The organism is Kitasatospora sp. NPDC052896 (assembly GCF_044547075.1).
GTDB lineage: Bacteria > Actinomycetota > Actinomycetes > Streptomycetales > Streptomycetaceae > Kitasatospora.
This window is the reverse complement of the sequence record NZ_JBITZU010000012.1, coordinates 1-44,759: the sequence shown is the minus strand read 5'-3', so window position 1 is coordinate 44,759 and position 44,759 is coordinate 1. Positions and strand designations below refer to the sequence as shown.

32 protein-coding genes and 1 other RNA gene are annotated in these 44,759 nt (G+C 73.2%); 11 read left to right on the top strand and 22 right to left on the bottom strand.

Translation table 11 applies throughout. The features are described 5' to 3' along the window. Window positions 1–134: 134 nt before the first annotated feature. From ACIGXM_RS23175 to ftsE, 9 genes are all read right to left on the bottom strand, one after another. The gene (locus ACIGXM_RS23175; protein ID WP_396563810.1) at window positions 135–416 is read right to left on the bottom strand and encodes an HU family DNA-binding protein; all 282 of its coding nucleotides are present in this window, start codon (window positions 414–416) and stop codon (window positions 135–137) included. A 505-nt stretch (window positions 417–921) separates the two neighbouring features. Further along, window positions 922–2,394 (bottom strand): NAD-dependent malic enzyme, encoded by a 1,473-nt coding sequence (locus ACIGXM_RS23170; RefSeq protein WP_396563808.1) that lies wholly within the window; start codon window positions 2,392–2,394, stop codon window positions 922–924. 382 nt (window positions 2,395–2,776) lie between these two features. Beyond that, complete coding sequence (locus ACIGXM_RS23165; protein ID WP_396563806.1) at window positions 2,777–5,119, bottom strand: HelD family protein; 2,343 nt, start codon at window positions 5,117–5,119, stop codon at window positions 2,777–2,779. A gap of 216 nt (window positions 5,120–5,335) precedes the next feature. Beyond that, window positions 5,336–5,706, bottom strand: a transfer-messenger RNA (tmRNA) gene (gene ssrA, locus ACIGXM_RS23160). Between the two features lie 95 nt (window positions 5,707–5,801). Further along, on the bottom strand, window positions 5,802–7,082 hold the full coding sequence (locus ACIGXM_RS23155; protein WP_396563804.1) for an alpha/beta hydrolase: 1,281 nt from the start codon (window positions 7,080–7,082) through the stop codon (window positions 5,802–5,804). 87 nt (window positions 7,083–7,169) lie between these two features. Further along, window positions 7,170–7,646, bottom strand: a complete 477-nt coding sequence (gene smpB / locus ACIGXM_RS23150) for an SsrA-binding protein SmpB (protein WP_396563802.1) — start codon at window positions 7,644–7,646, stop codon at window positions 7,170–7,172. A gap of 8 nt (window positions 7,647–7,654) precedes the next feature. Then, window positions 7,655–8,794 (bottom strand): S41 family peptidase, encoded by a 1,140-nt coding sequence (locus ACIGXM_RS23145; protein WP_396563800.1) that lies wholly within the window; start codon window positions 8,792–8,794, stop codon window positions 7,655–7,657. 45 nt (window positions 8,795–8,839) lie between these two features. Beyond that, window positions 8,840–9,751 carry a permease-like cell division protein FtsX gene (gene ftsX / locus ACIGXM_RS23140; RefSeq protein WP_396563798.1) on the bottom strand — a complete coding sequence of 304 codons (912 nt, stop codon included), beginning with the start codon at window positions 9,749–9,751 and terminating at the stop codon, window positions 8,840–8,842. Between the two features lie 56 nt (window positions 9,752–9,807). Continuing rightward, window positions 9,808–10,497 carry a cell division ATP-binding protein FtsE gene (ftsE, locus tag ACIGXM_RS23135; RefSeq protein ID WP_396563796.1) on the bottom strand — a complete coding sequence of 230 codons (690 nt, stop codon included), beginning with the start codon at window positions 10,495–10,497 and terminating at the stop codon, window positions 9,808–9,810. A gap of 504 nt (window positions 10,498–11,001) precedes the next feature. Here ftsE and ACIGXM_RS23130 point away from each other — a divergent pair. Further along, entirely contained in the window at window positions 11,002–11,196 is a 195-nt protein-coding gene (locus ACIGXM_RS23130) for a hypothetical protein (RefSeq protein WP_396563794.1), read from the top strand. A 159-nt stretch (window positions 11,197–11,355) separates the two neighbouring features. Here ACIGXM_RS23130 and prfB read toward each other — a convergent pair whose 3' ends face one another. The 3 genes from prfB to ACIGXM_RS23115 form a co-directional block, all read right to left on the bottom strand. After that, a complete protein-coding gene (gene prfB / locus ACIGXM_RS23125) occupies window positions 11,356–12,465 on the bottom strand; it encodes a peptide chain release factor 2 (RefSeq protein ID WP_396563792.1) in 1,110 nt (369 codons plus the stop codon). Window positions 12,466–12,475: 10 nt separating this feature from the next. Beyond that, window positions 12,476–13,750, bottom strand: a complete 1,275-nt coding sequence (locus ACIGXM_RS23120; protein ID WP_396563790.1) for a serine/threonine-protein kinase — start codon at window positions 13,748–13,750, stop codon at window positions 12,476–12,478. A 198-nt stretch (window positions 13,751–13,948) separates the two neighbouring features. After that, complete coding sequence (locus tag ACIGXM_RS23115; RefSeq protein ID WP_396563789.1) at window positions 13,949–15,799, bottom strand: protein kinase; 1,851 nt, start codon at window positions 15,797–15,799, stop codon at window positions 13,949–13,951. 386 nt (window positions 15,800–16,185) lie between these two features. Between ACIGXM_RS23115 and ACIGXM_RS23110 the strand changes: the two genes are divergently transcribed. Continuing rightward, the gene (locus ACIGXM_RS23110) at window positions 16,186–18,909 is read left to right on the top strand and encodes an FtsK/SpoIIIE domain-containing protein (RefSeq protein WP_396563787.1); all 2,724 of its coding nucleotides are present in this window, start codon (window positions 16,186–16,188) and stop codon (window positions 18,907–18,909) included. A 62-nt stretch (window positions 18,910–18,971) separates the two neighbouring features. On the opposite strand, the gene ACIGXM_RS23105 is transcribed toward ACIGXM_RS23110, so the two are convergent. The 3 genes from ACIGXM_RS23105 to ACIGXM_RS23095 form a co-directional block, all read right to left on the bottom strand. Beyond that, window positions 18,972–23,918 (bottom strand): NAD-glutamate dehydrogenase, encoded by a 4,947-nt coding sequence (locus tag ACIGXM_RS23105; RefSeq protein WP_396563785.1) that lies wholly within the window; start codon window positions 23,916–23,918, stop codon window positions 18,972–18,974. Between the two features lie 285 nt (window positions 23,919–24,203). After that, window positions 24,204–24,899 (bottom strand): HAD family hydrolase, encoded by a 696-nt coding sequence (locus tag ACIGXM_RS23100; protein ID WP_396563783.1) that lies wholly within the window; start codon window positions 24,897–24,899, stop codon window positions 24,204–24,206. Between the two features lie 58 nt (window positions 24,900–24,957). Next, the gene (locus ACIGXM_RS23095; RefSeq protein ID WP_396563781.1) at window positions 24,958–25,473 is read right to left on the bottom strand and encodes a DUF6912 family protein; all 516 of its coding nucleotides are present in this window, start codon (window positions 25,471–25,473) and stop codon (window positions 24,958–24,960) included. Between the two features lie 336 nt (window positions 25,474–25,809). Between ACIGXM_RS23095 and ACIGXM_RS23090 the strand changes: the two genes are divergently transcribed. Then, window positions 25,810–26,361 carry an Rv3235 family protein gene (locus ACIGXM_RS23090; RefSeq protein WP_396563779.1) on the top strand — a complete coding sequence of 184 codons (552 nt, stop codon included), beginning with the start codon at window positions 25,810–25,812 and terminating at the stop codon, window positions 26,359–26,361. 62 nt (window positions 26,362–26,423) lie between these two features. Here ACIGXM_RS23090 and secA read toward each other — a convergent pair whose 3' ends face one another. Next, on the bottom strand, window positions 26,424–29,189 hold the full coding sequence (secA, locus tag ACIGXM_RS23085; protein WP_396563777.1) for a preprotein translocase subunit SecA: 2,766 nt from the start codon (window positions 29,187–29,189) through the stop codon (window positions 26,424–26,426). A 239-nt stretch (window positions 29,190–29,428) separates the two neighbouring features. Here secA and ACIGXM_RS23080 point away from each other — a divergent pair, with 239 nt between their 5' ends. Beyond that, a complete protein-coding gene (locus tag ACIGXM_RS23080) occupies window positions 29,429–29,968 on the top strand; it encodes a GNAT family N-acetyltransferase (protein WP_396564033.1) in 540 nt (179 codons plus the stop codon). Between the two features lie 47 nt (window positions 29,969–30,015). Further along, window positions 30,016–31,197, top strand: coding sequence for a winged helix-turn-helix domain-containing protein (locus ACIGXM_RS23075; RefSeq protein WP_396563775.1), 1,182 nt, complete (start codon window positions 30,016–30,018; stop codon window positions 31,195–31,197). A gap of 15 nt (window positions 31,198–31,212) precedes the next feature. On the opposite strand, the gene ACIGXM_RS23070 is transcribed toward ACIGXM_RS23075, so the two are convergent. Further along, the gene (locus tag ACIGXM_RS23070; RefSeq protein ID WP_396563774.1) at window positions 31,213–31,941 is read right to left on the bottom strand and encodes a response regulator; all 729 of its coding nucleotides are present in this window, start codon (window positions 31,939–31,941) and stop codon (window positions 31,213–31,215) included. Between the two features lie 162 nt (window positions 31,942–32,103). Next, complete coding sequence (gene hpf, locus ACIGXM_RS23065; RefSeq protein WP_396563772.1) at window positions 32,104–32,793, bottom strand: ribosome hibernation-promoting factor, HPF/YfiA family; 690 nt, start codon at window positions 32,791–32,793, stop codon at window positions 32,104–32,106. Between the two features lie 404 nt (window positions 32,794–33,197). Here hpf and ACIGXM_RS23060 point away from each other — a divergent pair, with 404 nt between their 5' ends. Beyond that, window positions 33,198–33,923, top strand: coding sequence for a ComF family protein (locus ACIGXM_RS23060; protein ID WP_396563771.1), 726 nt, complete (start codon window positions 33,198–33,200; stop codon window positions 33,921–33,923). On the opposite strand, the gene ACIGXM_RS23055 is transcribed toward ACIGXM_RS23060, so the two are convergent. Genes ACIGXM_RS23055 through mtrA form a run of 3 tightly spaced genes read right to left on the bottom strand, consistent with a single transcriptional unit; the run spans window position 33,920 to window position 38,664 of the window. Further along, entirely contained in the window at window positions 33,920–35,884 is a 1,965-nt protein-coding gene (locus ACIGXM_RS23055) for an LpqB family beta-propeller domain-containing protein (protein WP_396563769.1), read from the bottom strand. The two genes, ACIGXM_RS23060 and ACIGXM_RS23055, sit on opposite strands and share 4 nt — an antisense overlap. Further along, the gene (mtrB, locus tag ACIGXM_RS23050; protein WP_396563767.1) at window positions 35,865–37,985 is read right to left on the bottom strand and encodes an MtrAB system histidine kinase MtrB; all 2,121 of its coding nucleotides are present in this window, start codon (window positions 37,983–37,985) and stop codon (window positions 35,865–35,867) included. The genes ACIGXM_RS23055 and mtrB overlap by 20 nt, the downstream gene beginning before the upstream one ends. Window position 37,986: 1 nt before the next feature. Continuing rightward, a complete protein-coding gene (mtrA, locus tag ACIGXM_RS23045) occupies window positions 37,987–38,664 on the bottom strand; it encodes an MtrAB system response regulator MtrA (RefSeq protein ID WP_396563765.1) in 678 nt (225 codons plus the stop codon). A 240-nt stretch (window positions 38,665–38,904) separates the two neighbouring features. On the opposite strand from mtrA, the gene ACIGXM_RS23040 reads away from it, so the two are divergent. Genes ACIGXM_RS23040 through ACIGXM_RS23020 form a run of 5 tightly spaced genes read left to right on the top strand, consistent with a single transcriptional unit; the run spans window position 38,905 to window position 44,323 of the window. Then, window positions 38,905–40,131 carry a hypothetical protein gene (locus ACIGXM_RS23040; RefSeq protein ID WP_396563763.1) on the top strand — a complete coding sequence of 409 codons (1,227 nt, stop codon included), beginning with the start codon at window positions 38,905–38,907 and terminating at the stop codon, window positions 40,129–40,131. 5 nt (window positions 40,132–40,136) lie between these two features. Then, window positions 40,137–40,802, top strand: a complete 666-nt coding sequence (locus tag ACIGXM_RS23035) for a DUF4129 domain-containing protein (protein WP_396563761.1) — start codon at window positions 40,137–40,139, stop codon at window positions 40,800–40,802. Then, a complete protein-coding gene (locus tag ACIGXM_RS23030; protein WP_396563759.1) occupies window positions 40,799–41,995 on the top strand; it encodes a DUF4350 domain-containing protein in 1,197 nt (398 codons plus the stop codon). The genes ACIGXM_RS23035 and ACIGXM_RS23030 overlap by 4 nt, the downstream gene beginning before the upstream one ends. Next, complete coding sequence (locus tag ACIGXM_RS23025; protein ID WP_396563757.1) at window positions 41,992–42,990, top strand: AAA family ATPase; 999 nt, start codon at window positions 41,992–41,994, stop codon at window positions 42,988–42,990. The genes ACIGXM_RS23030 and ACIGXM_RS23025 overlap by 4 nt, the downstream gene beginning before the upstream one ends. 22 nt (window positions 42,991–43,012) lie before the next feature. After that, window positions 43,013–44,323, top strand: a complete 1,311-nt coding sequence (locus ACIGXM_RS23020) for a DUF58 domain-containing protein (RefSeq protein WP_396563755.1) — start codon at window positions 43,013–43,015, stop codon at window positions 44,321–44,323. 22 nt (window positions 44,324–44,345) lie between these two features. Here the strand turns inward: ACIGXM_RS23020 and ACIGXM_RS23015 are convergent, their stop codons facing one another. Continuing rightward, a complete protein-coding gene (locus ACIGXM_RS23015) occupies window positions 44,346–44,510 on the bottom strand; it encodes a hypothetical protein (RefSeq protein ID WP_396563753.1) in 165 nt (54 codons plus the stop codon). Window positions 44,511–44,759: the final 249 nt, after the last annotated feature.

Sequence of the window (44,759 nt, the reverse complement as noted above, 5' to 3'; positions counted from 1 at the left end):
CCCCGGGCCGTCACGGGGGGGGGGGGCGTTTCTTGGTCGGCGGGTCCGCTCCCCGCCCGCCCCCCCCCCCGCGGGGGGCGGCCCCCCCCCGGGGGGGGGGGGGCCCGCCCGCCCCCCCCCCGCTCAGTGCCGGGTCACTTGCCCTTGGCGGCTTCCTTGAGCTTGGAGCCCGCGCTCACCTTGGCGCTGTAGCCGGCCTCGATCTGGATCGGCTCGCCGGTCTGCGGGTTGCGGGCGGTGCGGGCGGCGCGGTGGGTGCGCTCGAAGGTCAGGAAACCGGGGATGGTGACCTTCTCGTCGCCCTTCGCAACAACCTCGCCGACGACCTCGGCGAAGGCCGCCAGCACGGCGTCGGCGTCCTTGCGGGTCACCTCGGCGCGCTCGGACAGAGCGGCCACCAGCTCACTGCGGTTCATGTGTACTCCTGTGGTCTGTTCGTTGCGGTGTGCGGGGGCTCCATCGGTCGTCCCTCCGGGGACGCCGGGTGGGCCGCTGGTCCGCACACTGGGCTCCTTCAGGCGGCTGGTGGTCAGGGCCCGGCTCGTGCCCCCGCCGCGCAGCGTGCCAGTCCTGCTCACGCGCCTGCCTGGGTACGAATCCTGCCCTTTCCGGCCCCGAGAAAGCCAATCGGGCCTCGGCCGTCCACCCCGAACGGCGCCCCCCGTCCGCAGCTGTGACGCTCCGTCGGCACCGGCGGACCGGCTGGGGCGGCGGCCGGGAACGACTCGCCGAGTGGTTGGGGGACGTTCCGTACTTGTCGGACACGCCTGCCCCGTGCAGGGCTACCGTACGCCCTGACGGGGACAAGCCCAAACACGCCCCTTCCCCTTGTGTCGCAAGGGTTCGGACCCGCTCCGACGAACAGGGGCGGGAATCGGCCAAGTGATCGACCGAAACCCGCCCCGGAAGGATCGTTCGAGGTCAGAGCCTGACGACCGGGAAGGACGCGGTGTCCAGGGTCCCGACGATGCCCGGGGTGGGCCGGGCCGGGGCCTTGTCGTCGCCGCCGGCCGCCAGCGCGGCGTCCCGCACGGCCGCGGCCACCGTCTTCGCCACCTCGGGGTGGAAGACGCTGGGGATGATGTAGTTGGCGTTCAACTGGTCGTCGGTGACCGTGGTGGCGAGCGCCCGAGCCGCGGCGATCATCATCTCGGTGTTCACCGTCCGGCTCTGCGCGTCCAGCAGGCCACGGAAGACGCCGGGGAAGACCAGCACGTTGTTGATCTGGTTGGGGAAGTCACTGCGGCCGGTGGCCACCACGGCGGCGGTCTGCCGGGCCACCGCCGGGTCCACCTCCGGGTCCGGGTTGGCCAGCGCGAAGACGATCGCGTCGGGGGCCATCGAGGCGATGTCGTCGCCGTCCAGCACGTTCGGGGCCGAGACGCCGATGAAGACGTCCGCGTCGGCCACCGCCTCCTTGAGGCTGCCGGTGCGGCCCGAGCGGTTGGTGTGCTCGGCGATCCAGCGCAGCGAGTCGTTGAGGTCGTCCCGGCCGCTGTGCACCACGCCGCGGACGTCCGCCACGGTGGCGTGCTCGACGCCGGCGGCCAGCAGCAGCTTGAGGATCGCGGTGCCGGCCGCGCCGGCGCCCGACATCACCACCCGGATGTCGCCGATCTCCTTGCCGACCACCCGCAGGGCGTTGGTCAGCGCGGCCAGCACCACGATCGCGGTGCCGTGCTGGTCGTCGTGGAAGACCGGGATGTCCAGCGCCTCGCGCAGCCGGGCCTCGATCTCGAAGCAGCGCGGCGCGGAGATGTCCTCCAGGTTGATCCCGGCGAAGCCGGGGGCGATCGCCTTGACGATGGCCACGATCTCGTCGGCGTCCTGGGTGTCCAGGCAGATCGGCCAGGCGTCGATGCCGGCGAACCGCTTGAAGAGGGCGGCCTTCCCCTCCATCACCGGCAGCGCGGCCTGCGGGCCGATGTTGCCGAGGCCGAGCACCGCCGAGCCGTCGGTGACCACCGCGACGCTGTTGCGCTTGATGGTGAGCCGGCGGGCGTCCTCGGGGTTCTCCGCGATCGCCATGCAGACCCGGGCGACGCCCGGGGTGTAGATCATCGACAGATCGTCGCGGTTGCGGATCGGCAGCTTCGAGGACATCTCGATCTTGCCACCGAGGTGCATCAGGAAGGTGCGGTCCGAGACCTTGCCGATCGTCACGCCGTCGATCGCCCGCAGCTTCTCGACGATCTCCTCGCCGTGCGCCACCGACGCGGCGGCCACCGTCACGTCGATCCGCAGCGCCTCCAGGCCGGAGGCGGTGACGTCCAGACCGGTCACCGAACCGCCGGAGGACTCCACGGCGGTGGTGATGTTGCTGACGGCGTTGCCGCTGGCCGGGACCTCCAGCCGCACCGTGATCGAGTTGGAGACACTGGGCACCGTCGCCATCGACGTCCTTCTTCCGTCCACTGAGGGGTTTGTGCTGGCCAGGCCGTCTTCAACAACTTGTTGATGCAGCGCCTTGCGCATCGTAGGCCTCGATCGTCGCACCTACCAGCGGGTAGCCAGAAATAACGTTCATTGATTGCACGGAACCGACAACGCGGGGTCCGGCCGGCTGGACCTTCCGCCGGAAAATCCGCCGCCGCGGGATTGTCACGCGGGGCCGATGGGTTACATTGGACGAGACACCGGCTCGATCCAAGCCCCCGGGCCCAACCTTAGTCGCTTCGAGCGACCACTTGCCGCGAGGCGAGCATGGCGGGTCGGTGTCACCAACGTAGGACTGTGGCCCCCACCGATGGTGGGGGCCACAGTCGTTGACGGGCGCTCAGCCGCGCAGCAGGGCCGGCACGCCGGCGGCGTCCGGCAGGTCGTCAGGACCGGAGAGCACGGTCAGCCGCTGGGTGGCCCGGGTCAGCGCGACGTAGAGCACCCGCAGCCCGGCCTCGGACTCGCCGGCGATGCCGGTCGGGTCGGCGACCACCGTCGCGTCGTACTCCAGGCCCTTGGCCTCCAGGCTGCCCAGCGCCACCGCGCGGTCGCCCAGCCCGGCCACCCAGGTGGCCGCCTCCTCACGACGGTCCATCGGCACCACGACCGCCACCGTGCCGTCCACCTCGCCGAGCAGCCGGACCAGCTCGGCCCGGGCCGCCGCCGCGAAGTCGGCCGGCTCCGCCGAGGCCACCGCGGCGAACCGCGGCTCGATCCCGGTCGAGCGCACCGCACTGGGCGCCGGCGTGCCCGGCGCGGCCAGCGCCAGCACCGCCGCCGCGACCTCGGCGATCTCGGCCGGGTTCCGGTAGTTGACGGTCAGCGTGTAGCGGCGGCGCGGCTTGCCGGACAGCACCTCGTCCAGCGCGGCCTGCGCCTCCTGCGGGAACGGCCAGGAGCTCTGCGCCGGGTCGCCCACGATGGTCCAGGTGGCCATCCGCGCGCGGCGCCCGATCATCCGCCACTGCATCGGGGTGAGGTCCTGCGCCTCGTCCACGATCACGTGCGCGTACTCGGTGCGCTCCACCGGCCCCCGCTCGCGCTGCCGCGAGCTGCGGTCGGCGTAGGTGGTGACCTCGTCCAGACCGGTCAGCAGGTCGATCGCGTCCACCTCGCGGACCTTCGGCCGGGCCGGCTCGCCGAGCAGCACCCGCAGCTCGTCCAGGAGCGCCACGTCGTGCGACGAGAGCGCGCCCTCGCCGCGGTCGCCCAGCTGCCGCCAGGAGTCGGCCAGCAGCCTGGCCTCCTCCGGGGTGACCGCCCGCCGGGCGATCCGGTTGGTGTGCCGGTGGCGGCGCAGCGTGGCCAGCACCTGGCGCGGGCTCAGCGTCGGCCACCAGGCCTCCAGGAAGTCCTGGAACACCGCCTCGTCCGAGACGTAGTCGTCGAAGGACTCCTTCTCCTCCTGCCGCTGCTCCCGGGCGAAGTGGTCGGTCGGCTTGGGCAGGTCGCGCACCGCCTCGGCCCAGAGCGCGTCCAGCAGCAGCCGGCGGGCCCGCGGGCGGAGCAGGTTGAGCGGGGTGCCGCCACCACCCACCACGTTGCCGCGCACCGCGCGCAGCCGGGCCGTGTCCAACCGCAGCACCTCGCCGCGGGCCGCCACCTTGAGCTCGGTCGGCGCGTCCAGCTCCAGCGCGGCCCGGGCGGCCCGACGCAGCAGCTGGACCATCCGGGCCGAGCCCTTGATCCGGCTGACCTCGGGAGTGTCGTAGCGCTCGGCCTCGACGCCGTCGACCAGGCTGCCGACCGCCCGGATGGCGACCTGGCCCTCCTCGCCGAGCGAGGGCAGCACGCCCTCGGTGTAGGAGACCAGCAGCGCGGTCGGGCTGACCACCAGGATGCCGCCCGCGTAGCGTCGGCGGTCCTGGTAGAGCAGGAAGGCGGCGCGGTGCAGCGCCACCGCGGTCTTGCCGGTGCCGGGGCCGCCGGTGACCAGGGTGGCGCCCGCGGCGGGCGCCCGGATGACCTCGTCCTGCTCCTTCTGGATCGAGGAGACGATGTCGCGCATGGTGTGGCTGCGGGCCCGGCCGAGCGAGGCCATCAGGGCGCCGTCGCCGATCACCGCGAGTTCCTCGCCGTGCAGGGTCGGGGCCAGGTCCGGGCGCAGCAGGTCGTCCTCGACGCCGAGCACCTTGCGGCCCTTGGAGCGGATCACCCGGCGGCGCAGCACCCGGCCCGGCTCCAGCGGGGTGGCCCGGTAGAAGGGCGCCGCGGCGGGCGCCCGCCAGTCGATCACCAGCGGGCCGTACTCGGCGTCCAGCACGCCGAGCCGGCCGATGTGCAGGGTCTGCGCCACGGTCGGGTCGGTCGCGTCCAGCGGGGTGAAGGACGGGATCCCGTGCTCCTCGGGGGCGTCGGCCTGCTGGAGGTCGATCCGGCCGAACAGGAAGTCCTCGAACTCGCTGTTGAGCCGGTGCAGGTGCGCGCCGGCCCGGTAGACCTGGGCGTCCCGCTCGGCGAGCGCGCCGGGCGTGCCGACCTGGACCCGCTTGGCCGCGTCCTCCAGGACGTACTCGGCCTCGGCGAGCTTCTCCTCCAGCCGCTGGTACACGGTGTCGAGGTGCCGCTGCTCACCGGCGATCTCCCGGTCCCGGAGAGTCTCGGCCGCGGTGGCCGGCCCGGCCCCGGTGCCGCCGGTGGTCGTGGCTGTGTGCTGCCGGGCTGTGTCGTGCGCGCCCAAGGAGCCCCCTGTCGTACGGTCCTGCGGTGGAGAGGTGGTGGCGTGCCGCCGTCGTGAACGGCGGACGGACGATCCTACGTCCTCCGGCGCACACCCGTCCTCTCCCGGTACGCCCCGGGGCTCGTCGTCGGGGACGCACGCCCTGCCTCCCCGACGAGGGGGCCGGAAACACGAAGGCCGCCCTCCGGGTGGAGGACGGCCTGGGTGCACATGGGACGGTGGAGATGCCGGGAATCGAACCCGGGTCCAGTGGAGTGGATTCAGGACTTCTCCGAGCGCAGTCCGCTGTGCTTTTCTCGGCCCTGGCGGTCACGCGGACAAGCCGCCAACAGGCCCAGCTGCTGTTTGATTTCCCCGCCACCCGCGCAGCCCGGGTGGAAGGTTGAGTTCCCTAGATTATGCCAGGGTCCGGATCGGGAACGCTCCGGTCTGACACCACGCCAGTCGCTGCTTAGGCAGCGAGGGCGAAGGAATCGCGCTTGGTGTTGGCGATTATTTTTTTGCGGCAGATGGTTAACGAGATCATTGCCGCGTTCCTCGGCTCGCTTCTCCTGTTTCGACTTCCCCTGTCGAAACCGATCATCCCCATGTTTTTTTGAGAAACAGCACAGCTCCGGTCGGGAGGACCCGCCCGTGCTGCTCGGCCCATGGTACGCGCATCGGCGAGGAGCGGTCCAGCGCATTACACCTTGTCGGGCAACGGTGCCTGGTGCGGGCCCGGGGTGCCCAGCTGCTGGGCCAGCCAGGGCAGTGCCTCGGCGAACGCGGTGGCGGCGAACTGCCAGGAGTGCCGGCCCGGCTCGACCGTCACGCTGGCCTTGATGCCGTCCTTGCGGGCCTCCGCGTCCAGCTCGTTGGCCTGCTGGATGTGCTGGCTCTCCTGGTCGCCGCTCTCGAACCAGCCGGAGACGTTCTTGAACTTCGGGTGGTGCGCCAGCACGGTCATCGGGTCGTGCGCCGCCCAGGCCGCCTCACTGCCCCCGTACAGCCCGGCTATGGTCTGCTGCTTGTTTCCGGTGTTCGGACCGAGGTCGCCGGAGATGTCCTCGAAATGCGTGAAGACGTTGGGGTGCTCGACCGTGAGGTCGATCGCGCAGGTGCCGCCCATGGACCAGCCGGCCACTCCCCACTTCCTGGGGTCGGTGGAGGTGTCGAAGGTCTTCTCGATGTACGGCGGGATGTCCTTGACCAGATGGTCCTCGGCGTTTCCGTTCGGGCCGTCGACGCATTCGGTGTCCACCTTGAACCCGCCGGTCGCGTCGGTGAACACCAGCACCGGTGCGTAGCCGCCGTGCTTCGCCGCGTAGGCGTCGGCGGTCTGCACCGCGTCACCGGCCCGCACCCAGTTGTCCGGCGCCGCGTACTCCCCGCCGATCATCTCCAGCACCGGCAGCTTGGGCCGGGTCTTGCTGCGGAACCACGCGGGCGGCAGGTAGACCAGCTCCGGGCGGTGCGCGAAGCCGCTGGCGGTGTCCGGGATGTCCACCTGGACGATCCGGCCGGTGGTGGTCTTGCCGGTGAGCGAGCCGAGCTGGCCGAGGGTCACCTGCTGCGGCAGCGGCGCCCCGCTGAGCTCGCCGATCGCGTCGTCGACGGTGGGGAAGTAGCCCGTGGAGACGTTCAGCGCGTTGGCGCCGGCGACCACCGCCAGCAGCGCCGCGACCGGCGCCATCAGCCGGTGCCACCAGCGCGCGCGGGTCCAGCCGACCACCAGCACGACCAGCGCGGCCACCGCGACGCCCAGCCAGATCCAGAGCGCGACCGGCAACGGGTCGGTGACCCCGCCCAGCCGGACCGCGGCGACGGCGGCGGCAGCGGTGAGCACGGCGGCGACGAGCAGCGCGAGCGGCGCGCGGCGTCGCCGCCACCGCCGGTCGCGCCAGCCCAGGGCGGCGAGCATCGCGACCCCGGCCGCGAGCTGGATGGTCCACGGGAACCAGCCGTCCAACAGCGAGACGTTCATGCGGGGATGGTACTTACCGTATCTGGGAAACCGCGCTGTGCTGCGGAAACGCGGACACGTCTGGTACCGGACCGGGACAAACCGGGGTCAGCGCTGCCGCCGCCGGGCCGCGGCGACCGCCCGCGCGGTCTCCCGGGTGTCCTGCTGCTCGCGCAGCGTCTGCCGCTTGTCGTAGAGCTTCTTGCCGACCGCGAGCGCCAGCTCCAGCTTCACCCGGCCATCCTTGAAGTACATCGACAGCGGGACCAGGGTGTGCCCGGTCTCCTTGGTCTTCGCCTCCAGCTTGCGGATCTCCAGCTTGTGCAGCAGCAGCTTGCGCTTGCGCCGCGCCGAGTGGTTGGTCCACGTCCCCTGGGTGTACTCGGGGATGAAGACGTTGTCGATCCAGACCTCGTGGCCCTGGGTGTAGGCGTAGCCGTCCACCAGGTTGGCCCGGCCCTCGCGCAGCGACTTCACCTCGGTGCCGGTGAGGACCATCCCGCACTCGTAGGTGTCCAGGATGGTGTACTCGTGTCGCGCCTTCTTGTTCTGCGCGATCAGCTTCTGTCCCGTTTCCTTTGCCATAGCGCCGATCATTCTCGCACCTCGGCCGCGTGATCGGCAGCAGCTTTACCGGCACCCCCCGGTCCGCCGCCCAGACCGGCCAGCACCCGCAGCGCCAACTGCCCGGCCTGCCCGGGGTCGGCGGCGACCACGTCGGGGAGCAGCCCGGTGCCGTCCGGGGAACGTCCGTCGGGGGTGAGGTAGTGGCCCACGGTCAGCTCCAGCACCGAACCGTCGGCCAGCCGGCTGGGCTGCTGCACGGTGCCCTTGCCGAAGGTGCGGCTGCCCACCACCACCGCCCGGCAACGGTCCTGCAGCGCGCCGGTGAGCAGTTCGGCCGCGCTCATCGTGCCGCCGTCCACCAGCACCACCAGCGGGGTGCGGGTGTCGCCACCGGGCGTCGCGGCCAACTCCCGCTGCTCGCCGCCCGACCGGTAGGAGGCGACCGGTCCGCCGTCCAGGAAGACCGAGGCCGCGGCGACCGCCTCGGCCACCAGGCCACCGGAGTTGCCGCGCAGGTCGAGCACGACACCGCGGCGCGACGGCGGGCCGGCGGCCGTCCGGACGGCCTGCCGGATCTGCTCGCCGACGCCGCTGGTGAAGGCACGCACGGTGATCCGCAGCACGCCGGTGGCCGGCCGGTCGGCGGTGACGTCCTGGGTGGCGAGCACGGTGCGGCACAGGGTCACCTGGCGCGGCGGGCCGTCCCGGTGGCCCACGGTGAGCAGCACGGACGTACCCGGGCCGGCCGCGCGGCCGCGTCCGAGCCACGGACCGGCCCGCCCGCGCAGCCGGGCCACCACCTCGGTGACCGGCAGCGGGTCGGCCGCCGTGCCGTCCACCGCGAGCAGCCGGTCGCCGACCGCGAGGCCCGCACCCGCGGCCGGACCGCCCGGTCGTACCTGGGAGACGAGGGTGGCGCCATCCGGCGCCCGCTCCACCGAGAGGCCGACGCCCAGGTACTCGCCGGCCAGGCCCTGGGCGAACTCGGCGTAGTCCTCCGGGCTGTAGCGCGCGGCCCACCGGTCGCCGCAGCAGTCGAACGCCCGGCGGTCGAGCGACGGTCCGCCACCGTCCCGGCCCCCGGCCACCACCCCGCCGAGCAGCACCACGCCGAACACCAGCGTGAGGGCGGCTCCTCGGCGCACCCGCCGTGAGCATGCGGCCATGGGACGGGAGTCTAGGGCTCCCGTCCCACTTCCCGAGGCCCCTTGCTAGACCTTGAGGTACTTGCGCAGGGTCAGGAAGGCCGCCACCGCCGCCATCGCCATACCGGCCACGATCAGCAGCGGGATCACCGCGAGCACCGAGGAGAGGCCGATGAAGTGGATGAACTGGACCTTGTTGGCCAGCCAGTGCTGCACGCCGTAGTTGCCGATCAATAGCAGGCAGGAGGCGAAGACGGCGCCGAGTAGCGCGGAGAACGCCGCCTCCGCGATGAACGGCATCTGCACGTAGAAGTTGGAGGCACCGACCAGGCGCATGATGCCGGTCTCCCGGCGCCTGCTGAAGGCCGACACCCGGACGGTGTTGACGATCAGCAGCAGGGCCACCGAGAGCATCAGCACCATGATCACGAAGGCCGCCGTCTGCAGGCCGTTGAGCAGCCCGAAGAGGTTCTCCAGGATCTGCCGCTCGTCCTCCACCGAACGGACGCCGGGCTGGCCGGCGAAGGCGCTCTGGATGACGTCGAACCGGGTGGGGTCGTTGAGCTTGACCCGCCAGGAGGACGGGATGGCGTCCGCGCCGAGAACCGAAACAAGCGCGTTGTTCGGGTTCATCGCCTTCCAGTTCTTGTAGGCCTCCGCCTGGGTCTCGAAGGTGGCCGACTTGACCAGCGGCGTCATCTTGTCCAGGGCCGCCTTGACGGCGGCGATCTGGTCGTCGGTGGCCGCGCCGGAGGCGCACTGCGGCGAGGTCTTGGCATCGGCCTTGGTGCAGAAGTAGATGCTCACCTCGACCTTGTCGTACCAGTACCCCTTCATGGAGTTGACCTGGTCGCGGACCAGGAGGCTGGCACCGGCGAGCGCGAGGGAGAGCGCGACACTGACCACGACCGCGATGGTCATCGTCAGGTTGCGGCGGAGACCGACTCCGATCTCCGACAGGACGAACTGGGCGCGCATTGCTGTTTACTCCAGGGTCAGTGCTGGTGGGCCGACGGCATCAACGGAAGGGCCGGCTAGTGCTGGTATCCGTAGACGCCGCGGACCTGGTCACGGACCAGGAGCCCCTTGTCGAGTTCGATCACGCGCTTGCGCATCTGGTCGACGATGGCCTGGTCGTGGGTGGCCATCAGCACCGTGGTCCCGGTGCGGTTGATCCGGTCGAGCAGCTTCATGATGCCGACCGAGTTCTGCGGGTCCAGGTTGCCGGTCGGCTCGTCCGCGATCAGCAGCATCGGGCGGTTGACGAAGGCCCGGGCGATCGCCACGCGCTGCTGCTCACCACCGGAGAGCTCGCCGGGCATCCGGTCCTCCTTGCCGCCGAGGCCGACCAGGTCGAGCACCTCGGGCACCACCTTGGCGATGGCGCTCTTCGGCTTGCCGATGACCTCCAGCGCGAACGCCACGTTCTGCGCCACGGTCTTGTTCGGCAGCAGGCGGAAGTCCTGGAAGACGGTGCCCAGTTGGCGCCGCATGTGCGGCACCTTCCAGTTGGACAGCTTGCCCAGGTCCTTGCCGAGGACGTGCACCGCACCGGTGCTCGGCCGCTCCTCGCGCAGGCAGAGGCGCAGGAAGGTGGACTTCCCGGAGCCGGAGGAGCCGACCAGGAAGACGAACTCGCCCTTCTCGATCTCCAGCGAGACCTCCGACAGGGCGGGGCGGTTCTGCTTGGGATAGGTCTTGGAAACGTTGTCGAATCTGATCACGGCTGCATCACGGGGGCCATCCTAGGCGGAACGACTGCCGGCTCGGACGAACCTCCGTGACCAGATCGTTACTTGGAGCCGGAGAGCTGCCGCGCGGCGCCGTTCCTCGGTCGGTCCCGCCCCCCGCATCCGGCCGAGGGCGGACGGCGGGAGCGGTCTCGGCCACTCCCCCGGCTTGGGACCATACGCGACCCGGCTGAGACCCCGCAGCGCCCACACCCGGAAAAGCTGATGGATTGTCCGCTCTTGCGGGGGAATGAGCGGAAAATTGCGAGCCAATTCACAGCAGCGGCGTGGACTGGTGTGAATTATGTCGCTTATGGGACAATTTCGACCGGGCTTTGACGGTCGGCTTCCGGTGCCCGGGCGCCGGATCCCGTGGAACCTGGCACAGTAGAGGGGAAACCCCGCGCGGGCCGTGGTTCGCCGCTCCCCCGCCCGGGGCACGGGCAGGAACCAGGAGCCCGCCCGGTGCGTTGGCTGTAGCAGCAAGGAGGAGATCGCATGACATGCGACCATCTGGTGTGCGCCAACTGCGCCGGCCGCGTGAGCGAGGGCCGCTGCCCGGTCTGCCGCGCCCATCGTGCCCGGCTCCAGGAACAGCAGGGGCCGTTCGCCGCGCTCAATCCGGTCATGCTGCTCGCGCTGCTGGCGGGGCTGCTGGCGGTGCTGGTGATCGCCCGGCAGGCGCTGGCCTGAGGACTGAACGTCGATGGGCCCGGAGGCGGTGCCTCCGGGCCCATCGACGTAGCTACCGGACGTAGCCGAGCGTTACTCGCCGGCCTCGCGCTGCTTGCGCCAGCGGATGCCGGCCTCGATACCGCGCTGGTCGTTCATCGAGGCCGGCCCCGGACCTCGTTACTCGCCGGCCTCGCGCTGCTTGCGCCAGCGGATGCCGGCCTCGATGAAGCCGTCCAGGTCGCCGTCCAGCACCGCCTGCGGGTTGCCCACCTCGAACTCGGTGCGCAGGTCCTTGACCATCTGGTACGGGTGCAGCACGTAGGAGCGCATCTGGTTGCCCCAGGAGCTGCCGCCGTCCTTCAGCGCGTCCATCGCGGCCTTCTCCTCCTGGCGGCGGCGCTCCAGCAGCTTGGCCTGGAGCACGTTCATCGCCGAGGCCTTGTTCTGGATCTGCGAGCGCTCGTTCTGGCAGGAGACCACGATGCCGGTCGGCAGGTGGGTGATCCGGACCGCCGAGTCGGTGGTGTTGACGCCCTGACCGCCGGGGCCGGAGGCGCGGTACACGTCGATCCGCAGGTCGCCCTCGTCGATGTCGACGTGGTCACTCTGCTCGACGACCGGGAGCACCTCGACGCCCGCGAAGGAGGTCTGCCGGCGGCCCTGGTTGTCGAAGGGCGAGATCCGCACCAGGCGGTGGGTGCCCTGCTCGACCGAGAGCGTGCCGTAGGCGTAGGGGGACTTCACGCTGAAGGTCGCGGACTTGATGCCCGCCTCCTCGGCGTACGAGGTGTCGTAGACCTCGGTCGGGTAGCCGTGCCGCTCGGCCCAGCGCAGGTACATGCGCATCAGCTGCTCGGCGAAGTCGGCGGCGTCGATGCCACCGGCCTCGGCGCGGATGTTGACCAGGGCCTCGCGGGCGTCGTACTCACCGGACAGGAGGGTACGGACCTCCAGCTCCTCGACCGCCTTCTTGACCGAGGCCAGCTCGGTCCCGGCCTCGGCCAGGGTGTCCGCGTCGCCCTCGTCGGCGGCCAGCTCGAACAGCACGTCCAGGTCGGCGATCCGGCTGCGCAGGCTCTCCACCCGGCGCAGCTCGCCCTGCAGGAACGAGAGCCGGCTGGTCACCTTCTGCGCGTTCGCGAGGTCGTCCCACAGGTCGGGGGCCGCGGCCTCCTCCTCCAGGCGTTCGATGTCGGCCCGGATCCGGTCCAGGTCGAGGACGGCCTCGATCGACCCCATGGTCGATTCGAGGTTCTTGAGTTCTTCGGAAGGATCGACGGCTGCCACGCCCCCAAGCCTAATGGCTCCCGGGCTGCACCGGGACCGACCAGCTGACCTCCGGCTTCGGAGCGGGTGCGCCGGAGGCCCGGCCGCCGCCGTGCGAGAAGGCCGTGAAGGCGGCCACGGCCCCCGCCAGCAGCAGCACGACCGCCAGCAGCACCGCCAGCATCCGGCGCCGGCGCACCAGCGCCCGGCGGCCCTTGCGGTGCGTGGCGGCGGTCTCCGCGCGCTGGGCGCGGGACTCGGCGGCGTAGCCGGCCAGCTCCTGCGCGCTGGGCCGGCGCAGGCTGGTGTGGGTGTCCCGGGTGGAGTCCGGCGAGGCGGCCGGCACCAGCGCCACCGCCGGGCCGCGCTGGCGCCGGTGGGTGCCCGTCCCGGTCTCCGCCTCGACGTACACCGCCTCGCCCGGGGGCAACGCCTCCTCGGCGGGCGGCCGGCCCTGCGCGGGCAGCGTCAGCGGGGGCAGCCCGGCCAGCGCGGGCAGCTGCTCGCGCAGCCGCTCGGCCAGCTCGGCGGCCCGTAGCCGGGAGGCCGGGGCCTTGGCGAGGCACTCGGCGATGATCCGCCACAGGCCGTCCGGCAGGCCGGGGACGGGTGGCACGCTCTCCGTGACGTGCCGGCGCAGCACCGCGCCGGTGTGCCCGCCACCGAACGGCGTGAAGCCCGCGAGCAGCTCGTAGAGCACGGTGGCCAGGGCGTAGATGTCCACCGCGGCGCGGGGCTCCAGGCCCTCGATGATCTCGGGGGCGAGGTAGTCGGGGGTGCCGATGATCCGGGTGGCCCGGGTCCGGCGCGGAGCGTCCACCAGCCGGGCGATGCCGAAGTCGGTGAGCTTGGCGCGCGGCGCGGCGCCGGGACCGGCCGGCGCGGCCAGGTCGAGCATCACGTTCTCCGGCTTGACGTCCCGGTGCACGATCCCGGCGGCGTGCGCGGCGGCCAGCCCGTCCGCCACGTCCGCGATCACGGCGGCGGCGACCTGCGGGGCGAACACCCCCTCGCGCTCCAGCCGGGAGCGCAGGTCGGTGCCGTGCACCAGCTCCATCACCAGGGCGAGGTCCTCGCCGTCCACCACCATGTCGCGCACCCCGACCACCCGGGGGTGGTCCAGGCTGGTCAGCGCGGCACGCTCCTGGACGAACCGGCCGACCAGCACCTGGTCGGCCGCGAGGTCCTCGCGCAGCAGCTTGACGGCCACCGGCCCGTCCGGACCCTCGCCGAGCCACACGGTGCCGGCGGACCCCCGGCCGATCACCTGGTGAACGGTGTACCGGCTGCCGATCTTGCGTGCCAATGCTGCTCCGTGGGCGGCGGGAGCGCCCGGGCCGCCGCTGGGGCCCCGGAGCGCTCGGTAGGTCGGTGCGTCAGCGACCAACCTACGCGTCCCGGGACCCTCGGTGGCACCTCGGAGCCACCCGGGCGGGCGGTTGCTTGCGACAAATTGTGTGAAATGTCGACAAAGAACCATTGCCGCCCGGTTGGTGGCGCTTCGTCAGCTACCGGTGATCGAGTGCCAGGCGCTGCTGACCCACCCGGTGGTGTCGTGGTACCAGTTCTGCACGTTGTCCCAGTAGTGCGGCAGCGGGGTGAAGTTCCACAGCGCCAGCGCGGCCACCGCCAGGATCACCAGCACCATCAGGCAGCCCTTGAGGCAGCCCAGGCCCGGGATGTACATCCGGTTGCGGCTGCGCGGGCGCGGCTCGCGGCGCGGCCTGGGCTCGGGTTCGCGCTCCCGCTCGCGCTCCACCTCGCGCGGGGCCGGGGGCTCCGAGCGGCGGGCCGGCGCGGGCGGCGGGTAGGCCGGGCCGGACTGCGGCGGCTCGCGGTAGGCGGACGGGGCCGGGCGCTCGGCCCGGTACGGCGGCGGGGCGACCGGGGGCCGCTCCTGGCGCCCGCGCGGGGCCGGCGGCGGATAGCCCGCGTAGTCGGTCCCCTGCTGGTAACCGGGCCGTTGCGGCTGGTAGCCGTACGCCGGGTTCTGCGGGTAGCCGTCCTGCGGCGGGCGCGGCGCGTGACCGGCCTGGTAGGGGCGGGGCGCCACTTGCGGCTCGACGTAGTCCTCGGCCGCGAAGACCTGGGTCTGCTGGTTGCGGTCGCGGGCCGCCCTCAGCTGGGTCTGCCACGGGTGCGGGCCCTCGGGCTGCGGCGACTGCGCCGGCTGCCCGTTCGAACCGGGTGCCGACATCCCGGTCGGCATCACCCGGGTGCCGTCCGCCGCGACCGGGGCCGAACCGGCCGGCATCACCCTGGTCCCGTCCCCGGCCGCCGGCGCCGAGCCGGCCGCCATCACCTGGGTGGCCGCCGCCGGGTCGTACCGCCCGGCCGGCACGGTGGTCGGCTCGCCGGTGTTCAGCGGCACGCCGCCCGGCACGGTGCCGCCAGGACCGGCGAAGGCCTCCGCGGTCCCCGGCACCTCGGCCGGCCGCGCCTCCGGCACCAGCAGCGCGCCGACCGCCAGCGCCGCGTCCACCGCGGCGGGCGAGGCGTGCACGCCGATCCCGGCCGCGACCACCCGCAGCGCCTGCGCCAGCGAGGTGGCGCTCGGCCGCTCGGCCGGCTCCTTGCGCAGGCAGCGCTCCACCACGGTCCACAGCGGCTCGGGCATGCCGGGCGGGCGCTGCGGCGTCTGTGAGAGGTGCGCCTGCAGGATCTGCAGCGGCCCGTCGCCGAGGAACGGCGGCCGGCCGGTGACCAGCTCGTACAGCATGATCCCGGCGCCGTAGACGTCCACCGCGGAGGTCTGCGGGCGGCCGGCGGCCGACTCCGGCGCGACGTAGGCGGGGGTGCCGACGAACTCGCTGGTCCGGGTGATGCCGGGGGAGTCGGCGAGCCGGGCGATGCCGAAGTCGGTGAGCATCGGGTGCATCTGCTCGCCCTGGACGCCGTCGCCCGGCCGGGTGGCCAGCAGCACGTTGGCCGGCTTGAGGTCGCGGTGCACCACGCCGTCGGCGTGGCTGACCGCCAGGGCGTCGGCGATCTGGGCCATCAGCAGGGCCCCGGCGATCGGGCTCAGCGGGCCGTTGGCGCGCAGGTAGCGGTACAGGTCGGGGCCCTCGACCAGGTCCATCACCAGGGCCAGCAGCTCGCCCTCGACCACCAGGTCGCGGATCCGGACGATGTTGGGGTGGCTGAGCCGGAGCAGCACCGAGCGTTCGCGCAGGAAGCGCAGCACGATGTCCGGGTCGGCGGCCAGCTCCTCCTTGAGCACCTTGATCGCGACCGGCTGGCCCGGCCGCAGATCCACCAGGCCGGCGTCCTCCCGCACCCGACCGCGCCAGACGGTGCCCGTGGCACCGCGCCCGAGCGTCTCCTCCAGCAGATACTTGCTGCCTACCGGCCGCACCTGGTGCACTCCCGTCCTGCGGATGTCCCGTTGTGGATGTCACTGCCGATGCCCGCGAGCCGCGGCCCGTACTGTGCGGCAACTCTAACCGGGTCCGTCCGGCCTGACCCGGAGGACTGCACGGAACCCGGAGGACTGCGCGGACCGCGGCACCGGCCGGGCCCGACCCACCTTGACCTGAGTCTCCGTCGGCTCCAACATGGCGATGATCACAAGATCGTCAAATCCGGTACCGGACGCGGACTGTCACCCCCAGGTGGCAGGATGACGACTAGCACTCTGTGGTCTGGCACTCCCGTGGGCCGTTCGACGGCCGGCCTGTTCCGCGGGCGGGGGTTCCCTCACCATCAGATCGACCTCATGAGCAGAGGGGAACCCCGGGCGAGATGCAGATCCGGCTGACGGTCCTCCGGCCCCGCAGCGGCCCGTCCCCCGCCCCCGCCACCGATGTGCTGGTCACCGCGCCGGTCGGCACGGCCCTCGGGGTGGTCGCCGCCGCCCTGGCCGGCGCGGTCGGCGTGCGCGGCGCCCGCAGCGCCACCCACGTGCACCTCTACGCGGGGCCACAGCGGCTCGACGAACGCAGCCTGCTCGGCCACCCCCCGCTGCTGGACGGCGCCGTGCTCGCCCTCGGCGAGCCCGACCCGGACGCCGACCCGGACGACCACACCTCGGGCGCCGCCGCCGAGCTGCGGGTGGTCGGCGGCCCGGACGCCGGCGGGGTGCACCACCTGCACGGCCGGCAGATCCGGGTCGGCCGCTCCGGCGAGGCCGACGTCCCGCTCGACGACCCGGACGTCTCCCGGCTGCACCTGGCCCTGCACCTGGCGGACGACGGCACGGTCACCGTGCACGACCTGGGCTCGACCAACGGCACCACGCTGGACGGCCGCCCGCTCCCCGCCGACGGCCTGCCACTGCCCGAGGGCGCCCTGCTGCGGCTCGGCGAGACCACCCTCACGCTGGCCGGCGCCCCCGGCACCGAGAGCCGCCGCGCCACCACCCCGGACGGCTTGGGCCACCTCCAGGTCAGCCCCCCGCCACCGCCCGCCCGCACCGAGCCGCCCGCCCCCGACGCCCCCGAGCCCCCGCCCGTCACCGCCACCGGCCGCACCCGCTCGCTGCTCGCCCGCCGGCTCGGCCTCGGCGCGCCCCCCGCCGCCACCGCCGACGCCGCCCAGCAGCACGCCCGGGCCCGCGCCCGGCAGGCCACCGCCCAGCGCGAGCGCTTCCCCGACCCGGCCACCCTGCTGCTCAGCGCGCTCGGCCCCGGCCCCCGGCTCTGGGAGCGGACTCCCGCCCACCCCGATGCGCTGACCCTGCGGCTGGGCACCGCCGACCTCCCCGGCGGTCCGGGCACCACGCCCGGCACCCTGCTGCCGGCCGTCCCGGTCACCGTCGACCTGCGCGCCGCCGGCAGCCTCGGCCTGGCCGGCCCGCGCACCCGGCTGAACGGCCTGGCCCGCGCCCTGGTCGCCCAGCTCGCCGCCCTGCACCCGCCGAGCGGCCTGAGCCTGGTGCTGGTCAGCGCGGACCAGCAGCGCCCGGCCGGCGAGCGCACCGAGGACTGGTCCTGGGCGCTCTGGCTGCCGCACCTGCGCCCCGGCCACGGCCAGGACTGCCGGCTGCTGCTCGGCCTCGACCCCGCCCAGGCCGAGGAACGGCTGGCCGAGCTGACCGCCCGGGTCACCGACCCGCCGGTGCCGCCCGTCACCGTGCTGCTGGTGGACGGCGACCCTGGCTCCGAGCCGGCTCGCCAGGCCCTGCGGCTGCTGCTCCGGCAGGGCCCGGCGGCCGGGATCCTGCCGATCTGCCTGGCCGAGACGACCGAGCGGCTGCCGGCCGGCCTGGGCGCCACCGCCACCGTGACCGGTGAGGTGGCCACCCTGCTGACCCTGGACCGGCCCACCCCGGCCGGCGGCCGGGAGCTGGTCGAGGAGGTCGCGCTGGACGCGGTCCCGGCCGCCTGGGCCGAGCGGCTGGCCCGCGCGCTGGCCCCGCTGCGGGAGGCCGCGGCGACCTCGCGCGGCCCGCTGCCGGACGCGCTGCGCCTGCTCGACCTGCTGGAGCTGGACACCGTCACGCCCGCCAAGCTCTCCGCCCGCTGGGCCGCCCTGCCGGCCACCGCCGGCACCGCGACCGCGCTGCTCGGCACCACCCGGGACGACCTCTGCACGGTCGACCTCACCGGCCCCGAGCCGGACGGCCCGCACCACCTGCTGGTCGGCGGTGCCCGCGGCTCGGGCAAGAGCGAGCTGCTACGCACCCTGGTCGCCTCGCTGGCGGTCGGCGAGCGCCCCGACCGGCTCACCGTCCAGCTCATCGGCGGCAGCGGTCCGGACCTGCTGGCCTGCGCCGAGCTGCCGCACGTCACCGGCCAGCTGGACGCCGCCGCCGAGCCGCGGCAGGCGATGCTCGCCGCCGACGCCCTGCTGGACGAGCTGGACCGGCGCGAGCAGCTCTTCCGGGGCCGCTCGTTCGGCTCCTGGTACGCAGAGCAGGCGTTGACGGCCCGTACCGCCGGCGTGGTGAGGCCGCGCCCGGCCGAGCCGACCGGCCCGCCGGAGCCGCCCGTCCGCGCCGCGGTGGCCACCGTCACCGCGCCGCCGGCCCGGCTGGTCGTGGTGGTCGACGACTACGACGCGCTGCTCGCCCCGACCTCGCCGGCCGGACGCCCGCTGGCCCGGGCGCTCGCGGCGGTGGCGCAGCGCGGTGGCCGGCTGGGCATGCACCTGGTGGCCGCCACCGGGCGGCCGGAGCAGAGCGCCGGCAGCGAGCTGGACGAGGCAGCGCTCTGGCGGATCGCGCTGCGCACCGACCATCCGGCCGACTCCGACCTGCTGGTCCACGTGGACGACGCCGCCGCGCTGCCCGAGGAGACCCCCGGCCGGGGCTACCTGCGCCGGCCGGACGGCGCCGTGGTGGCCTTCCAGACCGCCCGGGTGAGCGGACGCATCCCGCGCACCGCCACCCTGCGGCCGACCGTGGTGGCCATCGACCCCGGCCGGCTCGGCGCCCCGCCGACCCGCCGGCCGGTCCGTGAGCTGGGCAACGGCCCGACCGACCTGGCCCTGCTGGCCAGCGCCCTGCAACGGGCGGCCGGCCAGTAACCGAGAACGCCGAAGGGCGGGACCGTCGGTCCCGCCCTTCGGCGCGTCCCAGCCCGTCAGGCTCAGCGCATCGAGCCCGTGCGGAGCAGCGTGCGGATCACCCGCATGGCGACCGAGAGGCTGGACAGCTCGTAGGTGTCCGAACCCCTTATGTCGTCCAGCGTGGTCCTCGCCCGGGTGAGCAGCCCGCTGTTCAGCTCGGCCCAGGCGTTGTACCGCTCCTCGGCCGCCGCGCCCTCCGGGCCGCAGACCAGGATGTCGCCGGTCAGCGCCGCGTGCGCGGCGAACAGGTCCTCGCGGATCGAGGCACGGGCCATCGAGGACCACCGGTCGGTGCGCGGCAGGTCGATGATCCGGTCCAGCAGGTGGGCGATGCCCAGCCGGTCGCCCAGGTCGTAGTAGAGGTCGGCGACCTCGGCCACGTCCTTGCCCGAGCGGTCCGCGACCTCGGTGATGTCCAGGGTCGGGAAGGCCGAGGAGAGCCCGGCGACCCGGGTGGCCAGCGGCTCGGGGACCCCGGCGTCGGTCAGCTCGCTCTGGATCTTCTCGAACCAGGCCAGGTCCTCGCCGCGCAGCGGCTTGGGCAGGCTGCTCCACACCTGGTCCACCCGGTCCTTGAAGAACTCGATGGTGCCCGCGATGTCGAGCGGCTGGCGGCGGTTGTTGAGCATCCAGCGGGTGGCGCGCTCGACCAGTCGGCGCGAGTGCAGCCGCATCCGGGTCTGCACCGCCGCGGAGACCTTGTTGTCCAGGCCCTCGACCTCGTCCCAGATGGTCTCCAGGCCGAAGACCGCCCGGGCCGCGGTGTGGGTGCGGGCGATCTCCTCGTAGGTCGCGCCGGTCTCCTCGCGCAGCCGGAAGGCGAAGGTGCAGCCACCGCGGTTGATCGTGTCGTTGACGATCAGGGTGGTGATGATCTCCCGGCGCAGCGCGTGGTGGTCCACCGCGTCGGCGAACCGCTCGCGCAGCGCCGTCGGGAAGTACAGGTGCAGGGTGTCGCGGAAGTACGGGTCGTCGGGCAGCCCGGTGGCGAGCAGCTCGTCGGCCAGCGTGATCTTCGTGTAGGCGAGCAGCACCGACAGCTCGGGCTGGGTGAGCCCGAAGCCGCTCTGCTGGCGCTCCTTCAGCTGCCGCTCGCTGGGCAGGAACTCCAGCGCCCGGTCGAGCTGCCCGTCGGCCTCCAGCCGGTTGATCATCCGGGAGTGGACGTTGACCAGGCTGTGCGCCTGGGCGACCGCGTTGGCCAGCACCACGTTCTGCGCGTAGTTGTTGCGCAGGACGAGGTGGCCGACCTCCTCGGTCATCTCGGCCAGCAGGGTGTTGCGCTGCTTGACCGTCATGTCGCCCTCGGCGACCACCCGGTTGAGCAGGATCTTGATGTTGACCTCGTGGTCCGAGGTGTCCACACCGGCCGAGTTGTCGATCGCGTCGGTGTTGATCCAGCCGCCGTCACCGGCGGGCCCGCCGCTCTGCGCGTACTCGATCCGGCCCAGCTGGGTGCAGCCGAGGTTGCCGCCCTCGCCGATCACCCGGGCGCGGACCTGGCCGCCGTTGACCCGGATCGCGTCGTTGGCCTTGTCGCCGACGTCCGCGTTGGTCTCCCGCTCGGCCTTGACGTAGGTGCCGATGCCACCGTTCCAGAACAGGTCCACCGGGGCCTGCAGGATCGCCTTCATCAGCTCGGCCGGGGTGAGCCGGCTCTCCTCGATCGCCAGCGCCGCGCGGGCCTGCGCGGAGAGCTGGATCGACTTGGCGCTGCGCGGGAAGACCCCGCCGCCGGCCGAGATCAGCGACTTGTCGTAGTCGTCCCAGGAGCTGCGCGGCAGGTCGAACAGCCGGCGGCGCTCGGCGTACGAGGTGGCCGCGTCCGGGTTCGGGTCGATGAAGATGTGCCGGTGGTCGAAGGCCGCCACCAGCCGGATGTGCTCGCTGAGCAGCATGCCGTTGCCGAAGACGTCACCGGACATGTCGCCGATGCCGACCACCGTGAAGTCCTCGGACTGGGTGTCCACCCCCAGCTCGCGGAAGTTGCGCTTGACCGACTCCCAGGCGCCGCGGGCGGTGATGCCCATGCCCTTGTGGTCGTAGCCGGCCGAGCCGCCGGAGGCGAACGCGTCGCCGAGCCAGAAGCCGTACTCCTCGGCCACGCCGTTGGCGATGTCCGAGAAGGTCGCGGTGCCCTTGTCGGCGGCGACCACCAGGTAGGTGTCGTCCTCGTCGTGCCGGACCACGTCGACCGGGTGGACGACCTGGCCGCCCTTGAGGTTGTCGGTGATGTCCAGCAGCGCCGAGATGAAGGTCTTGTACGAGGCGATGCCCTCGGCCAGCCAGGCGTCACGGTCCACCGACGGGTCCGGCAGCTGCTTGGCGACGAAGCCGCCCTTGGCGCCGACCGGGACGATCACGGTGTTCTTGACCATCTGGGCCTTGACCAGGCCGAGGATCTCGGTGCGGAAGTCCTCGCGCCGGTCGGACCAGCGCAGACCGCCGCGGGCGACCTTGCCGAAGCGCAGGTGCACGCCCTCGACCTGCGGCGAGTAGACCCAGATCTCGAAGGCCGGGCGGGGCGCCGGCAGGTCCGGGATGGCGTGCGGGTCGAACTTCATCGACACGTACGGGTGCCACTCGCCGGTCGCGGCGCGCTGGAAGAAGTTGGTCCGCAGGGTGGCCTTGATCAGGTGCAGGAAGGAACGCAGGATGCGGTCCTCGTCCAGCGAGACGACCTCGTCCAGCGCGCCGGCCAGCTCCTCCAGGATGCCCTCGGTCAGCTCGGTCGCGCCGGACCGGTGGCTGGGGCTGAGCCGGGCCTCGAAGAGGTTCACCAGCAGCCGGGTGGTGTGGGCGTTGTTGCGGAGCGCGTCCTCCATGTAGTCCTGGGAGAAGGTGCTCCCGGCCTGCCGGAGGTACTTGGCGTAGGCGCGCAGCACGACCGCCTGGCGCCAGTTCAGCCCGGCGGTCAGGATCAGGCCGTTGAAGCCGTCGTTCTCGGCGCGGCCGGTCCAGGTCGCCGCGAAGGCCTCCTGGAACCGCTCGCGGGCCTCGTCGGTCAGCTCGCCGGCCTCGCGCAGCCGCAGCCCGAAGTCGTAGACCCAGGCGGTGGTGGCGTCCGAGCGGCGCAGCGCGTACGGGTGCTCGTCGAGCACCTCGACGCCCAGGCGCTGGAGCACCGGCAGGACCTCGGTCAGCGAGATCGGCCCGCCGACCCGGTAGATCTTGAAGCGGCGCTCGTCCTCGCCGGCGCCGACCGGCTGGTACAGGTTCAGCCGGAAGTCGCCCTCGCCCTGCAGCGACTCGATCTGCTTGAGGTCGGCGACCGCGGTACGGGCGGTGAAGTCGGCCCGGTAGCCGTCGGGGAAGGCGTTGGCGTAGCGGTGGCCGAGCTCGGCGGCCCGCTCCTCACCCAGTTCGAGGTGGAGCTGGTCGTTGAAGCCGTCCATCCAGAACCGGGCGGCCTCGGCCAGCTTGGCCTCGATCCGCTCGATCTCGACCTCGGTCAGCTCGGACAGCTCGCTGCCCGGGGCGACCCGGACCACGAAGTGCAGTCGGGTGAGCACCGACTCGGTGGACCAGACCGTGTAGTCGATGGCCGCGCCGTTCAGCTCCTGCATCAGGATGTCCATCAGGCGCAGCCGGATGCGGGTGGTGTAGCGGTCGCGCGGCAGGTAGACCAGGGCGGAGAAGTAGCGCCCGTACTCGTCCTGGCGCAGGAACAGCCGCAGCTTGCGGCGCTCCTGCAGGTAGAGCACGCTGGTCGCGATCGCCAGCAGCTCCGCGGCGGGGGTCTGGAAGATCTCGTCGCGCGGGAAGGTCTCCAGGATCTGGAGCAGGTCGCGGCCGTCGTGGCTCTCGGCGGAGAAGCCGGAGTCGTTGACGACCTCCTGGACCTTGCGGCGGACCACCGGGATGCGGGTGACCGACTCGGTGTAGGCGGCCGAGGAGAACAGGCCGAGGAAGCGGCGCTCGCCGACCACGTTGCCGTCCGCGTCGAACTTCTTGACGCCGACGTAGTCCAGGTAGGACGGGCGGTGCACGGTCGCCCGGGAGTTGGCCTTGGTCAGCACGAGCAGCTTCTTCTCGTGCGCCTTGGCGCGGACCGGCGCGGAGAGCCGGCCGAAGGACTCGCTGACCGGGTGGTGGTCGGTGTCGTGGCTCAGCGGGTCGGAACGCAGGATGCCGAGGCCGGTGCCCGGGATGGCGCGCAGCACCTCCTCGCCCTCGTGCTCGACCAGGTCGTACTCGCGGTAGCCGAGGAAGGTGAAGTGGTCGTCGGCCAGCCAGCGCATCAGCTCCCAGGCCTCGCCGACCTCCTGCTCGGGCAGGTGGGCCGGGGGCTGCTCGGCGAGCTCGTCGGCCAGTCGCAGCGCGGAGGTGCGCATCTTGGCCCAGTCCTCGACCACCTCGCGGACGTCGCCCAGCACCCGGCGCAGGTCCGCCTCGATCGAGCGGAGGTCGGCGCGGTCGGTCTCCCGGTCGATCTCGATGTGCATCCAGGACTCGACGGTGGCGTCGGCCGGCCAGTCCCGGCCGGCGGCCTGGCTGCGGGCGCAGGCGTCTATGTCCAGGATCTCCAGCAGCTTGCCGGTGATGTCACGGCGGACCACCAGCTGCGGGTGGATCACCAGGTGGATCGCCCGGTCCTGGCGGGACAGCTCGTTGGTGACCGAGTCGACCAGGAACGGCATGTCGTCGGTGACCACCTCGACCACGGTGTGGCCGCTGGACCAGCCGTTCTCGTCCACGGTCGGGGTGTAGACCCGGACCTCGGCGGTGCCCTGGGGGCGCTTGAGCCCCAGCCGGTAGTGGGAGGCGGCCGCGCCGTAGACGTCGACCGGGTCGCGGTCGACCAGGTCCTCGGGCGCCGTGTGGAGGTAGTAGTGGTTCAGGTACGCGGTCAGAGCACCGTTGCTCAGACCCTCCCCGGGCGCCGCTCCCCCCACCTGGCTGTTCTCAGCGGCTGCTGCTGCCTTGGCGAGCAGCTCGGCCTTGGCTGCGTCCAGCTTGGTCTGCATGGCTTCTCTGGCTCCTGTCGCGCGCCGTTGCGTGACTCGGTGGTGGTGTGGGTGTGCACCGCCGGGTCACTTTCGCAATCCTCCCGCACGATCCCAGAGAAAGGCGCCAAAGGCACGCTTGAAGCACCCCCTGCCTGGGTACGACAGGTCGTTTGGTCTGCGAAAACCGCCCGACGACGCCAGCCAGCCTAACCAACCGAAACCAAGGTGTCAGGGGACAGGGAGGCACAAACCTGCAGGAAGATCGGCGGTTCCTGGACACCTTGTCCAACCGATGCGCAACCGTTACCCGAGGTGCCCGGCGGACGGCCCGGTCCGGGCATCGGAACCGGCCAGCTCCCGGGCCAGCCCTACCGCCTCGGCCAGGGTGTCCACCACCGGGACGCCGACCGGCTCCAGTCGGGCCCGGGCCTGCGACCCCCCGGTGTAGAGCACCGCGTGCGCGCCGGCCTCCCGGGCGGCCAGCGCGTCGTCCGCCGCGTCGCCGATCAGCACGGTGCGTGCCGGCGACACCTCCGGGCCCAGCGCGGCCAGGTGGCGGACCAGCGAGGCTGCCTTCTGCCCGTGCGAGGGGCCCCTCCGGCCGTCCACCCGCAGGAAGTGCCGCTGGATCCCGAAGCCGTGCACCACCGGGAGCAGCCGCTCGTGCTCGTACATCGACAACAGCGACTGGGTGCCGTCCTCGGCCGCCCAGGCGGCGAGCAGCTCGGTGGCGCCCTCGGTCAGCCCGCAGCCGCCGCGCAGCCGGCTGTAGTGCTCCTGGAAGACGGCGTCCAGCCGCTCCCACTGGGCGCCGCTCGGCTGGTAGCCCAGCACCCGCTGGTAGAAGCGCGGAACCGGGACCTCGTACAGCTCCCGGTAGCGCTCCAGGGTCAGCGGGGCGTGGCCGAGCTCGGCGAAGGCCGCGTTGCTCGCGGCGAGCACGGCCTCGGTGTCGTGGTAGAGGGTCCCGTTCCAGTCCCAGACGATGTGAGTGCGCACCGGGGAACGGTAACGGACCGCACTGACAACCGGGTGTCCGCAGGCCGGACGGCGGGCGTCAGGCGGGCCCCAGCAGACCGGGGATCTCCTGGGTGGCGAACCAGAGCAGCTCGTGGTCCTCCGCGCCGTCCACGGTGAACTGGGCGTCGTCGTCGCCGGCGTCCGCCGCCTCGATCACCGCCGCGGCCTGGGTCACGTCCTCGACCACCTCGGGGTCGGCCACGTCGGCGTGCACCGCGGCGGCCTTCGCCAGCCGGACCGGGCCGGCCAGGGTGACCCGGCCGAGCGAGGCCTGGTCCTGGTACTCGTCCCCGCCGAACGGCCGCACCGAGGCGTCCGGGACGTCCAGCGCCACCACCACCCGGCGACGCGGCGCCGCCGGGTCGGCGGCCAGCAGGCGCAGCGAGGACTGGGCGGCCCGGACCAGCGCGGCGTACTCCAGCTCCTCCAGGTCGTCGCTGACGTACCACTCGCGCAGCGCGGGGGTCACCGCGTACGCCGCCGACTGCGCCAGTTCGCCGTCCGGGTGCGCCGCCGCCAGACCGGTCAGGGTGGTGGGCACGTAGACACGCATCGGGGGCACTCCGCTCCTCGGGCTCTCGGACCCCCACAGAATACGGCCCTGGCGATCACTCGGGGGTGCGCCGCCGGTGTACCCCTTCGAGCGATTGTGCGGACGCCCGGCGTCGGGGCGCGCGGCCCGCCCGGGCCGCCGGCCACCGGTACGGCGGGCCGTCAAGCCGCCGTACGGGTGACACCGGACCGCGGGCCGGGGCTCCCCTCGAACCGCGTTGAACCGCGCGGCCCGGTGGCGATAGCACAGGGCACGGAGCAGCGCTCCACAGCCGAACACTCCGCACTCGAACACGCCGCAGCCGAACACTCCGCAGCCGAACGAGGAACCCCCGCCATGGCCGAGACCGCCGTCCTCCCGCTGATCCACCCGTTGGCCACCGCCCCCGGGCACCGTCCGCCCGTCGAGCGCGCACGCCGCGGCCGTCCGGTGCACCGCACGCACCAGCCCCCGCACCACCCGCCGCCCGCGTCGCGCAGTGCCCCGCCCCGGCAGCCGCGACAGCCGCGCGCGCTCTGCGGTCCGACTGGGGGCGGTCCGACTGGGGGCGGTCCGGCCGGTGGCGGCCCGGCCGGGCTCGCCGACCGCTTCGCGCGGCGGCTGGTCGAGGTGCTCTGCGGGGTCCGGCCGGCCGGCCAGCTGGTCCGGCACACCACCCACGACGGCTACCGCCAGCTCGCCCGGCTGGCCAGCCGCGGCCCGTTGCGCACCGCGGCCGGCACGCCCCACCCGCTGCTCGGCCCGGTGCACGACTTCTCGCCCGGCCCGGGTGCCCTGGAGGTCTGCGTCCGGGTGGCCGCCGGCCCGCGCCACCACATGGTGGCCTTCCGGCTGGAGCGGCACCGGCGCACCGAGCAGTGGCAGTGCGCCGCGGTGGAGGCCCGGTGACGCGGCAGGGCGCCGCCCCGGAGATCCGGGAACGGCGCCCTGCCGACGACCGACCGGGACGGTCAGACCTTGCGGCGGCGGCCCTTGGCCGACTTCGCGGCCTTGCGGCGCTCGGCGCGGGTCAGCCCGTCGCCCTCGTCCGCGCCGTCCTCGAAGTCACCCTCGAAGTCGCCCTCGATCACCGTGTCGTCGCCGTCCACCGAGGGGGCGGTGTAGTGCAGCCGCTGGCGGACCGGAGCCTCCAGGCCCTTGGCCTTGATCTCCGGGCGCTGGCCCTCCTTCTCCAGCGAGACGGCCTCCTCGGAGTCGGCCACCGGGACCTCCTCGACCTGCTGCTCGACCTGGACGTCCAGGTTGAACAGGTAGCCGACGGACTCCTCCTTGATGCCCTCCATCATGGCGCCGAACATGTCGAAGCCCTCGCGCTGGTACTCGACCAGCGGGTCGCGCTGGGCCATCGCCCGCAGGCCGATGCCCTCCTGCAGGTAGTCCATCTCGTACAGGTGCTCGCGCCAGCGGCGGTCCAGCACCGAGAGCACCACCCGCCGCTCCAGCTCACGCATGACCTGCTCGCCGAGCTGGTCCTCGCGGGCGCCGTACTGGGCCTGGATGTCCTCCTGGATGACCTTGGTGAGGTGCTCGGGGGTGAGCCCCGAGGGACCGCCGACCTCCTCCTCCAGCTCGGCCAGGTCCAGGGTGATCGGGTACAGCTGCTTGAGCGCGGCCCAGAGCTTGTCGAGGTCCCAGTCGTCCTCGAAGCCCTCGCCGGTCGCGGCGTTGACGTACGCCTCGACCGTGTCGTCCATGAAGTGGCCGATCTGCTCCTGGAGGTCCTCGCCCTCCAGCACCCGGCGGCGCTCGCCGTAGATGACCTCGCGCTGGCGGTTCAGCACCTCGTCGTACTTCAGGACGTTCTTGCGGATCTCGAAGTTCTGCTGCTCGACCTGGGTCTGCGCGGAGGCGATCGCCCGGGTGACCATCTTCGACTCGATCGGCACGTCCTCCGGCACGTTGGCCATCGACAGCACGCGCTCGACCATGCCGGCCTTGAACAGCCGCATCAGGTCGTCACCGAGCGAGAGGTAGAAGCGGGACTCGCCCGGGTCGCCCTGACGGCCGGAGCGGCCGCGCAGCTGGTTGTCGATCCGGCGCGACTCGTGCCGCTCGGTGCCCAGGACGTACAGGCCACCGATCTCCTGCACCTCCTCCTGCTCCGCCTTGACGGCCGCCTTGGCCTTCTCCAGCGCGCTCGGGAAGGCCGACTCGAACTCCTCCGGGGTGTCCACCGGGTTGAGCCCGCGCTGCGCCAGCTCGGCGGTGGCGAGGTGGTCGGCGTTGCCGCCGAGCATGATGTCGGTGCCACGGCCGGCCATGTTGGTGGCCACGGTGACCGCGCCCTTGCGCCCGGCCTGGGCGACGATCTGCGCCTCGCGCTCGTGCTGCTTGGCGTTCAGCACCTCGTGCGGGATGCCGCGCTTGCGCAGCTCCTGGGAGAGGTACTCGGACTTCTCGACCGAGACGGTGCCGACCAGGACCGGCTGGCCCTTCTCGTGCTTCTCGGCGATGTCCTCGACCACGGCGGCGAACTTGGCCGGCTCCGACTTGTAGATCAGGTCGGGCTGGTCGATGCGCTGCGGGGTGCGGTTGGTCGGGATCGGCACCACGCCGAGCTTGTAGATCTGGTGGAACTCGGCGGCCTCGGTGGTGGCCGTACCGGTCATCCCGGAGAGCTTGTCGTAGAGCCGGAAGAAGTTCTGCAGGGTGATGGTGGCCAGGGTCTGGTTCTCGTTCTGGACCTCCACCCCCTCCTTGGCCTCGATCGCCTGGTGCATGCCCTCGTTGTAGCGGCGGCCGGCCAGGATACGGCCGGTGTGCTCGTCGACGATCATGACCTCGCCGTTCATCACGACGTAGTCCTTGTCCGCCTTGTAGAGCTCCTTCGCCTTGATGGCGTTGTTCAGGAACCCGACCAGCGGGGTGTTGACCGACTCGTAGAGGTTCTCGATGCCGAGGTAGTCCTCGACCCGGGTGACACCCTCCTCCAGCACGCCGACCGTGCGCTTCTTCTCGTCCACCTCGTAGTCGCGGTCGCGCTTGAGGCGCAGCACCAACTTGGCGAAGTCGGCGTACCACTTGGTGGCCTGGTCGGCCGGGCCGGAGATGATCAGCGGGGTACGGGCCTCGTCGATCAGGATCGAGTCGACCTCGTCGACGATCGCGAAGTTGTGCCCGCGCTGCACGAGTTCGTCCTGCGACCAGGCCATGTTGTCGCGCAGGTAGTCGAAGCCGAACTCGTTGTTCGTGCCGTAGGTGATGTCCATGCCGTACTGGCGCTGGCGCTCGGCCGGCGGCATGCTGCCGAGGATCACGCCGACCTCGAGTCCGAGGAAGCGGTGCACCCGGCCCATCCACTCCGAGTCGCGCTCGGCGAGGTAGTCGTTGACCGTGATCAGGTGAACACCCTTGCCGGTCAGCGCGTTGAGGTAGGCGGGCAGCGTGCCGACCAGGGTCTTGCCCTCACCGGTGCGCATCTCGGCGACGTAGCCGAGGTGCAGCGCGGCGCCACCCATGATCTGCACGTCGTAGTGGCGCTGGCCGAGGACGCGCTTGGCGGCCTCGCGAACGGTGGCGAAGGCCTCCGGGAGGATGTCGTCCAACGTCTCCCCGTCGGCGAGCCGCGACCGGTACTCGTCGGTCAGAGCGCGCAGCTCCTCGTCAGTGAGGTTGACGAAGTCCTCTTCGATGGAGTTGACCTGGGCAGCAATCCGCTGCAGCTTGCGAAGGATCTTGCCTTCGCCGGCGCGCAGGATCTTGTCGAAGACGGACACTTGAGCGGGCTCCTTGCCTGGATCGGCTCTGGACAGCTGCACGGCGGGGTTCACCCCACCGTACGGGCCATCGTATGCGAGGAGTCCAATCCGCCGGGAGGTGCGTCAGCACGCCATTCCGGTGTCACCCGTCGGAGCGGATCACTCAATGGCCGCCGTATACGGACAAATCGGGCAGAGAATTTCGCTACCGCCCGCTCCCCGCACGGGCGATACTCACCCGCATGACGGAAGCGATCCTGGAACCCGTGGTCCTGGAGACCGAGCACCTGCTCCTGCGCGCGCCGCTCCCCGAGGACGTCGACGCGGTCAACCTCGCCTGCCAGGACGAGGCGATCCAGCGCTGGACGGTCGTCCCCTCCCCCTACCACCGCACGGACGCCGAGTTCTTCGTGCGGCAACTCGCCCCGGAGGGCTGGCGGACCGGTCGGAACCCGATCTGGTGCGTGCTCGAGAAGGAGACCGGCGCCCTGGTCGGCACCCAGGGCCTGGCCGCCCGCGGGCCCGGCGTCGCGGAAGTCGGCTTCTGGACCGCCGCGGAGGCCCGCGGCCGCGGCCACACCGTCGAGGCGCTGCTCGCGGTGGCCCGCTGGGCCTTCGCCGAGTGGCGGATCCGCCGCCTGGAGTGGGTCGCCTACGTCGGCAACGAGCCCTCCCGCGCGGTCGCCCGGCGGGCCGGCTTCACCATGGAGGGCACCCTGCGCTCCTACGGCGCGCAGCGCGGCCGGTACCTCGACTGCTGGATGGGCTCGTTGCTGCCGGCGGACCTGGCCCGGTGACGGCCGGGCGGGTCCGCCTGTCGGTCCCGGCGCCTACGCTGCCCGGCATGACCGCAGCGCTGCCCACCCCCATCACCACCCTCGGCGCCGACGAGGCCCGCCGGATCGCCCTGCGCGCCCAGGGCCTGCTCGGCGCGCCGGACCGCCGGGCGGGGGTGCGCGGTGTGCTGCGCCGGCTCGGCGCGGTGCAGCTCGACACCATCTCGGTGCTGGCCCGCTCGCACGAACTGGTGCCGTACGCCCGGCTCGGCGCGATCGGCCGGCCGGCCGTGGAGCACGCCTACTGGGGTTCCGAGACCACCTTCGAGTACTGGTCGCACGCCGCCTGCCTCCTGCCGGTCGAGGAGTGGCCGCTGTTCGCCTTCCGCCGCCGCGCCTACCGCGACCGCGGCCGGCTCTGGAGCCACCAGGTGAGCCCCGAGGCGTACCGGGCGGTGCTGGACCGGCTGCGCGCCGAGGGCCCGCTCACCTCCACCGGGCTGGGCGGCGCCAAGCGGACCGCCGAGTGGTGGGACTGGTCCGACACCAAGATCGCGGTGGAGCGCGCGCTCGCCTTCGGCGACGTGGTCTGCACCGAGCGCCGGGGCTGGAAGCGGGTGTACGAGCTGGCCGAGCAGGCCGTCCCGGCCGAGCTGTACCAGCAGGAGCTCACCGACCGCGAGTGCCTGGAGCGGCTGGTCCGGCAGGCCGGCCAGGCGCTCGGGGTGGCCACCCGGGCCGACCTGATGGACTACCACCGGCTCAGGGCCGATCAGGTCGACCCGGTGCTCGCGGACTGCGGCCTGCTGCCGGTCGCGGTGGCCGGCTGGGGTCCGGAGCCGGTCGCCGCCTGGGCCGATCCGGCGGCGCTGGCGAGCGAGCCGCGCGGCCGGCACCGCACCACCCTGCTCTCCCCGTTCGACTCGCTGATCTGGGACCGCGCCCGGACCGAACGGATCTTCGGCATGTCACACCGGCTGGAGGCCTACACCCCGCGCCACAAGCGGGTGCACGGCTACTTCGCGATGCCGCTGCTGGCCGGCGGCCGGCTGGTCGGCCGGGTCGACCCGGCCCGCGAGGGGCGGACCCTGGTGGCCCGTCAGGTCTCACTGGCCGGCTCCCGGCAGCTGCCCGCGCTCGCCCAGGCGTTGCGCGAGGCCGCCGGCTGGGTGGGCTGCGACGCGGTCCGGGTGGAGGCGCTGGACGACCCCGCGCTGCGGCCGGCGCTGGAGAAGCTGCTGGCCGACTGACCCGGACCGGGCCCGTCACCCTATTTCGAGGATCTTCTCCCGCATCGCGTACACCACCGCCTCCATCCGGGAGTGCAGTTGCAGCTTCTCCAGGATGTTGCGCACGTGGTTCTTCACCGTGTTCTCGCTGATGAAGAGCTCCTTGGCGATCTCCCGGTTGTTCATCCCGGTGGCGACCAGCTTGAGCACCTCCAGCTCGCGGTCGGTCAGCCGGGGCGCGGGCACCAACTCCCGGTCGTCCGAACGCCGCTGGATCATCGACTTGAACTCGGTGAGCAGCTTGGCCGCCATCGACGGGCTGATCTGCGACTGCCCGTCGGCCACCGCCCGGATCGCGGTGGCCACCTCGTCCGTGGAGATCTCCTTGAGCAGGTAGCCGGTGGCCCCGGCCTTGATCGCCTCGTAGAGGTCGGCCTCCTCGTCGCTTATCGTCAGCATGATGATCTTGGTGCTGGGCGCCACCTCCTTGATCGAGGTGCAGGCCTCGATGCCGCTGCGACGCGGCATCCGGACGTCCATCAGGATGATGTCCGGCAGCAGGTCGGCCGCCTTGAGCACCGCCTCGGCGCCGTCGCCGGCCTCACCGACGACCCGGATGTCCTGCTCCTCGGCGAGCACGATCTCCAGCCCCCGCCGGAAGAGCGCGTGGTCGTCCACCACCAGCACCCGAATCGGCTCTCCGCCGCGCGGCGTGTACTCGGGCTCCGGGACCCCGCCCTCACCGCTGTCGAACCGCTCCCCCATCCGCCCCTCCCCACTGCCGACGCTGTGGGGCACATCATTCCACGGCATCCGGGACCCGCCTCACCCACTGGTCGGCGCGCCACCCGCCGTACGCCCATCGGGAATGACGTCCGGCGGCCGGTTCACGGCCGGCCGCCGGGGTGGTGATGTGGGTGTGCGCCGTCAGCGCTCGCCCGGCGCGTTGATCGCGCCGCCGGCACCGCCGATCTCGCCGTTCGGTGTGAGGCCGTCGGTCTTGAGGTGGATCACCCCGTAGTCGTAGCCGTGCCGCCGGTAGACGACGCTGGCGAGGCCGCTGTCCTTCTCCTCGAACAGGTAGAAGTCGTGGCCGACCAGCTCCATCTCGAAGAGCGCCTGGTCGAGCGACATCGGCGCGGCGGCGTGCGTCTTCTCCCGGACCACCAGCGGTCCCTCGCCCTCAACCTCCAGCGACCCGATCATCTTGCGGGTCGGCGGGGGGTTCAGCTCCTCCGCGCTCGCCGTGCCGGGCATGGCCGCGATCTGGGCGGTCGCCTCGGCGACGCTGAGCGGCGTGCTGCGGGCCCCGTGGTGGACCCGGCGCCGGTCTGCGGACTTGCGCAGCTGCGCCTCCAGCTTGGCCGCGGCCAGATCGAGCGCCGCGTAGGGATCCGCGGCGGCGGCCTCGGCCCGGATCACCGGACCGCGGGTGCGGAGGGTGATCTCCACCCGCTCGGACCGGTCGGCCTGGCGCGGGTTGTGTTCCTTGGACACCTCGACGTCGAGGCTGATCACCTTGCCGTCGAACTTCTGGACCTTCTCCAGCTTCTCGGCCACGTGCTCGCGGAACCTCCTGGGCACCTCGGTCTTGCGGCCCTTGACGACGATGTCCACGCAGAACTCCGATCCTTCGTGCTGACGCCGGTCCGATCGCTACCGGACCGGGCTGGACCCAGCCTGACCAGCCAATCTGCCGCGGGCCCACACGCGCCGCCGAGCCGGCGATGCGCACCGAGCCCTGTACCCACCTTCCTCCCCACCGGGGACGGTTGAAACCCCTCGGAGCCTCATCAGACACCCCGACCGGGCGTTTCGCCTCTCCAGCGGACCCTAGGCGGAGGGGGTGCGAGCCGGGCGGCTGTTCACCCCTGTCTACCCTCGATCGAGTGAAGTGAAGGTAAATATCTGGACAACTCCGCCCGGACGGCCCACCCTGAGCAGACCGCCGGGGCCTGCGGGCCCGCCACGAGCCGCCCGGGAGGTGTCCCATCACCGCGCTGACCACCCCTCTGCTGGCCGTGCTCGACCTCCTGCTGCCCACCGACTGCGCCGGCTGCGGGGCCTCCGGTGGCCAGCTCTGCGCCGACTGCCGCCACCTGCTGGGAACGCTGCGCGGCCGCCCGCTGGGCCCCCGGCCGGTCCCGCCCGGCCTGCCCGTGCCGCACTCCGCCGGCTGGTACGCGGATCCGGTGCGCCGCCTGTTGCTGGCCCACAAGGAAAGGGGAGCGCTGCCACTGGCCGGCCCGCTCGGCGCGGTGCTGGCCCGGGCGGTGCGCTCGGCCGTCACCCCGGCCGTCACTCCGGCCGCCGGCGCGGACCTTCCCGGGCCGCTGCTGCTGGTCCCGATGCCCTCAACCCGCCGCGCCGTCCGGGCCCGCGGCCACGACGCCACGCTGCGCCTGGCCCGTGCCGCCGCCCGCGAGCTGGGCCGGACCGGGCTGCCCTGCCGGGTCGCCCCGGTGCTGCGCCCGACCCGCCGGATCGCCGACCAGTCCGGGCTGGGCGCGGCCGAGCGGCGGCGCAACCTGCACGGCGCGCTGACCGTCCCGACCCGGCTGCGCTCCCGGCTGGCCGGCCTGCGCCCGGTCCTGGTGGACGACCTGGTCACCACCGGCGCCACGCTGGCCGAGGCGGCCCGGGCGCTCGGCGCGGCCGGGGCGCCCCCGCTGGCCGCCGCGACGGTCGCCGCCACCGCCGCCGACCGGGCCGACCAGGCCGACCGGGCCGGCCGGGCCGGCGGCTAGCCCGGGTAGGACGGCTGCACGCCGTCCGTCCCGTACGCCTTCCACTGCCACTGGGCGCTGCCGACCAGCGCCGAGGTGCTGCCCACGAGCGAGTAGACGGTGCGGTTGTTGGAGTCCGCCAGCACCGGGTCCGCGCGGTACTCCGAGGCGGCCACCACGGTCATCCCGTCCACCGCCTGCAGCCCGGAGTCCACCTCGGGCGAGCCGTCGGTGGCCAGGTAGAGCAGCTGCTGGGTGCTGTCGCTCTCCCTGCCGAGCGCCAGCAGCAGGTCGGAGTCGGCCCAGGCGACCGAGCTGACGTCGGAGAGCTGCGGCGCGATCGGGCGCACTCCGGTGATCGTCGCGGTCGGCGCCGCGGCCGTGCCGCCCTGCACCACCACGCCGACCCACAGGCTCCGGGTACCGCTGGCCGGGTCCTTGAGCAGCAGGGCGATCCGGGTGCCGTCCGAGGAGAGCCGGATGCCGTCCACCGTCTTGCCGGTCGGCAGGTCGGCCGCGACGGTCAGCTGGCTCTGCCCGCGGATCAGCAGGATCCGCGGCGCCGACGGGTTGCGGTCGACCACCCAGAGCCCGCCGAAGCCGTCCCAGCTAGGCGAGGTGAACCCCTCGTCCGAGCGCGGCGCCTGACTGGTGGCCAGCGCGTTGCCGAGCTTGTTGTCGCCGTCGTCCAGCCCGATCTCGTAGAGCGACTTGCCGTCGTCGCTGACCACGGCCGCGACCCGGCCGTCCCGGCGGACCGCGTACGGACCGACCGGGTGGCCGCCGCTGGGCGACAGCGGGGCCGGCAGGTCGGCGGCGCCGAGCACCCCGCTGACCGGCGCGGCCGAGTCCGGCCCGGTGGTCCGCATCAACTGCCCGGTCTCCGGCCGACGGAAGTACGCCTGCCCGTCGCCGGCGCCCCCGGGCGGCCCGCCGGCCAGGCTGGCCGGCGCGTACGGCGAGATCTTCGCCTGGCCCGACGTCAGGTCACAACCACCGTGCGGCGCGGTCAACGTGACCCGGTCGATGGAGCCGGCGCCGGCCACGCTGAGCAGCGTGAAGTAGAGCTGGGCCGCCATCTGCTGGCACTGGTGGGCGTTCTTCTCGAAGTCGACGCCGCTGAACTGGACCCGCGGGTTGCGCGGGTCGTCCGAGTTGACCGACCCGACCAGCGAGGTGCCGCCGAAGGCGGTCCGGACCGCGGGGGCGAGCCAGTCGGAGGGCCCCTGGGCGAGCGCGGCGGCCGCGGCCGAGGCCGGGTCCACCCGGCGGCGCAGGTAGATCGGGTCCGGCACCAGCACCGTCGGCTGGTCGCTCCCACCCGGCTGGGGGTTGGTGAAGAAGTAGCGGTCCGACTGCTGGTAGGCGTTGCGGAAGTTGGTCTGGTTGAGGATCAGCCCGTCCGGCAGCGTGGCGATCCGCCACTGCGCCCTGGCCGAGGCGTCCTTGCCGTCCTTGGCCACGTTGACCAGCTCGAAGTCGGCCTCGTAGGGCGTGTTCTGGACCGCCGTGTAGGAGTGCCCGGCGTCCAGCAGGCCGGTCTCCTGGGACTTGACGGCTATCACGACGTGGCTGTCGTCGTCGCTGCCGTAGGCCGGGTCGACGGCGGGCGCACCGGGGTTGGTGTCGTGCAGCACCACCGCCCCGCTGTCCGGGTGCCAGCCCTTGGCCGCCGCCGGGGTGAGGTACATCTTGGCGGTGTTGTAGTCGTGCTCGTCGGCTATGGAGGCGTCCAGGAAGTTCTGCAGCACCTCGCGCGCCGACTGGCCCTCGCGCGGCGGCACCGGGATCACCCGGACCTGCACCCCCTGGTCGGCCCCGGCGCCCTGCGGCGGATCCACCCGCTCCGGGTCGCCACTGTCCGGCATCGTCGCGCACCCGGCCGCGAGCAGCACGGTCAGCACGGTCCAGACCGCCCCGGCCGTGCGGCGACCGGGGCGGCCCCGGCGCCGGCCGCCGGGCTCAGTCCTGCTGCTCCGCACTGCGCGTCCCCTCCGGGCTCGTCCGGTCGTCGTCCGTCCCCGCCGCCGGGGGTTCCCCGCCGGCCGACTCCTCACCGCCCGTGGGGCGCGGCTGGCCGCAGTCGACCACCACCTGCGCGCCGGTGGCACCGTACCCCGCGGCCGCCGCGCGAACGTCGGAGGGATCCACCACGGGCGCCTGCGGCAGCCGCTTGGGCCCGAGCCCGGGCCCGATGCTGAGCACCCCGCCGAGCCCCGGCCCGAGTCCGCCGCCGACGCCACCCGGGGTTTCCGGGATCACCGTGGGCTCGCCGCTGGCGGTCAGCGCGGTCGCCCCGGCCGGCTGCACCGCGCGCCGGTACGGGGTGCCCTGGGAGCGCAGCCCGCGGTTGTGCCGGGAGTCCTCGGGCTCCAGCCGGAACGGCGCCCGGCCGATGTCCCCGCCACGGGTGCGCGGCAGGGTGAGCCGGAAGTGCGAGCCGCCGCCGGGTTCGCCCCAGGCCTGCAGCCAGCCGCCGTGCAGGTGGGCGTCCTCGACCGCGATCGACAGGCCCAGGCCGGTGCCGCCGGTGGTCCGCACCCGGGACGGGTCGGCCCGCCAGAACCGGTGGAACACCCGGGACGCCTCGCCGGGCTTGAGCCCGATCCCGTAGTCGCGGACGCCGACCGCCACCGCGCCGCCGGCCGAACCGAGCCGGATCACCACGTCCCGGCCCTCACCGTGCTCCAGCGCGTTGACCACCAGGTTGCGCAGGATCCGCTCGATCCGGCGCGGATCCACCTCGGCCACCACCGGTTCCTCGGCGCCGCGCAGGATCACCGCGCTGCCCTTCAGCCGGGCCAGCGGGTCGGCCGCCTCGACCACCCGGCCCACGATGTCGCGCAGGTCGACCGGCTCGGCGTCCAGGATCGCCGCGCCGGCGTCGAACCGGCTGATCTCCAGCAGGTCGGCGAGCAGCGACTCGAACCGGTCCAGCTGGCCCTGCAGCAGCTCGGCGGAGCGGGCCGCCATCGGATCGAGGTCCTCGCGGCTGTCGTAGATCAGGTCCGCCGCCATCCGCACGGTGGTCAGCGGGGTGCGCAGCTCGTGCGAGACGTCCGAGACGAACCGCCGCTGCACCCGGGAGAGCTCCTCCAGCTGACGGATCTGGGCCTGCAGCGCACCCGCCATCCGGTTGAAGGACTCACCCAGTCGGGCGATGTCATCCGTCCCGGTGACCTTCATCCGCTCTTCCAGGTGCCCGTCGGCGAGCCGCTCGGCGATCCCGGCGGCCATCCGCACCGGCGTGACCACCTGGCGGACCACCAGCCAGGCGATGCAGCCCAGCAGTACCACGATGAAGACGCCGGCGGTGGCCACCGTCCCGGTCACCAGGCCCAGGGTCTTGTCCTCCTGGGCGAAGGAGAAGGTGAAGTAGAGCTGGTAGTCGGTGTTGTCCGGGCCGCGCAGCTGCTTGCCGATCACCAGACCGGGCTCCGAGGTGTTCTGCCCCGAGCTGGTCTTGCGGTGGATGGTGGTGGTCTGCTCGTGCGGGACGCTCGGGTCCTTGCGGACGTCCGCCTGCAGCTCCGGGGAGATGCTGTCCACCGTGACGTCACCGGTCACCCGGACGCTCAGCGGGCCCGCGCTGCCGGTGCTCTGGTCACCGGGCACCACCATGCCGATCACCGAGTAGACGCCCTGCCCGCCGCTGGCGAGGCTGGCGACCTGGTCGGACAGCCAGGTACCGGTCTCGCTGGAGCTCGGGCCGGTGGTGGTGCCGCCGACCCCGGCCGGCAGGTTGGCGAGCTGGTCGCTCTGCTTCTGCGCGGTGGTGAAGCCGCCGAAGGCCTGCCCCTGCGCGGCGTGCTCCTTGGTGGCGAGCAGACCGGTGCGGACCTGCGCCATCACGACCACGCCGAGCACCACGACCAGCGCGACCGACAGCAGCAGCGTCGCGGCGACCACGCGCAGCTGGATGGACCGGCGGTACAGCGCCGCCGCGCGGTGGACCAGACGGCGGAGCTGGCGTCCCAGCAGCCCGAGGGCCGAGGCCGGGCCGGTGCGCGCGCCGCGGGTGCCGGCGCGATCCTCCCCGCCGGCCGCCGGGCCGGTCGGGGAGGGGTGTACCTGATCCGTCACGTCAGCTGGGCCCGGCCTTGTAACCGACACCGCGCACGGTGACCACGATCTCGGGGCGCTCCGGGTCCTTCTCGATCTTCGACCGGAGGCGCTGCACGTGCACGTTCACCAGCCGGGTGTCCGCCGCGTGCCGGTAGCCCCAGACCTGCTCGAGCAGCACCTCGCGGGTGAACACCTGCCAGGGCTTGCGGGCCAGCGCGACCAGCAGGTCGAACTCGAGCGGGGTGAGCGGGATGCCCCGGCCGTCCCGCTTGACCGAGTGCCCGGCCACGTCGATCACCAGATCGCCGATGGTCAGCTGCTCGGGGGTGGGCTCCTCGGCGCGGCGCAACCGGGCGCGCACCCGGGCCACCAGCTCCTTGGGCTTGAACGGCTTGACCACGTAGTCGTCGGCGCCGGACTCCAGGCCGACCACGACGTCGACCGTGTCGGTCTTCGCGGTCAGCATGACGATCGGGACGCCGGACTCCGCCCGGATCTGCCGGGCGACGTCGATGCCGTCGCGCCCGGGCAGCATCAGGTCGAGCAGCACCAGGTCCGGCTTGGTCTCGCGGAACGCGGCCAGCGCCTTGTCCCCGTCCGCGACGAAATACGGCTCAAAACCCTCACCACGCAGCACGATGCCGAGCATCTCGGCGAGTGCGGAGTCGTCATCGACGACGAGGACGCGACCTTTCATGCGCCCATCCTCTCATTACCGGATTGTGACCTGCCGCACACCCGTGCCAATTTCCGTCCGCCCTCCGGGTCGAGACCATCCATATCCACCCAAACTCCCCACTTCAGTGGGCCTGCCGACGCCGTTGTCGATCAGCAACCCGGCGCCGCTGGGGCGCCTGTCGCCACCATGGCACGATGGGCGGCACCAAGTGCGCCACCCCATCATCCCGGGGCGACAGCCCCGCGCCGAGGAGCAGTGATGACCGACACCCCGGGCTGGGTCCCGCCCAGCTCGTCCGGATCCGATCCCGAGGGCGCCCCGGCGGCGGCCCCGGCGCCGGACGGTCCGTCGGACAGCACGATCCCCGGCCCGGCCGCGCCGCCGCCACTGCCGCACGAAGCGACGTACGGCGCACCGTACGCCACCACCCCGGTCCCGCCGACCGCGCCATCCGGCCGGGGCCCGCAGACCGGCTGGGGTCCACAGCCGGTCTGGGGCCCGCAGCCCGGCTGGGGGCAGCCGACCTGGGGAGCCCCGCCGAGCCCGAAGCCCGGCATCATCCCGCTGCGCCCGCTCGGTGTCGGCGAGATCCTGGACGGCGCGATCTCCACCGTCCGCCGGCACTGGAGGACCGTCCTCGGCATCTCACTGGTGGTCGCGGTGCTGGAGCAGACGGTGCAGACCCTGCTCCAGTGGTGGGAGCCGACCGGGCCGGCGAACGCCCTGACCACCGTGAGCGGCGCGCTGTTCGGCGTGGTCGCCGTGCTGGTGCTGACCGCGCTGCTCACCATGGTGGTCAGCAAGGCCGTCCTCGGCGAGCCGGTCTCGCTCGCCATCGCCTGGCGGGCCGCCCGCCCGCAGCTGACGCGCCTGCTCGGCCTCACCGTGCTGCTCGGGCTGATCATCGGCGGGATCGTGCTCGGCGGGTTCGTCCCGCTGATCGTGCTGCTGGCGGTCAAGAGCCCGACCGCGCTCAGCCTGGGGGTCGGGCTGCCCTGCGCGCTGGCCGGCCTGCTGGCCGGGCTCTGGACGGCGGTCCGGCTCAGCCTGGCCACCCCCGCGCTGATGCTCGAGAAGCAGGGCGTCCGGGCGGCCCTGGGCCGTTCGCGCCGGCTGGTGCGCGGCTCGTGGTGGCGGATCCTCGGCATCAGCCTGCTCGGCCTGGTGATCACCGAGGTGCTGGCCGGCATCATCGGCCTGCCGTTCACCATCGCGGCCGCCGTGCTGAACTCCTCGGCCTTCACCGCCTTCGGCGCCGACCCGGGCCAGGGCCTGCCGCTCGGCTTCCTGGTGATCATCGGGATCGGCGCGGTGATCGGCGGGACGGTGACGTTCCCGATCCAGGCCGCCGTCAACGTGCTGCTCTACGTCGACCAGCGGATCCGCCGCGAGGCGCTCGACCTCGAACTGGCCCGCGCCGCCGGTCTGCCCGAGTACGGCGGCACCGGCTGGGCCGGGCAGCCCGCGCCGCCCGCCGGGATCTGAGGCCGATGCCGATCAGGGGGGACGGGATACTCGCGGCGCTCGCGGACGGCGCTCCGGTGCAGGTGCCGCGCGACGCCGCCCGCGAGGCCGCCCGCAGCGAGCTGCTCAACCCGGAGTACCACCGGCACGACCCCAGCCTGCTGCAACGGATCTCGAACTGGCTCTGGGACCAGCTGGACAGCCTGCTCGGGCGGCTCGGCTCCTCCGCCACCGACGGCACCACCGGGATCGTGCTCTTCCTGCTGGTCGCCGTGGTGATCGGCGCCGCGCTGTGGTGGCGGCTGGGCCGGCCCGGCCGCACCGCCGGCGGTACCCCCGCGCTCTTCGCGACCACCGGTCCGCGCACCGCCGAGCAGCACCGCGCTGCCGCCGGCCGGCACGCGGCGGCCGAGGAGTGGCCGGAGGCCGTCCGCGAGCAGATGCGCGCGCTGGTCCGTGCCCTGGAGGAGCGCACCCTGCTCGACCCGCGTCCCGGCCGCACCGCGGACGAGGCGGCCGCCGAGGCGGGCCGGGCACTACCCGAGCACGCCGCCGAACTCCTGAGCGCTGCCCGGCTGTTCGACGCCATCGCGTACGGCAGCCAGACCGCCGACCGCGCCGCCTACCAACAACTTTCCGACCTCGACCGGCAGTTGAGCCGGGCTCGAGCCACCCTGGCAGGCCGCGGATGACCACCGCCACCGCACCCACCACCGCGCTCTCCCCGACCCTCCGTCAACTCTGGCGCCGAGCCCGCTGGTTCCTGTTCGCCGTCGTACTCCTGCTGCTCGCCGGACTGCTCATCGGCGGCCTGACCAGCGGCCCCAGCTATCCCGCGCTGGACCCGCGCTCCGCCGACCCCGACGGTGCCCGGGCCACCGCTCAACTCCTGCGTCACCAGGGCGTCACCGTGGACACCGCGACCACCGCCGCCCAACTCGGCGGCGGCACCGGCTCGGACACCGTGCTGGTCCCGCTGCCCGACCTGCTCGACCCCGACCAGCTGCTCGACCTGATGGCGGCCGGCCACCGCCGGCTGGTCCTGGTCTCCCCCGGCGACGCCACCCTCGCCGTGCTCGCCCCCGACCTGCGCACCGCCGGCACCGCCGACCAGCCGCTGAGCACCGCCTCCGCCAGCACCCCACCGGACTGCACGCTGCCGGAGGCCGAGGTGGCCGGCAGTGCCCAGCTCGGCGGGCTGCTCTACACCTTCGGCGGCGGCGCCACCGCCTGCTACCCCCGCGACGGCCACCCGGCGCTGGTCAGCACCACCAACCAGGCCGGCACCCAGGTGATCGTGGTCGGCTCCGGCCGCTTCCTGACCAACCAGAGCCTGGCCCAGGACGGCAACGCCGCGCTCGCCCTCGGGCTGCTCGGCTCCCAGCCCCACCTCACCTGGTACGCGCCCGACTACGACGCGCTGCCGGCCGCCCCGGCCCAACCGAAGAGCTTCACCGAGCTGATCCCGGCCGGCTGGTCCTGGGCCGCGCTCCAGCTGGCCGTGGCCGCCGTGCTGGCCGCGCTCTGGCGGGCCCGCCGACTCGGGCCGGTGGTCAGCGAGGAGCTGCCGGTGGTGGTCCGGGCCACCGAGACCACCGAGGGCCGAGCCCGGCTCTACCAGCGCGCCAAGGCCCGCGGCCGGGCCGCCGACGCGCTGCGCCGGGCCACCCGGCACCGGCTCGCCGCCGTCCTCGCCGTCCCGCTGACCGCCGGCGAACCGGAGGCCACGGCCCTGCTCGCCGCGCTCGCCGACCGGCTCCCCGACCGGCCCGGACCCGGCGCCCCACAGGCCCTGCTGTACGGCGCGCCACCCACCGACGACGCCGCGCTGCTGCGGCTCGCCGACGACCTCGATGCCCTGGAAAGGCAGGTACGACAGCCGTGACCGAGCTCTCCGCTCCCGCAACGCCCGCCGGCAGCGCCGCGGCGCCCGCCGATCCCCGGCAGGCGCTGACCGCGCTGCGGGCCGAGATCGGCAAGGCCGTGGTCGGTCAGGACGCCGCCGTCACCGGCCTGGTCGTGGCCCTGCTCTGCGGCGGGCACGTCCTGTTGGAGGGGGTCCCCGGCGTCGCCAAGACCCTGCTGGTCCGGACCCTCTCGGCGGCGCTGAGCCTGGAGACCAAGCGGATCCAGTTCACTCCCGACCTGATGCCCGGCGACGTGACCGGCTCGCTGGTCTACGACGCCCGCACCGCCGAGTTCTCCTTCCAGCCCGGCCCGGTCTTCACCAACCTGCTGCTCGCGGACGAGATCAACCGGACCCCGCCGAAGACGCAGTCCGCCCTGCTGGAGGCGATGGAGGAACACCAGGTCACGGTGGACGGCGAGCCGCGCGCGCTGCCCGTCCCGTTCCTGGTCGCCGCGACCCAGAACCCGCTGGAGTACGAGGGCACCTACCCGCTGCCCGAGGCCCAGCTGGACCGCTTCCTGCTCAAGCTGGTACTGCCGCTGCCCGACCGGGAGCAGGAGTTCCAGGTGCTCAGCCGGCACGCGGCCGGCTTCGACCCGCGCGACCTGGCCGCCGCGGGGGTCCGCGCGGTGGCCGGACCGGCCGATCTGGCCGCCGCCCGCGCGCAGATCGCCGAGCTGACCGTCTCGCCCGAGGTGCTCGCCTACGTCGTCGACCTCTGCCGGGCCACCCGGCAGTCGCCCTCGCTCTCGATCGGGGTCTCCCCGCGCGGCGCCACCGCACTGCTCGGCACCGCGCGTGCCTGGGCCTGGCTGTCCGGCCGGGACTACGTGACGCCCGACGACGTGAAGGCGCTCGCGCTGCCCACCCTGCGGCACCGCGTCCAGCTGCGCGCCGAGGCGGAGATGGAGGGCGTCACCGCCGACGCCGTCATCCAGGCCGTGCTGGCGCAGACCCCCGTCCCCCGCTGATCACCAGTTCTAGGAGCCCCCGATGGCCCTCACCGGCCGGACCGCCCTGCTCGCCGCCGCCGGCGCGTTGGTGGTGGGCCTCCTGCTGCCCTCCTGGACGGGCATCGCGGTGGTCACCCTGCCGCTGCTCGTCGCGGTCCTGGTCGACCTGGCGCTCGCCGCGCCGGTCCGCAGCCTGGTGCTGACCCGCGAGGGCGACGGCTCGGTCCGGCTCGGCGAGCCCGCGGAGGTCGTACTGACCGTCAGCAACCCGTCCCGGCGCACCCTTCGGGCCCGGCTGCGGGACGCCTGGCCGCCGTCCAGCTTCCGTCCCGGGACGGAACTGACCGCCGGTCGGCACAGCCTGCGGATCCCGGCCGGCGAGCGGCGGCGGGTCAGCACGTCACTCGCGCCGACCCGCCGCGGCGACCACCACGCACAGCGGGTGACGATCCGTTCGCTCGGCCCGCTCGGCCTGGCCGGCCGTCAGGGCTCGCACCACCTGCCGTGGACGCTGCGTGCGTTGCCGCCCTTCAGCAGTCGCAAGCACCTGCCCTCGCGACTCGCCCGGCTGCGTGAACTGGACGGCCGCACCTCGGTGTTGACCCGGGGCCAGGGCACCGAGTTCGACAGCCTGCGCGAGTACCTGCCGGGCGACGACGTCCGCTCGATCGACTGGCGGGCCAGCGCCCGCCGCAACACCGTCGCGGTCCGCACCTGGCGGCCCGAACGGGATCGGCACATCCTGATCGTCCTGGACACCGGCCGCACCTCGGCCGGCCGGGTCGGCGACGCCCCCCGCCTGGACGCCGCGCTCGACGCCGCCCTGCTGCTGGCCGCGCTGGCCACCAAGGCCGGCGACCGGGTCGACCTGCTCGCCCACGACCTGCGCCGGCGCGGTGCGGTGCTCGGGCGCTCGGCCGGCGAGGTGCTGCCGGCCTTCACCAACGCGATGGCCGGGCTGCAGCCGGCCCTGGTTGAGACCGACCTGCGGGCGCTGACCGCGGCGGCCCTGCGGCTGGCCCCGCACCGCTCGCTGATCGTCCTGCTGACCGGCCTGGACGCCGGGCCCGTCGAGGACGGGCTGCTGCCGCTGCTGCCCCGGCTCACCGAGCGGCACGAGGTGGTGATCGCCGCCGTCGCCGACCCGCGGCTGGACGTGCTGGCCGCCGGCCGCGGCACCCCGCAGGCCGTCTACGGCGCCGCGGCCGCCGAGCAGACCCGGGCCGAACGCCACGCCGTGGCGGAGCGGCTGACCCGGCTCGGCGCCACCGTTCTGGACGCCCCGCCGGCCGCCCTCCCGCCGGCGCTGGCCGACGCCTACCTGGCGCTGAAGGCCGCCGGCCGGCTGTAGCCGGTCCGACGGGACCTGCCCGCTACTGGTAGCCGTGCTTGCTCAGTAGCCCGGCCTGATCCGGCTGGACGGTCGGCGGGAGCGGACCCGTCTGCCGCTCCCGCAGCGCCTCGCGGAGCTTCGGGCGGAGCAGGGTTTCGCCGTCCAGACGCAGCGCCAGCACCCGCTCGGGCGGGGCCAGGTACATCCCGGCGACCTCGTGCGAGATCTCCCTCGTGCGAGGTCTCCAGCACGGAGGGGTCGGTGGACAAACCGAAGGGCTCGATGCGCGGCGGCTTGGCCTCGGGACGGCTCTTGGGAGCTGCCATGCCCCGATCACAGCCCCGATCACATGGGCCCGTCCGTCCGGGTCCGGAAATGCGAGAAGCCCCTCCCGGTCTCCCGGAAGGGGCTTCTCAGAAAAATTGTTCGGCGGCGTCCTACTCTCCCACAGGGT

Excerpts from the sequence above, each read along its gene's own strand:
- ACIGXM_RS23175 (WP_396563810.1), bottom strand. The coding sequence starts at position 416 with ATGAACCGCAGTGAGCTGGTGGCCGCTCTGTCCGAGCGCGCCGAGGTG.
- ACIGXM_RS23170 (WP_396563808.1), bottom strand. The coding sequence starts at position 2,394 with ATGGCGACGGTGCCCAGTGTCTCCAACTCGATCACGGTGCGGCTGGAG.
- ACIGXM_RS23155 (WP_396563804.1), bottom strand. The coding sequence starts at position 7,082 with ATGAACGTCTCGCTGTTGGACGGCTGGTTCCCGTGGACCATCCAGCTC.
- smpB (WP_396563802.1), bottom strand. The coding sequence starts at position 7,646 with ATGGCAAAGGAAACGGGACAGAAGCTGATCGCGCAGAACAAGAAGGCG.
- ACIGXM_RS23145 (WP_396563800.1), bottom strand. The coding sequence starts at position 8,794 with ATGGCCGCATGCTCACGGCGGGTGCGCCGAGGAGCCGCCCTCACGCTG.
- ftsX (WP_396563798.1), bottom strand. The coding sequence starts at position 9,751 with ATGCGCGCCCAGTTCGTCCTGTCGGAGATCGGAGTCGGTCTCCGCCGC.
- ACIGXM_RS23130 (WP_396563794.1), top strand. The coding sequence starts at position 11,002 with ATGACATGCGACCATCTGGTGTGCGCCAACTGCGCCGGCCGCGTGAGC.
- ACIGXM_RS23110 (WP_396563787.1), top strand. The coding sequence starts at position 16,186 with ATGCAGATCCGGCTGACGGTCCTCCGGCCCCGCAGCGGCCCGTCCCCC.
- ACIGXM_RS23105 (WP_396563785.1), bottom strand. The coding sequence starts at position 23,918 with ATGCAGACCAAGCTGGACGCAGCCAAGGCCGAGCTGCTCGCCAAGGCA.
- ACIGXM_RS23095 (WP_396563781.1), bottom strand. The coding sequence starts at position 25,473 with ATGCGTGTCTACGTGCCCACCACCCTGACCGGTCTGGCGGCGGCGCAC.
- ACIGXM_RS23090 (WP_396563779.1), top strand. The coding sequence starts at position 25,810 with ATGGCCGAGACCGCCGTCCTCCCGCTGATCCACCCGTTGGCCACCGCC.
- ACIGXM_RS23075 (WP_396563775.1), top strand. The coding sequence starts at position 30,016 with ATGACCGCAGCGCTGCCCACCCCCATCACCACCCTCGGCGCCGACGAG.
- ACIGXM_RS23070 (WP_396563774.1), bottom strand. The coding sequence starts at position 31,941 with ATGGGGGAGCGGTTCGACAGCGGTGAGGGCGGGGTCCCGGAGCCCGAG.
- mtrA (WP_396563765.1), bottom strand. The coding sequence starts at position 38,664 with ATGAAAGGTCGCGTCCTCGTCGTCGATGACGACTCCGCACTCGCCGAG.
- ACIGXM_RS23040 (WP_396563763.1), top strand. The coding sequence starts at position 38,905 with ATGACCGACACCCCGGGCTGGGTCCCGCCCAGCTCGTCCGGATCCGAT.
- ACIGXM_RS23035 (WP_396563761.1), top strand. The coding sequence starts at position 40,137 with ATGCCGATCAGGGGGGACGGGATACTCGCGGCGCTCGCGGACGGCGCT.
- ACIGXM_RS23030 (WP_396563759.1), top strand. The coding sequence starts at position 40,799 with ATGACCACCGCCACCGCACCCACCACCGCGCTCTCCCCGACCCTCCGT.
- ACIGXM_RS23020 (WP_396563755.1), top strand. The coding sequence starts at position 43,013 with ATGGCCCTCACCGGCCGGACCGCCCTGCTCGCCGCCGCCGGCGCGTTG.
- ACIGXM_RS23015 (WP_396563753.1), bottom strand. The coding sequence starts at position 44,510 with ATGTACCTGGCCCCGCCCGAGCGGGTGCTGGCGCTGCGTCTGGACGGC.